This window comes from [Lactobacillus] rogosae (genome assembly GCA_900112995.1).
Lineage (GTDB): Bacteria > Bacillota > Clostridia > Lachnospirales > Lachnospiraceae > Lachnospira > Lachnospira rogosae.
The window spans coordinates 1-57,671 of record FONU01000008.1 but is presented as its reverse complement, the minus strand read 5'-3'; the positions used below and the strand labels follow the sequence as shown (position 1 = coordinate 57,671).

59 protein-coding genes (1 of these 59 running past the window's edge) are annotated in these 57,671 nt (G+C 35.2%); 2 read left to right on the top strand and 57 right to left on the bottom strand.

The features are described 5' to 3' along the window. The 22 genes from nadD to BM157_RS03840 all read right to left on the bottom strand — a co-directional run. On the bottom strand, window positions 1–515 hold the 5' portion of the coding sequence (gene nadD / locus BM157_RS03950) for a nicotinate (nicotinamide) nucleotide adenylyltransferase (protein WP_090139999.1). 103 nt of this gene lie to the left of the window's left edge; only the first 515 of its 618 coding nucleotides appear in the window; it begins with the start codon at window positions 513–515; the stop codon falls past the left edge of the window. Window positions 516–573: 58 nt separating this feature from the next. Beyond that, on the bottom strand, window positions 574–879 hold the full coding sequence (gene yhbY, locus BM157_RS03945) for a ribosome assembly RNA-binding protein YhbY (protein ID WP_022207054.1): 306 nt from the start codon (window positions 877–879) through the stop codon (window positions 574–576). A gap of 117 nt (window positions 880–996) precedes the next feature. Beyond that, entirely contained in the window at window positions 997–2,295 is a 1,299-nt protein-coding gene (gene obgE / locus BM157_RS03940; RefSeq protein ID WP_090139998.1) for a GTPase ObgE, read from the bottom strand. A gap of 237 nt (window positions 2,296–2,532) precedes the next feature. Beyond that, entirely contained in the window at window positions 2,533–2,823 is a 291-nt protein-coding gene (gene rpmA, locus BM157_RS03935; protein ID WP_022205379.1) for a 50S ribosomal protein L27, read from the bottom strand. Between the two features lie 4 nt (window positions 2,824–2,827). Further along, window positions 2,828–3,157 (bottom strand): ribosomal-processing cysteine protease Prp, encoded by a 330-nt coding sequence (locus tag BM157_RS03930; protein WP_022501760.1) that lies wholly within the window; start codon window positions 3,155–3,157, stop codon window positions 2,828–2,830. A 29-nt stretch (window positions 3,158–3,186) separates the two neighbouring features. Continuing rightward, window positions 3,187–3,495, bottom strand: a complete 309-nt coding sequence (gene rplU / locus BM157_RS03925) for a 50S ribosomal protein L21 (RefSeq protein ID WP_022205377.1) — start codon at window positions 3,493–3,495, stop codon at window positions 3,187–3,189. A gap of 140 nt (window positions 3,496–3,635) precedes the next feature. After that, entirely contained in the window at window positions 3,636–4,217 is a 582-nt protein-coding gene (locus BM157_RS03920) for a phosphatase PAP2 family protein (protein ID WP_055174737.1), read from the bottom strand. Between the two features lie 4 nt (window positions 4,218–4,221). Further along, window positions 4,222–5,454, bottom strand: a complete 1,233-nt coding sequence (locus BM157_RS03915; protein WP_090139996.1) for a ribonuclease E/G — start codon at window positions 5,452–5,454, stop codon at window positions 4,222–4,224. Between the two features lie 20 nt (window positions 5,455–5,474). Continuing rightward, window positions 5,475–6,563, bottom strand: a complete 1,089-nt coding sequence (gene hisA / locus BM157_RS03910; protein WP_022501757.1) for a 1-(5-phosphoribosyl)-5-[(5-phosphoribosylamino)methylideneamino]imidazole-4-carboxamide isomerase — start codon at window positions 6,561–6,563, stop codon at window positions 5,475–5,477. A gap of 32 nt (window positions 6,564–6,595) precedes the next feature. Beyond that, a complete protein-coding gene (gene hisB / locus BM157_RS03905) occupies window positions 6,596–7,195 on the bottom strand; it encodes an imidazoleglycerol-phosphate dehydratase HisB (protein WP_082421569.1) in 600 nt (199 codons plus the stop codon). Between the two features lie 90 nt (window positions 7,196–7,285). Further along, a complete protein-coding gene (gene hisD / locus BM157_RS03900) occupies window positions 7,286–8,575 on the bottom strand; it encodes a histidinol dehydrogenase (RefSeq protein WP_090139994.1) in 1,290 nt (429 codons plus the stop codon). A 53-nt stretch (window positions 8,576–8,628) separates the two neighbouring features. After that, complete coding sequence (hisG, locus tag BM157_RS03895; RefSeq protein ID WP_055174745.1) at window positions 8,629–9,273, bottom strand: ATP phosphoribosyltransferase; 645 nt, start codon at window positions 9,271–9,273, stop codon at window positions 8,629–8,631. Window positions 9,274–9,321: 48 nt separating this feature from the next. Continuing rightward, window positions 9,322–10,506, bottom strand: a complete 1,185-nt coding sequence (gene hisZ, locus BM157_RS03890) for an ATP phosphoribosyltransferase regulatory subunit (RefSeq protein WP_022501753.1) — start codon at window positions 10,504–10,506, stop codon at window positions 9,322–9,324. 119 nt (window positions 10,507–10,625) lie between these two features. Continuing rightward, entirely contained in the window at window positions 10,626–11,891 is a 1,266-nt protein-coding gene (locus BM157_RS03885; protein ID WP_090139992.1) for a diguanylate cyclase domain-containing protein, read from the bottom strand. Between the two features lie 2 nt (window positions 11,892–11,893). Then, a complete protein-coding gene (locus tag BM157_RS03880; RefSeq protein ID WP_022501751.1) occupies window positions 11,894–12,430 on the bottom strand; it encodes a Holliday junction resolvase RecU in 537 nt (178 codons plus the stop codon). Further along, window positions 12,388–13,542, bottom strand: a complete 1,155-nt coding sequence (locus BM157_RS03875; protein ID WP_070101474.1) for an RluA family pseudouridine synthase — start codon at window positions 13,540–13,542, stop codon at window positions 12,388–12,390. Before BM157_RS03875 ends, BM157_RS03880 begins: the two co-directional genes overlap by 43 nt. 15 nt (window positions 13,543–13,557) lie before the next feature. Further along, complete coding sequence (locus tag BM157_RS03865; RefSeq protein WP_055174751.1) at window positions 13,558–14,133, bottom strand: hypothetical protein; 576 nt, start codon at window positions 14,131–14,133, stop codon at window positions 13,558–13,560. After that, entirely contained in the window at window positions 14,130–16,088 is a 1,959-nt protein-coding gene (locus BM157_RS03860; RefSeq protein ID WP_090139989.1) for a YgiQ family radical SAM protein, read from the bottom strand. Before BM157_RS03860 ends, BM157_RS03865 begins: the two co-directional genes overlap by 4 nt. A 98-nt stretch (window positions 16,089–16,186) precedes the next feature. Continuing rightward, window positions 16,187–16,912, bottom strand: a complete 726-nt coding sequence (locus BM157_RS03855; RefSeq protein ID WP_090139986.1) for a pseudouridine synthase — start codon at window positions 16,910–16,912, stop codon at window positions 16,187–16,189. Window positions 16,913–16,927: 15 nt separating this feature from the next. Continuing rightward, a complete protein-coding gene (locus BM157_RS03850; RefSeq protein ID WP_055174759.1) occupies window positions 16,928–18,301 on the bottom strand; it encodes an RsmF rRNA methyltransferase first C-terminal domain-containing protein in 1,374 nt (457 codons plus the stop codon). A gap of 23 nt (window positions 18,302–18,324) precedes the next feature. Then, entirely contained in the window at window positions 18,325–19,125 is an 801-nt protein-coding gene (locus tag BM157_RS03845; protein WP_055174762.1) for a GTP pyrophosphokinase, read from the bottom strand. An 86-nt stretch (window positions 19,126–19,211) separates the two neighbouring features. Further along, entirely contained in the window at window positions 19,212–20,087 is an 876-nt protein-coding gene (locus tag BM157_RS03840; protein WP_070101484.1) for a M23 family metallopeptidase, read from the bottom strand. Between the two features lie 116 nt (window positions 20,088–20,203). Here BM157_RS03840 and BM157_RS03835 point away from each other — a divergent pair, with 116 nt between their 5' ends. Then, entirely contained in the window at window positions 20,204–21,343 is a 1,140-nt protein-coding gene (locus BM157_RS03835; protein ID WP_090139984.1) for a hypothetical protein, read from the top strand. A 124-nt stretch (window positions 21,344–21,467) separates the two neighbouring features. On the opposite strand, the gene BM157_RS03830 is transcribed toward BM157_RS03835, so the two are convergent. From BM157_RS03830 to der, 6 genes are read right to left on the bottom strand one after another with little or no spacing between them, the layout of a single operon-like run. Beyond that, window positions 21,468–22,112 (bottom strand): vacuolar family H+-ATPase subunit H, encoded by a 645-nt coding sequence (locus BM157_RS03830; RefSeq protein ID WP_090139982.1) that lies wholly within the window; start codon window positions 22,110–22,112, stop codon window positions 21,468–21,470. Then, entirely contained in the window at window positions 22,109–22,627 is a 519-nt protein-coding gene (coaD, locus tag BM157_RS03825; protein ID WP_055174771.1) for a pantetheine-phosphate adenylyltransferase, read from the bottom strand. The genes BM157_RS03830 and coaD overlap by 4 nt, the downstream gene beginning before the upstream one ends. Further along, entirely contained in the window at window positions 22,628–23,209 is a 582-nt protein-coding gene (rsmD, locus tag BM157_RS03820) for a 16S rRNA (guanine(966)-N(2))-methyltransferase RsmD (protein ID WP_278320119.1), read from the bottom strand. It lies immediately after the preceding gene. 9 nt (window positions 23,210–23,218) lie between these two features. Further along, a complete protein-coding gene (locus BM157_RS03815) occupies window positions 23,219–24,229 on the bottom strand; it encodes an NAD(P)H-dependent glycerol-3-phosphate dehydrogenase (RefSeq protein WP_055174776.1) in 1,011 nt (336 codons plus the stop codon). Window positions 24,230–24,250: 21 nt separating this feature from the next. Further along, on the bottom strand, window positions 24,251–24,910 hold the full coding sequence (locus tag BM157_RS03810; protein ID WP_318255800.1) for a glycerol-3-phosphate acyltransferase: 660 nt from the start codon (window positions 24,908–24,910) through the stop codon (window positions 24,251–24,253). Next, a complete protein-coding gene (gene der, locus BM157_RS03805) occupies window positions 24,910–26,235 on the bottom strand; it encodes a ribosome biogenesis GTPase Der (protein WP_022501737.1) in 1,326 nt (441 codons plus the stop codon). The genes BM157_RS03810 and der overlap by 1 nt, the downstream gene beginning before the upstream one ends. Before the next feature lie 142 nt (window positions 26,236–26,377). Here der and BM157_RS03800 point away from each other — a divergent pair, with 142 nt between their 5' ends. Next, complete coding sequence (locus BM157_RS03800; protein ID WP_022501736.1) at window positions 26,378–27,220, top strand: hypothetical protein; 843 nt, start codon at window positions 26,378–26,380, stop codon at window positions 27,218–27,220. Between the two features lie 176 nt (window positions 27,221–27,396). On the opposite strand, the gene pgeF is transcribed toward BM157_RS03800, so the two are convergent. From pgeF to BM157_RS03655, 29 genes are all read right to left on the bottom strand, one after another. Further along, a complete protein-coding gene (gene pgeF / locus BM157_RS03795) occupies window positions 27,397–28,344 on the bottom strand; it encodes a peptidoglycan editing factor PgeF (protein WP_318255799.1) in 948 nt (315 codons plus the stop codon). A gap of 32 nt (window positions 28,345–28,376) precedes the next feature. After that, window positions 28,377–28,814: a YraN family protein gene (locus BM157_RS03790; RefSeq protein ID WP_022501734.1), complete on the bottom strand. Its 438-nt coding sequence runs from the start codon at window positions 28,812–28,814 to the stop codon at window positions 28,377–28,379. Then, on the bottom strand, window positions 28,807–29,091 hold the full coding sequence (locus BM157_RS03785) for an EscU/YscU/HrcU family type III secretion system export apparatus switch protein (protein WP_090139977.1): 285 nt from the start codon (window positions 29,089–29,091) through the stop codon (window positions 28,807–28,809). The genes BM157_RS03790 and BM157_RS03785 overlap by 8 nt, the downstream gene beginning before the upstream one ends. A gap of 112 nt (window positions 29,092–29,203) precedes the next feature. Beyond that, window positions 29,204–30,763 (bottom strand): flagellar hook-length control protein FliK, encoded by a 1,560-nt coding sequence (locus BM157_RS03780; RefSeq protein ID WP_090139975.1) that lies wholly within the window; start codon window positions 30,761–30,763, stop codon window positions 29,204–29,206. Window positions 30,764–30,784: 21 nt separating this feature from the next. Beyond that, on the bottom strand, window positions 30,785–31,459 hold the full coding sequence (locus BM157_RS03775) for a ribonuclease HII (RefSeq protein ID WP_022501731.1): 675 nt from the start codon (window positions 31,457–31,459) through the stop codon (window positions 30,785–30,787). A 29-nt stretch (window positions 31,460–31,488) separates the two neighbouring features. Further along, a complete protein-coding gene (gene ylqF / locus BM157_RS03770; RefSeq protein ID WP_022501730.1) occupies window positions 31,489–32,373 on the bottom strand; it encodes a ribosome biogenesis GTPase YlqF in 885 nt (294 codons plus the stop codon). A 98-nt stretch (window positions 32,374–32,471) separates the two neighbouring features. After that, window positions 32,472–33,032, bottom strand: a complete 561-nt coding sequence (gene lepB / locus BM157_RS03765) for a signal peptidase I (RefSeq protein ID WP_090139973.1) — start codon at window positions 33,030–33,032, stop codon at window positions 32,472–32,474. Between the two features lie 141 nt (window positions 33,033–33,173). Then, window positions 33,174–33,521, bottom strand: a complete 348-nt coding sequence (gene rplS / locus BM157_RS03760; RefSeq protein ID WP_022501728.1) for a 50S ribosomal protein L19 — start codon at window positions 33,519–33,521, stop codon at window positions 33,174–33,176. Window positions 33,522–33,656: 135 nt separating this feature from the next. Continuing rightward, the gene (locus BM157_RS03755) at window positions 33,657–34,304 is read right to left on the bottom strand and encodes a DUF4234 domain-containing protein (protein WP_022501727.1); all 648 of its coding nucleotides are present in this window, start codon (window positions 34,302–34,304) and stop codon (window positions 33,657–33,659) included. A 141-nt stretch (window positions 34,305–34,445) separates the two neighbouring features. Then, window positions 34,446–34,961 carry a ribosome maturation factor RimM gene (rimM, locus tag BM157_RS03750; protein WP_022501726.1) on the bottom strand — a complete coding sequence of 172 codons (516 nt, stop codon included), beginning with the start codon at window positions 34,959–34,961 and terminating at the stop codon, window positions 34,446–34,448. Between the two features lie 24 nt (window positions 34,962–34,985). Then, on the bottom strand, window positions 34,986–37,364 hold the full coding sequence (locus BM157_RS03745; RefSeq protein WP_090139971.1) for an ATP-binding protein: 2,379 nt from the start codon (window positions 37,362–37,364) through the stop codon (window positions 34,986–34,988). Next, window positions 37,361–38,470 (bottom strand): metallophosphoesterase family protein, encoded by a 1,110-nt coding sequence (locus BM157_RS03740; protein WP_055306616.1) that lies wholly within the window; start codon window positions 38,468–38,470, stop codon window positions 37,361–37,363. The genes BM157_RS03745 and BM157_RS03740 overlap by 4 nt, the downstream gene beginning before the upstream one ends. 217 nt (window positions 38,471–38,687) lie before the next feature. Next, window positions 38,688–38,918, bottom strand: a complete 231-nt coding sequence (locus BM157_RS03735) for a KH domain-containing protein (protein WP_022501723.1) — start codon at window positions 38,916–38,918, stop codon at window positions 38,688–38,690. A gap of 21 nt (window positions 38,919–38,939) precedes the next feature. Beyond that, the gene (rpsP, locus tag BM157_RS03730; RefSeq protein ID WP_022501722.1) at window positions 38,940–39,185 is read right to left on the bottom strand and encodes a 30S ribosomal protein S16; all 246 of its coding nucleotides are present in this window, start codon (window positions 39,183–39,185) and stop codon (window positions 38,940–38,942) included. Window positions 39,186–39,220: 35 nt separating this feature from the next. Continuing rightward, a complete protein-coding gene (gene ffh, locus BM157_RS03725) occupies window positions 39,221–40,576 on the bottom strand; it encodes a signal recognition particle protein (protein ID WP_022501721.1) in 1,356 nt (451 codons plus the stop codon). Window positions 40,577–40,596: 20 nt separating this feature from the next. After that, a complete protein-coding gene (gene ylxM / locus BM157_RS03720; RefSeq protein WP_022501720.1) occupies window positions 40,597–40,941 on the bottom strand; it encodes a YlxM family DNA-binding protein in 345 nt (114 codons plus the stop codon). A 194-nt stretch (window positions 40,942–41,135) separates the two neighbouring features. After that, a complete protein-coding gene (locus BM157_RS03715; RefSeq protein ID WP_318255798.1) occupies window positions 41,136–42,968 on the bottom strand; it encodes a carbohydrate-binding domain-containing protein in 1,833 nt (610 codons plus the stop codon). Window positions 42,969–43,168: 200 nt separating this feature from the next. Continuing rightward, window positions 43,169–44,386: a threonine ammonia-lyase gene (gene ilvA, locus BM157_RS03710; protein ID WP_055174806.1), complete on the bottom strand. Its 1,218-nt coding sequence runs from the start codon at window positions 44,384–44,386 to the stop codon at window positions 43,169–43,171. 116 nt (window positions 44,387–44,502) lie between these two features. Then, window positions 44,503–45,438 carry a signal recognition particle-docking protein FtsY gene (gene ftsY, locus BM157_RS03705; protein ID WP_022501717.1) on the bottom strand — a complete coding sequence of 312 codons (936 nt, stop codon included), beginning with the start codon at window positions 45,436–45,438 and terminating at the stop codon, window positions 44,503–44,505. Window position 45,439: 1 nt separating this feature from the next. Further along, complete coding sequence (gene smc, locus BM157_RS03700) at window positions 45,440–49,018, bottom strand: chromosome segregation protein SMC (protein ID WP_090139968.1); 3,579 nt, start codon at window positions 49,016–49,018, stop codon at window positions 45,440–45,442. A gap of 16 nt (window positions 49,019–49,034) precedes the next feature. After that, the gene (rnc, locus tag BM157_RS03695; protein WP_022501715.1) at window positions 49,035–49,745 is read right to left on the bottom strand and encodes a ribonuclease III; all 711 of its coding nucleotides are present in this window, start codon (window positions 49,743–49,745) and stop codon (window positions 49,035–49,037) included. 235 nt (window positions 49,746–49,980) lie between these two features. Next, complete coding sequence (acpP, locus tag BM157_RS03690; RefSeq protein ID WP_022501714.1) at window positions 49,981–50,214, bottom strand: acyl carrier protein; 234 nt, start codon at window positions 50,212–50,214, stop codon at window positions 49,981–49,983. Window positions 50,215–50,379: 165 nt separating this feature from the next. Then, window positions 50,380–51,396, bottom strand: a complete 1,017-nt coding sequence (plsX, locus tag BM157_RS03685) for a phosphate acyltransferase PlsX (protein WP_055306619.1) — start codon at window positions 51,394–51,396, stop codon at window positions 50,380–50,382. A 292-nt stretch (window positions 51,397–51,688) separates the two neighbouring features. Beyond that, window positions 51,689–51,868 carry a 50S ribosomal protein L32 gene (gene rpmF / locus BM157_RS03680; RefSeq protein WP_022501712.1) on the bottom strand — a complete coding sequence of 60 codons (180 nt, stop codon included), beginning with the start codon at window positions 51,866–51,868 and terminating at the stop codon, window positions 51,689–51,691. Window positions 51,869–51,872: 4 nt separating this feature from the next. Then, a complete protein-coding gene (locus tag BM157_RS03675; protein WP_022501711.1) occupies window positions 51,873–52,397 on the bottom strand; it encodes a YceD family protein in 525 nt (174 codons plus the stop codon). Window positions 52,398–52,528: 131 nt separating this feature from the next. Then, window positions 52,529–53,728, bottom strand: coding sequence for an acetate/propionate family kinase (locus BM157_RS03670; protein ID WP_022501710.1), 1,200 nt, complete (start codon window positions 53,726–53,728; stop codon window positions 52,529–52,531). A gap of 249 nt (window positions 53,729–53,977) precedes the next feature. After that, on the bottom strand, window positions 53,978–54,979 hold the full coding sequence (gene pta / locus BM157_RS03665) for a phosphate acetyltransferase (RefSeq protein ID WP_022206630.1): 1,002 nt from the start codon (window positions 54,977–54,979) through the stop codon (window positions 53,978–53,980). Window positions 54,980–55,221: 242 nt separating this feature from the next. Then, window positions 55,222–55,776, bottom strand: coding sequence for a 2'-5' RNA ligase family protein (locus tag BM157_RS03660; protein WP_090139966.1), 555 nt, complete (start codon window positions 55,774–55,776; stop codon window positions 55,222–55,224). Between the two features lie 97 nt (window positions 55,777–55,873). After that, window positions 55,874–57,232, bottom strand: a complete 1,359-nt coding sequence (locus BM157_RS03655; protein WP_318255797.1) for a tRNA(Met) cytidine acetate ligase — start codon at window positions 57,230–57,232, stop codon at window positions 55,874–55,876. Between the last annotated feature and the right edge of the window lie 439 nt (window positions 57,233–57,671).

The window sequence follows — 57,671 nt, the reverse complement described above, 5'->3', positions numbered from 1 at the left end:
TCACGGATAAATGTTGAGCTGAATGGGTAATCATCGCAAGATATTAAGTCTATATGTGCATTATACTTATCTATAAGCCAGTCACGTCTTTTTATAAGCTCATCGAGTGGGTGTTCGTCCCTGTTAGCGGCAAGTATATGACAGTTGGCACATATATAATCAGGCTTATACCATGTATTAAGTGTAAATAATGAGTCTGCACCGATTATAAAGTATATCTTATCATAATCGTCTTTCAGCAGTTTTAATGTATCGGCTGTATAAGTTCTGCCACCACGTTCTATCTCTAATGTTGATAATTCCATATAGTCATAATCTTTAATAGCAAGGCTGACCATATTACAGCGATGTGTGGCAGAAACTATATTGCTGTTGTCCTTATAAGCCGGCGAATATGATGGCATAACAAGAATATGTGGTATATTGAATTGTTCGTGTGCCGCTTTGGCAATCGCAATGTGTCCATTGTGGACAGGATTAAATGTACCGCCCATTATTCCAACTATGCCGGACATATAGCCTCCTTAAAAACTCATTATGTTAATTCTGTAATATGATTTATTTAATTTGATATTACTTCTTCTTATTATCCTTAGGAAGTTCAATTTTCTTGTTATCCTTAGACTCTTTATATAATACAATCTTCTTTCCGATAACCTGAACAACCTGTGAGTGTGTTCTCTCAGCTACAATCTGTGCGATTTCCTTAGGATCATCAGCACAGTTCTGAAGAACATTAATCTTTATTAACTCCCTTGCTTCCAATGCCTCGGCTATAGCCTTGGTATTTTCTGGTGTAAGACTATTCTTTCCAAACTGGAATATTGGATCCATAGTCATAGCAAGTCCCTTTAAATATGCACGCTGTTTGCTTGTCATAGTTAATTCCTTTCTTTTATGTGTTTCATTGCATAGTCAGTGATAAGATTATGCAATGAAATATTTATAGTGTCATACATTATTTCTATTAAGTAAGCTCTATAATAATAAAATCTATTAAGCTCTATAATAATCAAATTCAAGATAATCGCCAACCCGTACTGTATCGCCCTCTTCAATTCCAAGTTCTTCAAGTCGGTCGATAGCACCAGAACTCTTCATAAACTTCTGGAAGAAGTTAAAGCCTTTTTCTGACTCAAGGTTAGTGTAACCAAGCATTTTATCAATACGTTCACCTTCAACGATGAATACGCCATTCTCGTCAATATATACATTGTAATTATCATCTGAGTTATCAAGAAGTTCGTCAACATCGAATTCCTTCTCAAATATAACTACATCATCAGGGAAGTTATCAAGAAGCTCTCTTACTGCGTATAAAAGTTCTTTAACGCCCTGTCCGGTTACGGCTGATATTGGGTATACCTTAATGCCTTCCGGCTCAAATGCGGCCTTTATAAGCTCTACAGGGTTAGTTCCTGAGCCGTCATCATATATGGCATCAATCTTATTGGCAGCTATTACCTGAGGCCTTTTAAGAAGATCAGGATTGTAAGCCTCTAATTCTGCATTGATAGCTTTAATATCAGCTATAGGATCTCGTCCCTCAGTAGAAGCTGCATCTACAATATGGATAATAACCTTAGTTCTCTCAATGTGTCTTAAGAACTGGTGTCCAAGACCAACGCCATCAGAAGCACCCTCTATAAGACCTGGAATATCAGCTATTACAAAGCCCTTACCACCATCTATATCAACAACACCAAGATTAGGGTTAAGTGTTGTGAAATGATAGTTAGCTATCTTTGGACGTGCATTAGTTACTCTTGATAAAAATGTAGATTTACCCACGTTAGGGAAACCAACAAGACCTACATCAGCAATACATTTTAATTCAAGTCTTACCCAGAGCTCTTTAGCTTCCTGTCCCGGCTGTGCATACTGTGGAGCCTGCATTGTAGCTGTGGCATAGTTCATATTACCCTTTCCGCCGCGTCCACCTTTAAGGATAGTTTCTTTCATATTATCGCCTGACATATCAGCAATTACCTTGCCTGATTCGTCATCATATATTACAGTACCTTCAGGAACTTTGATTATAAGGTCTTCTCCGTTCTTTCCAGTACATCTTTTCTTTCCGCCTTCTTCACCGCTCTGTGCGATATACTTGCTATTATGTCTGAAATCACCAAGTGTATTAAGTCCTTTATCTACCTGAAATATGATGTCACCACCGTGTCCACCATTACCGCCATCTGGTCCACCAGCAGGTACATAAAGCTCACGTCTGAAACTTACGTGTCCGTCCCCACCCTTACCAGATTTAATAAATATTCTTACTTTATCTGAAAACATATTAATCTCCATTCTAACGCTGCTAAAAGCCGCTTGTTATATTACATAAATATATAAATAAGCCAATCTGAAATATCATATCTGAAATATCGTATAGCAATATTTGTATTATATATTAAAAGAAATATTGCCTGTTTATAGGTTAAAACAATAATTAGATATTAATTAGTTAATTAATTATCCCCTCTAATTCACAAAAAGCCCCAAATCCGAAGATTTGGAGCTTATAAAAACTAATTAGTTCTCTGAGGCAACAGGATAAACAGAAACCTGCTTCTTATCTCTGCCCTTTCTTTCAAACTTAACAGTTCCATCAACAAGTGCGAATAATGTATCATCGCCACCACGACCAACATTAACACCTGGATGAATCTTTGTTCCACGCTGTCTGTAAAGAATATTACCAGCTAAAACGAACTGTCCATCAGCTCTCTTTGCACCTAATCTCTTAGATTCTGAATCTCTACCATTCTTTGTAGAACCAACACCCTTTTTATGAGCGAAAAACTGAAGGTTCAAATTCAACATAACATTACACCTCCTTGACGGTAATCAATAAGTAATCAGGATTATCAGCAGCCATAGTTCTTAAACCAAGTTCTAAGGCATCTAACAATACCTGTGTTGTATCACTGATATTAGAAGTGACTATGTAATCAATACTAGCCTCTTCATCATCAACCGACATATCATATACGGCATCCGTGAATTGCTCAATCGAATTAATCGTATTGATAGTCAATACAGAAATTGCAGAACAGATAATATCACTACCTTCTTCTGCATAGCCAGCATGTCCTGCTGACTTAAAGCCTACAGTCCTGTTCGTAGCAGACGACTTGTAGATTGTTATATGAGTCATGGATAACACACCTCACATCCGATTAATAATTAAGCATTAATCTTTTCAATCTTAACCTTAGTGAAGAGCTGTCTGTGACCGTTCTTCTTGTGATATCCAGTTTTTCTCTTATACTTATACACGATGACTTTCTTGTCCTTACCTTCTTCAACAACGCTTGCTGTAACTGTTGCTCCTGCTACTGTAGGATCACCAACCTTAGCTTCACCGTTATTAACGAAAAGAACCTGGTCAAATGTAACAGTATCGCCAGCGTTAACACCAAGCTTTTCAACCTTGATTACATCGCCTTCTGAAACTGTGTACTGTTTACCACCTGTTGCAATAATTGCGTACATATGGCACCTCCTAAAATAATTACTCGCCAGTTTTGGAGAGGTAAAATACCTGCTTATGTCCTAACTGAGCGGCACACTAGAATATAATATAGTATCAGTAAACAAATGTCAATAGTCTTAAAAAAATAATTCTAAAAAAATTATAAAATCCACAATCCTATAAATCCGCATATAATTCCACATATAATTCCGGCAATAACATCTTTAATAAAATGCACACCCATAACAACTCTTAATACTGCAAGCACAAGTGTCATAACTAAAAGTATAATACCGACAGGCTGGTATATATATAACCAGCACATTGCAATAATAGTGATTGAGAATATATGTCTGCTTGGCATAGACTCTCCCTCTTTATCTTTTTTTACAATAGGTGTTATATTATATTTTGTATATGGTCTTGGTGAATCAAGACATTTTCTTATAAATGATACAAATATAAATGAAGTTAATGGTGCAAGTATAAGTTTAGCTGTAATAAATACATTAGATGTTTCAACATAACCTGTTGCATCTACGCTTAGAGCAATTGCAGGTGTTGCGATTGTTGATTTGGATCTGGCACATAATACAATAAGAACCATATACGATAGTGCAGTAACATACGGAAGCACTTTATATAATAAGAGCAGAATGTTCTTTAGTGCCTTATGCGTATCAAGGTAATTGTATACAGCATTATATCTTTTTTCATAGCCCGTTAAATTATTCTCTGACATAAACTCACTCTCCGGTTTTGATTAATTCTTTTAATGTCTTGCCATTATTCTTTCGTGTCATTTCAACAAGTCCAAGAGGTGTAATATCAACCACATTAGTCTGGATACTTTCTAATCGGGCGTATTCCTTAAGAACTGATAATAATTTATCCCTGCTTTCCTGCTGTGCCATATTAATAAAATCAATAATAATAATTCCAGAAATATTTCTTAAGCGGAGCTGTCTTATAATTTCAATTCCAGCTTCAATATTAGTCTTTAAAATATTGTTCTCTTTATCAGCCTCTTTTTTGGCTTTAGTTACATTTTTGCCAGAATTGACATCGACAACACTCATAGCCTCAGTCTGTTCGATTATAAGGTAGCCTCCGCATTTAAGCCATACCTTTCTGGACAAGGCTTCTGATAATGTCTTTTCGACAGAATAAAGCTTATACAGCGGCAGTAATTCATCTTCATATAATCGTAAACTTATATTGCTGTTATCTTTAAAATGCGTATTAAGCAAATCATAATAATATGGAATATCTGTGATGACTTCGATTGTATTATCAGCACTAAGATGCCTGAGTTCGCTTACCATAGGCGGCTCTTTTTCATAAAGCTTAGTGTAAAATGTTCCAAATACAGCATTCTGTATTATATGTTCGTACTGGTCTATAAGAGAGTAAGCCTCATTAAGTACTGTATTAATATCTGCATTAGCGGCACTGCTTCTTATAATTATTCCATAAGAAAATGTACCTGAAGCCTGAAGTTTATCATTAAAAGCTGTAAGATGTTCTTTAATATAGTCCTTTAGAACAGAAGAAGCTTCTATACATACAGAAGCTTTCTTGCATTTGTTAGATATTGACACACCTTTGACATCACTTGACACTACAATATACTGTCCTGATATATCTATCTTGGAAGTCGCTGTAGGAGGCTTTGTCTTATGGGCATCATTGCTTACCTGTACTAAAAGCTTATCACCAATGTTGACAGCTTTATTATTCTTTGTATTAAGAAATATATTATTCTTATTATTTTCAAGCTGGTAATAGCATTTAATTTTATTTTCAATTTCAACAAAAGCAGAGCTGATGTTTTTAACAACATTTTCAACTCTGCCAATGTATATATTACCAACCAGGCTGCTTTTGTCTACTATATTAAGACTAAGACAACCGTTGTTGTTATACTTTGAATATATTATATTATCGTTAATCTGTGTAATGATATATTTAATAGTCATATCCTGCTCTCATCTATGAATTATAAATCTCTAAGGTACAGATTACGATAGAAACAGCTTCTGTTGCCAGTGTGGCAGGCTGCACCTATCTGACGTACCTTTGCAAGTATTGTATCATTATCACAGTCAATGTCAAGTGAACTTACATACTGGTAATGACCAGAAGTTTCGCCCTTAATCCATAATTCCTGACGGCTTCTGCTGTAATAAGTCATAACCCCTGTATTAACAGTATGGTTATAGGCTTCTTCGTTCATATATGCAACCATAAGCACTTCATTATTGACATAGTCCTGTACAACTACTGGAATTAAACCATCTGAGTTAAGTTTGAAATCAGAAAATGAAAGGCTTGTATTAAGCTTTTTAGAAGCTTCAATTACAGAACTTCCAGATTCAAACATATCAACAGCGTCTTTAAGGTTAATTCTGTTCTCATATAAGGCTTTTCCTATTATTGCTCCGTGGATACCTGCATCATTGATATTCTTTAAATCCTGCACACAGGACATTCCGCCAGAAGCGATTATATTAATTCCTGTCTTATCAGATAAAAGCTTAGTCTGTTCAATATTAGGACCCTGAAGCATACCATCTTTAGATATATCAGTATAGACAATTGTCTGGACACCCATATCTTTCATAGCCAAAGCTAAAGAAAGAGCAGTCTTGTCACTTACCTTTTCCCAGCCTTCAACGGCTACAAGCCCGTCCTTGGCATCAACACCAACAACAATATGTTCAGGTCCGAATTTATCAATTGCCTGCTTTATGAAATCAGGATTTTCAACTGCCTTAGTACCAATAATTACACGGTATACACCAAGGTCGAGAACTTCTTTAATATTCTCAAGTGTTCTTACTCCACCGCCCATCTGGACAGGTATATTGACACTTGATACTATCTTTCTGATTGTGTCAGCATTTACGCCACGCCCCTTTAATGCACCATCCAAGTCAACAGTATGTATGAATTTAGCGCCGTCCTGTTCAAAGCCCCTGGCTATTTCATAAGGCTTATCTGAATATACTGTTACATCATTAAAAAGACCTTTTTTTAATCTTACACACTGTCCGTCTTTAATATCAATAGCTGGGTATAATCTCATTGTATGCTCCAATCTTTACTTAATATTTATATTTACAGGCTTCCCTTTGTAGATAATACTGATTTAATTCTTGCATCTTTCATACAAGCTTCATCTAAAGCCTTGGCAAATGCCTTGAACATTCCCTCAATAATGTGGTGGTCATTCTCACCGGTTATCTTTCTTATATGAAGGTTCATTCCTGCACTGTATGATATGGCATAGAAGAATTCTTTAACCATCTGTGTATCAAAATATCCAACCATATCGGAAGTGAATTGTGACTCAAATACAAGATATGGTCTTCCTGATAAATCAATCGCACATAATATAAGTGCTTCATCCATAGGAAGTATAATATCACCGTATCTTCTTATGGACTTCTTATCACCAAGAGCTTTTTTAACAGCTTCTCCAAGCACGATACCAACATCTTCAATAGTATGGTGGCAGTCAACGATTAAGTCGCCTGTAACTTTTAAGTTAAGGTCGAACATACCATGCTTTGCGAAGCTTTTTAGCATATGGTCAAAAAAGCCTATTCCTGTATCTACCTGTGCATTGCCCTCTCCGTCTAGGCACAGAAAAAGCTCTATATCTGTCTCACTTGTCTTTCTATGAATTGTTGCCTGTCTTGCCTGCATATTTGACATATATACGTCCTCGATTCTGATATAATTATATATTAAAGATGTCAGGGCAAAAAAGATATCCTACCCATAACATCACATATAATGTCCGATTTATTCAAAACGAACTTTTATTGAATTAGCGTGTGCAGTAAGATGTTCTGCTGACGCAAAGTTCTCAATATCATTATGTATAGCTTCAAGAGCTTCCCTTGAATAAGATATTATGCTTGATTTCTTAATAAAGTCATCAACACTTAATGCTGAGAAGAATTTAGCTGTACCATTAGTAGGAAGTACATGGTTAGGACCAGCAAAGTAATCTCCAAGAGGCTCTGAGCTGTATTCTCCAAGGAATATTGCACCTGCATTCTTAATCTTAGTCATTACATTAAATGGATCTTTAGTTACAATCTCAAGATGTTCTGATGCTATATCGTTGGCAACTGAAACAGCTTCATTGATATCGTCTACAAGAAGAATATAACCATAGTTATCAAGTGATTTAGATATAATCTCACTTCTTGATAGTTCCTTTAAGAAGCCGTCAATCTCAGCAGATACTTTATTGGCAAGCTCACTGCTTGTTGTAATAAGGATTGCTGATGCCATCTCATCGTGTTCAGCCTGAGATAAAAGATCTGCGGCTACATATCTTGGGTTAGCTGTCTCATCAGCAATTACAAGAATTTCACTAGGACCTGCAACAGAGTCTATACTTACATAACCAAACACAGCTTTTTTAGCAAGGGCAACATAGATATTACCCGGACCACATATTTTATCAACTTTTGGAATAGACTCTGTACCATAAGCCATAGCTGCAATTGCCTGAGCACCGCCTGCCTTGTATACAACATCAACGCCAGCCTCATTAGCTGCTACAAGTGTTGTAGGATATACCTTCCCTTCGTGGTCTGGAGGTGTACACATAATAATCTGTTCAACACCTGCTACTTTAGCAGGTACTACGTTCATAAGAACTGATGATGGATAAGCAGCTTTTCCGCCAGGTACATATACACCAGCTCTTGCTAATGGAGTTACTTTCTGTCCAAGAATAGTTCCGTCCGGTTTAGAGTCAAACCAGCTGTACTGCTTCTGCTTTTCGTGGTATTCCTTAATATTCTTAAGAGATTTTCTTATTACATCAACTAAAGCTGGGTCAACCTTTGTATAAGCTTCCTCAATCTCATCTTTAGTTACAACGATATTAGAAGCATTAATGTCAGCCTTATCAAAGTCTTTAGTATACTTAAAAAGAGCCTCGTCTTTGTTAGTTCTTACATTTAAAAGAATATCATTAACGGCTGCTTCAAACTTTCCGTAGCTGTTAGGACTTCTTTTTAATAAATCCTCAAGGATATTATTCTTAGTTTCATCTGTTAATTTAACTATTCTCATATAGTCCTCCATCCCATTCGTTGAATGTATATTTTATTATTTAATATAAACAATTATTTGTTCTCAAGGTAATTCTTTATATCATTAATAAGCTTTGTAATTCTTTCGTTCTCCATTTTCATACTTACCTGGTTAACAACAATACGTGCTGATAATGGGCATACTTCTTCAAGAACTTCAAGACCATTTTCCCTAAGTGTTGCACCAGTCTCTACAATATCAACAATAACTTCTGAAAGCCCTACAATAGGTGCCAGCTCAACTGAACCGTTAAGCTTTATGATTTCTACTGTCTGGTGCTTCTTGTTATAGAAATAGTCTTTGGCAATATTAGGATACTTGGAAGCAACTCTTATAAGTTCGTGGTGCTGTAATTTCTCCCTGGCTGAGGCTGGACCACATACACACATTTTACATTGCCCGATTTTAAGGTCATATACTTCATATAATGAACGTCCCTCCTCAAGCAGTGTATCCTTGCCTACAATACCAATATCAGCCGCACCATATTCTACATATGTTGGAACATCTGAAGGCTTTGCAAGGAAAAATCTTATACCTAACTCTTCATTAGTGAATATTAACTTTCTTGTGTTCTCGTCTTTCATCTCATCACAAGTTACACCGATATGTTCAAATATCTCAAGTGCTTTTTTAGCTAAACGGCCTTTAGCCAGTGCAATAGTTATGTATCTCATACTAATCTCCATTCTTGTTCTTTATAGAGCAGATTAAATCTGTGCATGTTAAATATAAACAACATCTGAAAGCTGTGAAGCCTTTGCATATTCAATATACTGGCTTTCAGACTTATTATTATTCTTTCTTATCATACATACATTAATGCCGTCTTTTCTTAATTCATTAGCACGTTTGACAGCATCCTGAAGCTTATCCTCACTGTATACAAGAAGCACACCGCTGTATTCAACTTCAATCTCTATATTCTGTCTGTTAATTGCAGCCATAAGTCTGTCAATTATAAGAGAGAAACCAATAGAAGCCTTGTCACAGCCGAACTGTCCAAGAAGCTTGTCATATCGTCCACCACTTGCAATTGGTTCGCCCGTTCCAAATGTAAATGCGTGAAATATAATTCCTGTGTAATATGTATGGTTACTTAATTCACCAAGGTCAAAGGATACATACTTATCGTAGCCATTAATCTTAAGAAGCTCATAAAGATTGGTAAGTCTGTCAACAGCCTCTATGCATTCTGGAATATTAGTAAGGCTTCTGGCTTTATCAAGCACCTCTGCCTGTCCAAAAAGCTGTGGAAGCTCTAATAATACCTTAGCTGTATTCTTATCAATATTAAGATTAGTAAGGATTTCTTCTACACCGATATAATTCTTCTCATTAATAAGATTAAGAAGTTCTTCGTATGTATCTCCTTTAATTCCTGCATCTTTTAATAATCCGTTAAAGAAAGCTACATTGCCGAGCTCTACCTGAAACTCAGTAAGCCCAGCATTCTTCATACAGTCAATTACCATACAGATTATTTCGTAATCCGCATCAATTGAAGCATCATCTATTAATTCAGCACCGATAACTGTATTCTCTTTTAATCTGCCCTGATAATACTTGCTGACATTAATAAATGTATTGCTGACATAGCAGAGTTTAATAGGAAGAATATGATCCTCAAAGTATTTAGCTGCTGCTCTTGCTATAGAAGGTGTCATATCAGGCCTTAACACAAGAGTATTGCCATATCTGTCGAATAACTTGAACATTTCATTAGAAGGCACACTGCCTCGTTCTTTGCTAAATACATCAAAATATTCAATAGATGGTGTCTGTATATCGTTATATCCGTAAAGACGGCATACATCGTGGAGCTTGTTTTCTATTATTTTCTTTTCAACACATTCAGTGCTGTATATATCGCGTACACCTTCAGGTGTATGAAGCAGATCTTTTTTCATAATCATCCTCGATTCGTGTAAAATTTATACCAGCGCCACTTTACTAAAGTAACGTGATAATATGTTAAAGAGATTATACATAATGACTTTTAGGCTGTCAAGCCTGATTGTATACAATATTATAGTTCTCCATGAATGTCTTCCTTGTAGATTATATATCTGTTACCGCCCTTTGATATAGCAATATCTGTGGCTTTTATCAGTTTATCAGTTATAACCTTAAAATCTGTTCCGTTATCAGGATATCGTCCAATTCCTATAGAGAATAACGGCATAAATGAGACATCAAATGCTTTACATTCCCATATAATACGCGATCTCATATATTCGATAAATGCTCTTAACTCTGATTCATTATAAAGATTTTTAACTATAACAACGTATTCTGTTTCATTATCAGGATTACCTGCTACACCCCGGTATTCTACAACCTTTAATAATGTTTCTTTGATTATGTCAAGAATTGTATTATAAGCCTTTTTGCCATGGGTATCCTTGTATTCAGTAATATTATCAATATGAACCTTGATAAATGCAAATCTATAATTTTTATTATAAGAAATATTGTTAAGCGTATATTTCTCAAGTCCCTCACGTCCAAGCATTTTATTACAGTCTTCATAATCATATGTAGTCTTTGAAAATACATTATTGGCATCTGGAAGCTTAAGTGTTCCAACTGAACGTATTGGTTTTCTTTGTGAGTATATTGTTGAGCCATTTATATATGAGCCGGTAGGCTTTAATCCATCACCGTAATTGACATTTATACTAAAATGGTGCTGGTACACACTCTTAGCATTTCTTATATTATTAAAATATGCAGTATATTCTTTTATTGACTTATTTGGTATAAGTCCTTTTTTTAGAATTCTTTCATATACATCATCAATAGTTGAAGATATTACAGCTATGGCATCGTCATTAACATAATTATATATGGTAAATAAATCTTTATCATATTCATAGGTGTAGACTAATTTATCATTTATTGATAGCACTCTCCTATATATTCCTATATCTTCATTAAGATGATTAGTATGATTTTTAAGACCAATGACATCAGATATATTAAGTTCAAGGTATTCTTTCTTGTGGTTATTGGACATATAAAGTCTTTTTATATCCATAAGAACCCATCTGTATGAGTTATCAACTCTTTTCATACGCAGAACCATACTTTTACTTTGCCCAATACGCAGGTTATTAGACACATTAATAAAATCATCAATATCTACCTGATGAATTGCATCAGAGATTGCTGCCTTTCGCACAGCACCAAGAAATTTGTACATTTTCTCGTTAGCTGTGATAATCGAAAAATCCGTGTCAATAAGTGCATATCCGTTGACTAATTCATAATTGTCAAGATAATTATGTTTCATAATTACTGCTCCCGTCTGTCTAAGTCTTTTTGAATCGTTTCCAGATAGTGAATCATAATGCCTTTGCCAGAATTGATTCTAAAGCTTTTATCAATCTCATCATAAGTAAAACTTTTTCTTTCACCAGCTTTAGCTCTTTCCCAAAATTTTATTATATCAGAAAATGGCAAATAATAGAACTCATCTCTTGCTGAAAAAAATAATATTATAAAAGCAATTCCGTCCTGCCTTTCAAATTCTTTCATAAATTCAACCTGATGTTCATGTATATTATGTATTGGAAATGTATCTGCAGCACATTCCTTAGCATCAAAACATACAGGTATTCCCTGTATAACACCTATATAATCAACAGTACTCTTCTGTTCAAAGTACGCAAGTGTAATCTGTCTTGTCTCCTGATTAATCTTAATAGGCGTTATAGGTGTTGGTATCTTCTGTATAAGTCCTAAATGGTTCAGAAGATATTTCTCATTGGTCATATTAATATATTCTTCTAATGAAGAGCCTCTAAGACCTCTTGAATTCCAGGCTGCCATATATTTTCTCCTTTTAATATATTTAAAAATATATCTGGAATATCCGTATGTATATGGATATCCATATCAGGTATATTAAGCTCATAAGAATGTAATAACTGGCTTTTACAATTGTATTTGTCAGTGAACCTTCTGTTAAAAGAAGCTTTTCCGTACTTATAATCACCTGCCAGCGGATGATTGATACTTGCAAGGTGGGCACGTATCTGGTGGCTTCGTCCGGTTATAAGATGAACCTTTAGAAGCGTGGCATTATCAGAATATGCAACAGGGATATATTCCGTTTCGATTGGAAGATATTCACTTGTATCCCTGCCCTTTGGCAGCGTCTGGCATATTGTAACTTTGTTAAGCTTTTTATCCTTGTAAAGATAGCCTTTAATCAGTTGTCTTTTATCAACCTTTCCAGCCACGATACATATATAATATTTGGTAAGTGTTCTTTCCTTAAAATGTGATGAAAGCTCCTGCAAGCCTTTCATCGTCTTACCTGCCGCAATTATGCCGCTTGTATTTCTGTCAAGGCGGTTGCATATTGACGGCGTGAACATAGCAAGGTCTTCATATGTAAGAGAATTATTATGAAGCAGGTATGCTGTAATATATTCTACCAAAGAGCAGTCATTTTTATCTGCCTTTTGTGACAGCATACCAACAGGCTTATTAATAAAAAGGACATTCTCATCTTCATACACAATATCAAGCGGTCTGTATATTTTTTCATAATCAACAGAAAGACCTTTTTTAGAAGCTGTGTAGGAATATTTATCAGCCGTGCTGTCTGTATGTTTGCCATCTGTTCTTACAGCAGGTTCATTAGCAGTGTTATCAGCAGCTTTGTCTGTCATATTATTGGTCTGTCTACTGACAGCATTAGATATGCAGCTTTTGCCTTCACTGAACTTATTAAGTGTTTCATCAGAAAAAAATATTTTGACAGAGTCGCCTGATTGTAATTTTTCACTTCCGTCAGCCTTCTTGTCATTAAGTGTAATATTCTTTTTTCTAAGCATTTTATATATAAAGCTTTTACTTGCGGCAGACAGATACTTTGAAAGATACTTATCAAGCCTCTGGTTGTCGCCTAATTTATCTATTATTAATTCTTTCATTCAACACTCCACATATTATAAGCACATATTAAGGCAGCTTTCAGTTACATACTTTATACGATTGTTCTTATTCGTATCGCTATTGTCATAGTTAGCCGCCATATTAGCTGCTCTTTTAATAAATGTATCCTTTTCTGTATAAAGAGTGACAGTCACATTTAACTTATCATTCTTTAAGAATTCTTTAAGGCTTGTCTCAAATAATGCCTTATCCGGAGCTTTATCATGGCTTAATGCAATTATTGTGTTGTCAGATATGACCATAGCACATACGCCAATGGGCTTTTTGTTATTGCTGACAATTACATCATATAAAGCTGATAACTCTCCTTTTGCAGCTTCAACGCTTGTATATAGTTCCTTATCACATACCTTATGTGGCAGTAATATAAAATAAGAAACTGCTATTTTAGCACCGGGAAGTACAAGAACAGTTGCCACAAGTGTCATATAATTATTTCTTGATTTAAAGATTATTAAACCTGTTACAAATACTGCGGCAATTATTAAAAATGCAATAATAGTAAGAAGCAGGTTAAAACTTCTTTTGTATTTAAGATAACCAAACTCACCTTTTTCTTTTTTACTCATAACTTATGTCCTTTTTTAGTAGATTTTGATTTATTATTGGAACTTCTTTTACCCGCACCAGCACTATTATGTTTTCCCTTATTGTTATAAGCTGTGGTATTTTTAACAGTCTTATGTTTGCCTGATGAAAAGTTCTTTCCTCCTGTGTTATGGGATATTTTTCTTGGTGGAATAAGGCATTTTGGTCCAAATCCTATAAGGTCTGTACGTCCATTTTTAATAAGGGCTTCCTTAACAAGATCGTAATTATCTGGATTACGGTATTGTATAAGGGCTCTCTGCATTTCCTTTTCGTGGTGGCTTACAGGAGTATATACTTTCTCCATAGTAGCAGGATCTAAGCCTGTATAATACATACAGGTAGACAGCGTTGATGGTGTTGGATAGAAATCCTGCACCTGTTCGGGCATATAACCAAGATCCCTTATATATTCTGCAAGCTCAATCGCCTCCTTCATAGTCGAACCGGGGTGGCTTGACATAAGATATGGGACAACGAACTGCTGCTTGCCTGTCTTATTATTAATGCGCTTATAACGTTGTAAGAACTTTTCATATACATCATTGGAAGGCTTGCCCATTTTCGTAAGGACATTATCTGATATATGCTCAGGTGCAACCCTTAACTGTCCGCTTATGTGATGTTCACATAACTCTTTAATAAATGTATCATCCGCATCACACATACAGTAGTCAAAACGTATTCCTGAACGGATAAACACCTTCTTAACGCCAGGCACTTTACGAAGCTTTCTTAAAAGCTTAATATAATCAGAATGGTCAACTGTAAGATTCTTGCAGGGAGCCGGAAAAAGGCACTGTCTGTTCATACATACGCCCTTAGTAAGCTGCTTTTCGCAGGAAGTATGCCTGAAATTAGCTGTAGGTCCTCCAACATCGTGTATATACCCCTTGAAATCTCTATCTTTAGTCATAGTAACAGCTTCATCAACAATGGATTCGTGGCTTCTTACCTGAATTATCCTTCCCTGATGAAATGTTAAGGCACAGAATGAACAGCCTCCAAAACACCCTCTGTTGCTTGTTATTGAGAATTTAATCTCTGATAAAGCCGGTATTCCGCCATCTGCTTTATACATTGGGTGATAATCTCTCATATACGGAAGTGCATATACATCGTCCATCTCCATAGTAGTAAGCGGTTTTGCTGGTGGATTCTGTACGACATATAGTTTTTCTTTGGCTTTTTCTACAAGTATCTTTGCAGTAAATGGATCAGTATTTTTATATTGTGTATAAAAACTTTCAGCATATATTCTTTTATCTTTTACAATCTCATCATAGGATGGAAGATTTATATAGTCAGATAAATTATCCAATGTCTTAGTCTTGTATACAGTTCCATTGATATAAGTTATATCTTTTACATCAATTCCTGCATTAAGTGCATCAGCTATCTCAACAATAGAATGTTCGCCCATTCCGTAAGAGATTATATCTGCACCCGAATCTATAAGAACGGAATGTTTTACTTTGTCAGACCAGTAATCATAGTGCGACAGTCTTCTTAATGAAGCTTCAATTCCACCTAATATAATAGGAGTTGATTTGTATACCTGCTTAATTAAGTTACAGTATACAATTGTCGCATAATCAGGTCTTAATCCCATAACTCCGCCAGGTGAAAAGGCATCTGAATGACGTCTTTTCTTATTGACGGTATAATGGTTTACCATAGAGTCCATATTCCCCGCAGACACTAAAAATCCAAGACGAGGTTCACCAAGTATTGTTATGGAGTCTTTATTCTTCCAGTCTGGCTGTGCTATTATTCCAACTTTATATCCAAAGGATTCCAATACCCTTGATATTATAGCAGGTCCAAACGATGGGTGGTCTACATAAGCATCACCTGAAACATAGACGAAATCACATTGCTCCCACCCTCTTTTTTCCATATCTTCCCTGCAAACGGGGAGAAAATCGTGTATCATATATATCCTCATTTCTGTGCACACTTTAATGCAGTATAACTGCAATGTATCTAACAGGTATCTGGTTGATTTGTGTCAAGTGCACACAGACACAAATGTTAATTCCAGCTTTTTAATAAATCAATTTCACTACCGGTTAATGGCCTGAACTTTCCAGGTTCAAGTGTTTCATCAAGCTGTAACTTTCCCATTGATAATCTTTTAAGATAAAGCACCTCTGAACCGGCTGCCTTAAACATTCTTTTTATCTGATGAAACTTTCCCTCTTGAATTGTTATATTTAAAAATGTTGTATCATCCTGATTGTTATATTGAAGTATCTCAAGCTTTGCTGGCATTGCTGTAAAATCTTTATCAACAACAAGCCCATTTTTAAATTCATCAATATATTTATTGTCTATACTGCCTTTTGCTACAACATAATAAGTCTTATCAATATGGTGCTTTGGTGATAACAGCCTGTGTGCCATATCACCATCATTAGTTATGATAAGAAGTCCTTCTGTATCCTTATCCAGTCTTCCAACCGGAAATAAATCCTTACGTTTGTTATCCGTTATAAGTTCAACGACAGTCTTAAAATCCTTATCAGATACAGCAGACACAATGCCTGCTGGCTTATTAAGCATATAATATTCGTATTCTGAATAGCCTAACACGTTATTATCAATGGTTACAACATCCTTATCTGTATCTACTTTAGTTTCCGGACGTGTGATAACTTCACCATTGATTGTAACTTTTTTCTTTCTGATTATGTCTTTTACGGCACTTCTTGTTCCAGCCTGCATATCACAAAGATATTTGTCTAATCTAATAACCATTAAAGTCCTTTCCTTCTACATCCATCTCCAGCCGGCAAGATATTTATTCTTAAGCTGCGAGCCATTAGATTTACCCCAGCCTAAAGGATATCCGTCAACGCAAAGCAATGCCCAGCCCTTGCTGTCAGCAAAATCATCAACGTCAATTGTCTCGCCCTTTAAATATCTTACAACACGCTCATCGTCTACGCTAAGGTTAATGCAGTTATTATACTGTCTCATTGTAAGTGCCATAGCAAGTGCCTGACTTGGCTCAAAGCGGTTCTTTTTAAGTTCACCAAGCAAAAGACCATTTCTTATTATTCTAAGACCCTTTTCATCAGCCATATACCTGGAAATATAGTACACGCGGTTATCTCTTATATTAATATATTTAGTGTCGATATCCATTGATACATTTGCAAGGAAATCCTTTAACTCATCTGGAATTTTAGTATTAAATGATCCTCTTGTATAATGTGCATTATTAATGTCATCTGGATTATCCTTTTTAAGAAGTGCAACAAAATGTCCTTCGCCATGCATTTTATGTGGGAATATCCTCACACATTTGTCAAGATTATACTTATTATCATTATCAATATCAGTAAAGCCCTTAGTAAATCCTTCGTATGGTTTAATATCAACAAGTTTCATATCTGGACAGTTATCAAGAAGATATTTAATGCTCTCTTCATCTTCCAGAGAAGAAAATGTACAGGTTGAATAAAGCATCATTCCACCTGGGCGGAGCATTTTCGCACCATGTATTATAATGCTTTTCTGTATTGCAGAATATACTTCTGGTCCGCTCTGTTCCCACGCCTTGATAAGTTTATTATCTTTTCTGAACATACCCTCACCAGAACAAGGTGCATCTATAAGAACCTTATCAAAGAATTCTGTGAATCTTCCTGATATCTTAGCTGGGTCTTCATTAAGCACACAAAGGTTATAAACACCAGATACTTCAACATTCTTAAGCAGTGCCTTGGTTCTTGAATTGCTTATGTCATTAGTTATAAGAAGTCCTGTGCCATTAAGCTTTGCCGCAAGCTCTGTTGATTTGCCTCCCGGTGCGGCACACATATCAAATACGACATCCCCCTCATCAATAGGAAGTACATTAGCTGGTGTCATTGCACTAGGCTCCTGAATATAGTAAAGTCCGGCGTAATAATATGGGTGCTTTGCCGGTTTATCTGTTTCTTCATAGTAAAAGCCATTCTCAATCCAAGGTATGGGTGTAAGCTTAAATGGACTTATCTTAAGAAAATCTTCTGTTGAAATCTTAAGGTTGTTAACACGAAGTCCATATAATCTTTTATCATTAAAGCTTTCAAGATAATCATCAAAATCATCTTTAAGCATATCTTTCATTGAATTAAGATATTTCTCTGGTAAATTCATAAAATCCTCTTTCTTTATACATTTTATATACTCTGTGCTTTATAATTCTCTGCAATCATATCTACCTGCCTGCTGAATCTTTGCAGTCTGGCAACATCATCAGTCTGGTATATCTCATAGAATTCATCCTGAATTCTGATGATTTCCTGCTTGTTAGCAACTTTATAAAGGCTTTGTATATTATTAAGTATGTCGGATACAATGTTAGCTTTGGTAGATACATAATTCTGTGCATCAATAATTTCATCGTGAATACTCATCATCTCGTTATCAAGCGTATATATGGCATCGGCGGCTGATGTAAGTCGTTCCCTTACATGTCTTGGAATATTGCCGTTATATTTGTACTGGAGAGAGTGTTCAATTATAGCCCAGAAGTTCATTCCAAGTGTTCGTATCTGGATTTCTACTGGAATTATCTTAGTCCCCTTTACAGTTTCAACTTTATACTGGACTATAATATGATAGCTTCGATATCCGCTTTCCTTGATATTCTTGACATAATCTTTCTCAGTTATGACTTCCATATCGCTTCTTGCCCTTATAAGGTCAGCTACATTATATATGTCATCAGTAAACTGGCATATAAGCCTTATACCAGCGATGTCAAGAATATGTCCTTCAATTTCATTAAGGTCTATATTATGCTTCTGGGCTTTTAATAAGATACTGGATATAGATTTAACCCTTCCTAAAACCTGTTCAATTGGAGAATATATGCCTGCCTGTCGGTATTCTTTAACCATATGATTAAACTTAACCTGAAGCTCCTCTACCGCAAGCTCGTATGGGTTAAGGATTTCTTTCCACATCTGTATTTCCATATAAGTCCTCGTTTCTATTATATATTTTCATAAATTCTTTAAATCTTTTCACTATTAGCCGACGATAATTATAGCACATAACGATACTAATAACCATAAATTAAAGTCTTATTTTGATTAGATTTTAGTATCCAATATGGGTTGATTGACACTTCATTGCCTGAATTATCAGTTATGTACATCCCAAAATGTAAATGTGTCTGAAATTTGCCAGATGTACCCTCTACTTTGCTGTATCCTGTACTTCCCATATAGCCAAGCAGCTCTCCCTTATGAATTATATCACCTGCTTTATAAGCTTTGGCATAGGAATCAAGGTGGGCATAATAGTAATATATTTTATTAGCAGACGTTATGCCTATCCGGTAACCGCCAAGCTCTAACCAGCCGACGTTAGTTACTGTTCCGTCACATACAGACACAACAGGATATAATCCATCTTTATTAATATCAGCACATATATCAGTTCCCTCGTGTGTTCTGTTACCTTTGTAGGTTCTTTCATAATTCCACGAATTAACGTAGTTAACCCACTGCTCTGTCTTTGAAGAGTGTGGCACAGGAAAATATTCCATATCATATAGTATGCCTGTTGCGGTTTGTTTTAACAGCTTGAATTCAGCAGCATTTTTCTTACAGAAGATTGTTTTGACCTTGTCAAAATCAGACACGGTAAGCCGCTTAACAGCATTGTCCGTTATATGACATTCATTCATACAACACAGCACAATAAATAACTCAGCAGGGTTTACATTCATCTGTTCTGCCTTATTAATAATATCCTGCAAATCACATTCCACCTGCATTGCACGGAAGTTATCATCTGATACGGTTAATGTCGTATATGCCGCAATGCGCGTATAGTGTCTTATAATATTAAGATGAATACTGCATATTAAGGCACATACTATTGTGATAATAAGCAGATTCGTTTTATTATTTATAATGTCCGTTTTATTCATATTTTCCATTTTCACTTTATTATTCACTAAATAATATGTCTAACAGGCTGTTGTAATGAATAGAATAAATTATATTAAACGGACAAATAAGGACTTTCTTATCAGGAAATAAATATATGGGTAAAATCAAGAATTCTGCTTATTCTCCACAATTAAATAATAATCACAATAACACATATACACTTTCATTAATCAATAGATGTGATAATAGTTATTCGTCTAAAATAAACCATAAGAAATACAGCCATAATGTGATATTTCTTATAATGCTTATAATATTTCTTGTAACTGTCTGTTCACCACACATTATTATTAATGCAACGCTTAAAGGTATCAAATTATGGGCTTTGAGTGTTATGCCGGGATTGCTGGTGGCTATGATTATCACCGGCTGTATTAATTATTATATGCCAGTGAACAGCCGTCTGGGACTTGTATTTATTATATTTATAAGTGTGCTCTGTGGATTTCCAATAGGTGCTATTAACTGCATTAATTATAAGAAACAATCAGACAGCAGAATAATTGATAATATAACAGGATACTGTAATATATCAAGCCCCGGATTCGTTATCGGATACATATATTATGGCACCATAAATAACTCCATAACAATAATAAAATTCCTTATTGCTGTATATCTTCCTGTAATAATTCTGTGTGCTGTACAGCTTATTAAATATCCAGTGAATAACAATAATAATAAAAATAGTAATAAAGAACCAATTAATAATTGCACAGCAAAAATATTTTATAATAGGACATCTAATACCAGATACAAAGTTAACTTAAATTCATATAATATCCAACATACGGATAATATGTGTAATAACGGCAGACAACACACTATAAATTCACATAAGAATTTCTTCAATGTATTAGACAATGCCATAATAAAATCAATTGATAATGTATTAAAAATGTGTGGATATATTGTTATATTTTCCTGCATATGCTCTATGATAGATGTACTTTTTGGAAGATTTAATTATATCAATATGATTATATGTTCTCTGTTAGAGATAACTAACGGCATATATCTTATCGCTTCAAGTGATATCAGTGCTTCAGCTAAGGCTGCATTTATATTGACAGCCAATGCATTTGGCGGAATATCTACATTAATGCAGACAATCGGAATCGCTGGAACATCTAATAACAATAACGGGATAAACATAAAAAAATACATATACCAGAAAATAATGTTAAGCCTCGCAACAGCCGGCATATCATTATTACTGATATATGTATTCTGATTAGCATTATATAAATTCATTAATATAATCTATACAGCAAATTATATTTCTTACATAAGCCTTATATTGTTACTATATATATTATATTTTATATTGGTATTATATTTTTGTATTTATATTATAATTATTCAAGGATATCCTCATCCTCAAATTCTTCTTCATAACCATAGTCATCTGTGCTGTCTTCAGGCTGGTCAGGTGCGTTATCTACAGCTTCCTCTTCTTCCTGTACAACAGGTGCTTTTAATTCATTACGATTATTATTGACAATCGAAAGAACATTTTCAAGACTAGACAATAAAGAGTCGTACTTCTCGCGGTTGTCACGGATAGACTTTTCGATTATATACTGAAGCTTCTCAAGCATATCATCTGTATAGTCCATAGCACCCTGACGTATGCTGTTGGCATCTTCTGTCGCACTGTCAAGAATAGCCTGTGCCTGTGCACTTGCCTGCTCTATAAGGGCATTAGCCTGTGCATATGCACGCTGCATAATCTCGTGTTCATTAATAAGTTCCTCTGTCTGTATCTGTGCAGCATTAATAATAGATTCTGCCTGCTCTTTTGCATCGGCAATTATGGCATCTTTGTTGTTAAGAATTTTCTGGTATTTCTTAACTTCTTCAGGTGTCTTTAATCTTAATTCAGCCAGCATATCTTCAAGCTGCTCTTTATTTACAATAATCTTAGTATTAGATAATGGCTGAAATTTACAATTATCTATGTAGCTTTCTATATCGCTTATAAGCTGTTCGATTCTACTCATTTTATATCTCCCTTTTCATTTGCCTTAATATTATAACTACTGCTGTATCGTTCTCTCACTATATCTACAATAGACTCTGGTACGAATTTACTTATATCGCCGCCATACATAGCCATTTCTTTAACGATACTTGAACTTAAATAAGCATATTTAAGACTTGTATTAAGGAATATTGTATCAATATCGGGAGCGGCTACTCTGTTAGTCTGAGACATAGCAAGTTCATATTCAAAATCAGTTACGGCTCTAAGTCCCCTTATTATAGCCTGTACATTATGCTCTCTTGCAAAATCTACAAGGAGTCCACTGAAACTTAAAATCTCGACATTAGGAATGTCTTTCGTAACTTCTTTTAACATATTAACACGTTCATCAACTGAAAACAATGGTGTTTTGGTACTGTTGTTTAACACACCCACGATAAGGTGGTCAACAAGTGCTGCTGAACGCTTTATTATATCAAGATGTCCTAATGTAACAGGGTCAAAGCTTCCAGGATATATAGCCTTTTTCATTTAGTCTGCACTTCCCTTCAGTCTTAAGAATAAATGTTTATTAGTTTTATATTTTTTTACCCGGTAAATATCAAAACCACATTCGTCAGCATAGTCAAGGTCAGCATCAAGCTTTTCCTCAACAATTATAATTGTATATTCATCTATAATATCTGAATTTCTAAGGGCTGCTAATACATCACGCTCATAATCATTAGAGTATGGTGGATCCATATAGACGATTGAGAATACATCTTTGCCCTTAAGCCTGTTGATTGCAGATAATACATCCATTTCCATAACATCTGCTTTATCAGCAAGCTTGGTAAACGTAAGATTATCCTTAATACATTCAACTGCCTTTTTTGAATTCTCAACAAGCACAGCCTTAGCTGCTCCACGACTTAAGGCTTCAATTCCAATTGCACCGCTTCCAGAATATAAATCAAGAAATTTACATCCTGGAATATCTGACTGGAGCATATTAAATAATGTCTCTTTAATTCTATCCTGAGTTGGTCTGGTATCTGTTCCTTCAATAGTTCTTAAAGGAAGACTTCTGGCCGAACCTGCAATAACTCGCATATGATTAACCTCTCGTATATTAATAATTTAGTGCCATTCAACATTGCCGGCTTCGATTTTCTTATCTCTTAACATAAGGTCTTTAACGCCATCTGCTGGAGATTTGCCATCAAATAACACCTGATTTACCTGTTCAACTATTGGCATTTCTACGTTGTACTTTTCAGCAAGCTTCTTAGCTGCCTTAGCTGCATATACACCCTCTACAACCATCTGTACTTCATCCATAGCTTCTTTAGTTGTATAGCCTTTGCCGATAAGAATTCCGGCACGTCTGTTACGGCTGTGCATACTCGCACAGGTAACAATAAGGTCGCCTATTCCAGACAAGCCTGAAAATGTAGCAAAATCCGCACCCATAGCAAGACCAAGTCGTGTTATCTCAGCAATCCCCCTTGTTATAAGTGCAGCCTTAGTATTATCTCCATATCCTAAGCCGTCAGCAATACCAGCAGCAAGCGCGATTACATTTTTCAATGCACCACCTATACATATTCCAAGAACATCAGGACTTATGTATACACGGAATACATTACTCATAAACATATTCTGCAAATATTCTGCATCTTTCTTGTTAGCTGTACCAATTACGCAGGTTGTAGGAATTCCCCTTCCAACCTCCTCAGCGTGGCTTGGACCTGATAACACAGCAACTACAGCCTGTGGAATTTCTTCCTTTGTTACCTCACATAATGTCTTTAAAGACTCCTCCTCAATACCCTTGCCGACATTAACGATATACTGTCCTTCTTTAACATATGGTGCGACGATTTTAGCTGTTGACCTTGTATAAGGAGAAGCAACCGCAAGTATAAGCACATCACTTTCAGTTACAACTTTTTCTGTGTCAGCACAGAATTTTACGCTTTCTGGGAATATTACACCTGGAAGACATTTTTTATTCTCTCGTGTGGCGTTAAGCTCATTAATCTCATCTGGAAATACTGACCAGACTGTTACATCATGTCCATTATTATGAAGAAGCATAGCAAGACCAAGTCCCCAGCTTCCAGCTCCTAATACACCTATCTTTACCATTAATAATCCTCCATTACTGCATTACTTTTTTTCTCCAATTTTACGTTCTGTTCCATTAATAAGTCTTTTAATATTACCACTGTGACGTGCAACACCAAGAATAACGAATAATAACACAACTATAGAAGCCTCTATGAATTCATTATTGTTAAGTGGAAGCCATCCAACAAGCCCCCATATTACAAATTCTATAAAGAAACCAATTATGCCGGTAATAGAACCTAATGATACATATCTTGAGAACTTGGTTACTAATCCAAATGTTACCATTCCAAATATTGTAAACATAAAGCAATATTTAGGAAAAAGTATAAGACTTATTACTAATCCTGATGTAGCAGCAATACCTTTTCCACCTTTAAATCCAAGGTAGAATGGAAAGTTATGTCCAAGGACAACTCCAAATCCGCCATAAAGGATAAGAAGCATTTCTGATATATCTGCATTACTGCCATATATAAAATGTATGATTAAGGCAGTAATGCAGGATTTAAAAGCATCCATAAAATATGTTATAAATCCGGCTTTCTTTCCAAGTGTACGCATAGTATTAGTTGTTCCAGCGTTGCCACTGCCATAATCTCTTATATCAATATGATTAAACTTGCCAATCCAGAAACCTGTCTGGATAATTGCACCAATAAAATATCCTAGAATAAGACATATCAATCTGTTAAGCATTATTCTTTCTCCTTACGTTCCCTGTTAATAAACCTTATTGAAGTACCTCTGAAACCAAACGCTTCTCTTATACGGTTCTCAATATATCTTGTATAAGAGAAATGTGTTAATTCCTTATCATTAACGAACATTACGAATGTCGGTGGTTTAACAGAAACCTGTGTCATATAGTATATTCTTAATCTCTTACCCTTATCTGAAGGCGGCTGTTTCATAGCAACAGCTTCTGTAAGAATTTCATTAAGAACACCAGTTGGGATTCTCATAGTCTGGCTGTCGATTATAGTATCAATCAGCTCATATATCTTTCCAAGACGCTGTCCTGTCTGTGCTGATATAAATATAATCTCTGCATATGACATAAATGAAAGAGTATCTTTTATCTTGCTTGTGAATTCATATATTGTCTTGTCGTTCTTCTCTATGGCATCCCACTTATTGACAGCAATAATTATACCTTTGCCACGCTCGTGGGCTATTCCCGCAATCTTAGCATCCTGTTCAGTAACACCTTCTGTTGCATCAATTACAAGAATGGCTATATCACATCTTTCAACAGCTGCAACAGTTCTTATAATACTGTATCTTTCAAGGTCTTCTTTTATCTTGCTCTTACGTCTAAGACCAGCAGTATCAATGAATACATATTCTTTCTTGTTATATGTTATAGTTGTATCTATCGCATCTCTTGTTGTTCCCGCAATATTAGATACAATTACCCTGTTCTTTCCAAGGAGCTTATTAATAATTGATGACTTACCAACATTGGGTTTACCAATAATGGCAACCTTTGGACGCTCATCTTCTTCCTCAGTTTCAGACTCTTGCGGAAAATGCTTGATAACCTCATCAAGCATATCACCAAGACCGAGCTTTGATGCTGCTGATATTGGATGCGGGTCACCAATTCCAAGGTTATAGAATTCGTATACATCAGGCATAAGCTTATCAAAGTTATCAACCTTATTAACTGCCAGAATAACAGGCTTTCTTGAACGGCGTAACATATCTGCTACTTTAGCATCTGAATCAACAAGTCCCTGCTTGACATCAGTAAGGAATATAATTACATCTGCCGTTTCAATAGCTATCTCAGCCTGCTCTCTCATCTGTGCAAGAATTACATCACTTGTATCTGGTTCAATACCACCTGTATCAATTAAAGTAAATGATTTATCAAGCCATGTAACTTCAGCGTATATTCTATCTCTGGTTACACCAGGGGTATCTTTTACAATAGAAATCTGCTGTCCTGCAAGATCGTTGAATAATGTTGACTTACCAACATTGGGACGTCCTACTACAGCGACTATTGGTTTACTCATATATCTGCCTCCGATTTAATTTCTTATTTTATGAAAAATTAACATACATAATCTAAAATATAATAACAGTTTAATTGCTTTTTGTAAAGCACTATGCTATTATACGGAATATTGAAAATGCTTAATTTATGGGAGGTTTTTCGTGTTTAATAAAGGTTTAATAAAAAAGCTGGCAGCAGTTGTTATTTCGGCAGTCACTCTGTTTTCAGTATCAGGATTATCTTCGGCATATGTTAGTGCCGCAGATACCAATCATTTTAAATTTGCTGATATAGATTTAGTCGTAGATGTTCCAAAAGAACTTATATGTTTTACAAGAACAACAACTAACAATAATTCATACCTCGAAAAGCTTGGGGTTGATGAGGCTGCTGTATTAACTAATAATATGATAGCCAATAAGATCTATCTTGAAGCTGTTCCAGAAGATGTTAATTATGAAGTTGTTATATATGGCAATACAGCTTCCAACAGTCTTAGCAGCTTTAATGAATTAGACGAAGATTCACTTGATTCATTATATAAAGAATATGTTGCCTCCCAGTCATCTATCAACAATGATAATATTAAAGAGGAACTGCTTAATTCCAGCATTGTCACAATCAATGATATTCCATATTTTGTGACAGATGTTTATTCATTATCTAATGATGTTACTGTATACACCAGAAAATATTATACGGTTGTCAGAGGGTATATATACACTTATGCAATACAGTCCAAGACTGATAAAGTAAGCGATGATATGAATAATAACCTTGTAAGCATAATTAACTCAGCCAAATACCAGAAAGTAAAGAATTCACCTTTGCAGAATGCCGTATTTACAGAAACTCTCTCTAATATTATTACGGTTGGTGTTCCGATACTTATACTTCTTGTAATATTACTGGTAATTACCAAGGTGGGTCCTAAGGGACGGGCTAAGAGAGTTAATGAGGAAGCACGATTAAGGGAAGAATATAAGAGAACACATAATAAATAAGCCTGAATTATAAAAATGAGCTGATACGCTGAATGATTAGTTAATATTAAATGATTAGCATTTAATAAATCATCTGCTTGGCAGCTCATTTTTTATAATCAATATTTATAATTTGTAATCGTTTATATTATATAATTCCTTATGAATGGAAAGTTTTTTAATTAACCATTTTTATATCAGATTAATCGCATATATATAAAATTACACATAATACCACGTCTTCCACCACTCGCCCTGTGTGAAAAAAGCAGCTCTTTATTACAGCTTGTACATACATCAGCTACATATATATTGTGTGGGAGAAGTCCTGCATTAATAAGGTTGATATAATTAGCAGCTATCAAATCCAGATGGTATTTGCCTGTATATTTATTGTCATCATCTGGTGTTAATATCAGCTCTGTCTCTTCGGCAGAATATACCTTCATAAATTCTATGGCAACATCTTCACTTACCTGATAGCAGTTCTTACATATTCCAGGACCAACAAATGCAATAATATCAGCTTCATTACAGCCAAAGCTTTCCTTCATACATTCAATGCCATTCTGTGATATATTGCCAACTGTTCCTTTCCAGCCAGAATGAAGTGCTGCTATAACACCTTTTTTAGCATCAACAAGAGTAACAGGAATACAATCTGCAAATGATGATACAAGACAAAGATTATTAGTATTAGTTATAATTCCATCTATATTATCGTAATTACGTTCTTTTATAATACCCATTCCTTTATTGGAATTATCGACAATTTTGATGTTTGTAGTATGTGTCTGCTTGGTATACACCATATTTTCAACAGGTATATCAATAGTATCAGCCATTAATTTAAAGTTGGCAAGTACATTTTCATAGCTGTCAGCACTATACTGCCCTACTGGATTGAAAGTCAGATTCATACTTTCATACATACCACTGCTAACACCGCCAAGACGTGTAGAGAATGCCTGCCTTATATAAGGATTGTTCACAAAAGGCTTAAATGTAAGGTATGGCACATTATCAGCAGAAACATTCGTTATAATTGTATCCGTAAAATTATCTTCATTACCATATTTTTCTATAAGTTTATGATACAACTCTTTTGTATTTAATCTTTTTAAATCGAATATGCTGTAAGGCATAGACACCTCCATTAATTCATTAATCATAAAATTCAAGAGTATTCAAACGCATTTTTTATATGTTTTATTGTTCCGTCTTTATATATTGCTATTACATCGAAGCGGCACGGATAATTGACATACCCGTATTTTACACAGAAATTCATAGCTGTATGACATATCTTTTGCTGTTTGTGAAGATTAACAGCCTCCAGCGGGTCGCCGAATTTTGAAGAACTTCTGTATTTACATTCTGTAAACACAAGCGTTGAATTACATTTTGATATTATATCAATCTCACCATATCTGGTTCTATAGTTTCTTGTAATAATTGTATGTCCGTTTTGTTCAAGAAATGCAGCAGCTAATGTTTCATATTCAGAGCCTGTAGCCCTGCTGTTTTTAGGTTTGTTTATATTATGCAATGCACTTATATCATCAAGTATGCTGCTACTCTTAAACTTACTATTGTTCTTAGACTTATCAGCCATTAATTTTGCCTCGTAATTTATCTGTCTTGTCCACGAATACAAGTATTTCAGCAACTACTGTATATAATTCAGGTGGTATCATATCTCCTACTTCAAGATTGGACAATGTGTTGGCAAGCTTGCTGTCCTCATATGTTGGAACATCAGTTTCCTTAGCTTTTTCAATAATCTTATCAGCAAGATACCCTTTTCCTGTAGCTATGATTTTAGGTGCCTGCTCACCTTTTTCATATTGAAGTGCAACCGCAATCTTTGGTTTGTTGTTATCCTTATCCATCCTAATCCTCATTTCTGTGCGATAATAAATGTGCAATAATAAATTTTCACGCCAATCTTTGATAGGCTTTTATGTATATATATAATTTGATATATTTATGTTATATATACACTTATGCTTTTATATCAAATACATACTGTCCGCCATTGTCCAAACGTACATCTTTTTCTATAAAATCTGTATTAAAATCAAAGTCATTTTCTTTATTAGACAAGGTCATCTCAAAATGTGTTGAATAACCAAGCTGTTCAAGACGTTCATTTAATTCATCAATATGAGCATATACAAAATCAAGCAATTCCTCTGTTTCAAGAATAAAATTCGTAGATACATTGGTATGATTAAGCTTTACATATACATCAACAGATCCAAGATTAGGCATATCCAGATGAAGCATAGCGCTTACTTCATCCGGATTGTTAGCAAGTGATTTTTTGTTAGTAAATACATACAAATCCCCATTGCCTTCGCTATCAGAGAATTTAAGCGGCATCTGGAAAAATGTCATATTCTTATTAAGGTCATTCATAAAATCAATATTGCTTTTTATGTCAGACATATTTTTAGCCAGATCATTATCTGCTTTACTGCTCTTTAATACATTTTCGACATCTTCCATTACTTTCTTGGTACGCTTGTAATAATTGGTGAGCGTATCAGGAGTGTCTGCAACATCTTTAGGTGTTATACGCATAGTTTCATTGATAAACTGATGTAAAAGCTTGTCAAATGTCGCTTTATTGGTTGGAAGAAATGCAGGGTCAGTTATTTTATTATTATTAAGAATAGCGTTGAGCATATCTTTAATAGTCGTTGAAGGGTCATTTAATTTCTCTGCAATATCACCGTTAGAGCTTTCTGTTAATTGTCTTGATAATTCGTTAATAAAATCCTTGGAAAAGCTTTCTGTTACCAGTTTTGATGTAACATTTGTGTTATCATCTGCATTTCCATACATACTATTAATGACAGCATTAAGCTGTTGTATATCATCACGGGAGAAATTGCTAAATGCACGCATTATATTATCAGACAGTGCATTCTCCATAGTACTAAGCTGTCCGTCAAGCTTGGCATTAAATGTTTCATATGCCTTATAAAGATTGATATTCTCCTCTGTTACAGGCATATCAAGACGTACAAGATTGGCAATTGTCTTAATGTCACTATCCGGAAACTGTGCCATATATTTATTGACAGTATTAAGCATATCTGTATTAACCGGCATATTAAGGGATAACAGTTCTTTGACCATAGCTGTATTCTCCTCAGTAGGATACAGACCTGCTGCTTCAAGTGCTTTATCGATGAACATATTCTGTTGTTCATCAGCAGGCAGTACTTTTAATGAAATCTGATTATCCTTTACCTGATTGACTATAAATGTAACAACTTCTCCCTGCTTAACTGCCCCCTGATTGGCTAAAGTTGCAGAAAGAAGCGAACCATCATTAAGGCTTATAACAGCATCAGAGTCATTTAATTCACTTATAAAGCCTGTCAGTACGCTTCCAGCGATAAGATTTTTAATAAGTGAACTGTTATTGTTAATATTTTGTGCCTGATTGATACTAGAAGCTGTATTCTGCCCAACCCTGTTGTTATTAACATCATATGACTGGCTCGTCTGTCCCAGATTTGTTTTTAGTAATTGTTGTATATTAATATCCATAAGCCAGCCTCCATATTTATTTTAAGGACATATTTTAGTAATAAATGTTTTTCTATGTATAGGACAAGGTCCGATTTCTTTAAGTACATCTGTGTGAAGCTTTGTTCCATAGCCCTTATGCTTGGCAAATCCATACTCAGGATATAACTCATCATAATGGTACATAAGCCTGTCCCTTGTAACCTTGGCAATTATACTGGCACTGGCAATTGAAAGACTTTTTGCATCACCCTTGATAATAGGCACTTGTTCAATGTCAACATCTGGTATTGTAACTGCATCATTAAGTAATATATCGGGTTTAACTGTGAGATTATTAATGGCTTCCCTCATAGCTTCATAAGTTGCATTTAATATATTTATCTCATCAATTCTTTCTGGTGATACAATTCCAACTCCTACACTCACAGCTTCATTAAGTATTACGTCATATAACATCTCTCTTTTTTTCTCACTTAATTTCTTGGAATCATTCACATATAATATTCTGCAACCCTTTGGAAGAACGACCGCACCAGCAACAACAGGACCTGCAAGCGGGCCTCTTCCAGCCTCATCTATACCACATATATAAGAAAATGCTTCATATTCTTTCTCATATACGCACATATTTTCAACGCGTTCTTTTTCCTGTGCAAGCTTTAATGCTTTTTTAGCTTCACGTTCTTCTTTGGTTGTCTTAATCTTATCTGACATTGTTCTCTCCATTATTTTCTAAGTATCTTTTAAGGGGTTTCTAATGATATTCGTCCTAATCGTCCACTTCTGAAATCATCCAGAATAATATTAGATATTTTCTCGTAATCAATATTATTGCCCTTCTTGATACAGCCTCGCTTAACAGCCGCCTGTTCCATAATATATAACGCTACTGAATTATCTGGATTGATAGCATTTTCATCATAACTTGCGGCAGTCTTTTCTTTATCAAGACCGTAGCGTTCAATAACATTATCAGAATATTCACTATATATATATTTTATTGTATCGATAGCAAGCTCCTCGACATTAAGTATCTCATCATTCATAGAACCTATCATAGCAAGTCTTTTGCCGACTTCCTGATTGTCAAACTTAGGCCATAAAATACCCGGAGTATCTAAAAGCTCAACATTCTTATTAAGCTTTATCCATTGTTTTCCCTTAGTAACGCCCGGCTTATTGCCTGTCTTGGCACTAGCTTTTCCAGCATAGGAATTAATAAATGTTGACTTTCCAACATTAGGTATTCCAACAACCATTGCCCTTATTGGTCTGTTTAATATTCCTCTCTGCTTATTACGCTCTATCTTATCTGCACAGGCTGTCATTATAAGACCGTTGACCTGCTTAATGCCTGAATTATTTCTTGAATTAAGCTTAAGGCAGTATATATTATTTTCATTAAAATAATTAATCCACTGGTTAGTTATCTTATCATCTGCAAGGTCTGATTTATTAAGAAGAATAATTCTTGCTTTATTGACCGCGAGGCTGTCTATATCAGGGTTACGGCTGCTTATAGGTATTCTTGCATCTACAATCTCAATAACCAGATCTATAAGTTTAATATTTTCTTCCATCATTCTTTTGGCTTTGGTCATATGACCGGGATACCATTGATAGTTCATTTTATACCTCATTTCTACAATTAATACGAATAATTAGTGTTAATATCATATCAATATTGATACTTTGATTAGTATCCATACTTTAATCTTAATAAATGCTATTTAATAAATTTAATATCTTCAAATGGACTAAGCACCATCCACGTCTTTCCTATAATATGCTTTCTTTTAACCATTCCTATACTTGAAAAACGGCTATCCTCACTGTTGTTACGATTATCTCCAAGGCAGAAATATTCATCATCTCCAAGTTTTACAGGATTAATTGTCATACCTGCTGTTACAATATATGTATCAGTAATATCATTCTCAAGTAATTCTCCATTAATATAAATTTGTCCTTCTTTAATCTGGACAGTTTCTCCAGGAAGTCCGATAACTCTTTTAACATATAACTTGGAAGAGCCGATAGAATCTGGTTCAAATGCTATGCAGTCAAAACGCTTAGGACCTTTTATTGCATATGCAAATTTATTAACAAGCACAGTATCATCGTTATTAATCGAAGGTTCCATAGAACCTCCAAGTATAGTCGTTCTTGTGCAGCTGAATGAAACAAGCACATAAGCTGTTAATATAACCATTAAAATATCAAATATATATTTTAAAAGGTTAAGTAAAGTAGTATTTTCCTGATATCTTCTATGATATGAAATCATATTCTCCTCCAATCTATGATTTAGTATACAGATATACATTTCTATTCATTATACAAAATACATCTTTATGTGTCAAAAAAAGAATGTCACCTGTTACTATTAACATAACAAGTGACATTCTTTATAATGAGATAATAATAATTATCTAACTAATTCCTTAACCTTAGCAGCCTTACCTGTTCTCTGACGTAAGTAGAATAACTTAGCACGTCTAGCTTTACCGCGTCTTACAACTTCAACCTTCTCTACGATAGGTGAATGTAATGGCCAAGTCTTCTCAACACCGATACCATTAGAAATCTTTCTAACTGTGAATGTAGAACGAACTCCTGTACCCTGCTTCTTTAAAACAGTTCCTTCAAATACCTGAATTCTTTCACGGTTTCCTTCCTTAATCTTAGCTGATACTCTAACTGTATCACCTACATTAAATGCTGGTACCTCAGCCTTAAGCTGAGCATCTTCGATGTTCTTAATAATTGTATTCATGTGTGACCTCCTTATTATTCCGACGTTCTTAATGTGATATACACAACAGAGGACCATCTCTCTTTTCACAACTTGATAAGGATAACATATATACTAATAATATGCAAGACCAAAATTTAATTAATTTATAAAATTTTAGTTATCTGACTTGTCATTATCAAACGGACTACCATAAGGTGCGTTATTCACTGAACCTGTATAACTGTTACCTGGTTCTTCACTGGCAGAGCTTCCATATGATGAACTGTCATTATTGGCATTGTTAAATACATTATCAGCATAACTGCTATCTGATGAGTAATTATCTGTATTACCGCTGTATGAGCTATCAGAAGCTGCATTGTAATTGTTGAATGAATTATTATCAGAATTATAGTTGTTATTGCTGTAACCGCCATTAAATCCATTATAACCATTGCCGTTGAATGAATCATAATCTGAGATTTTATTGAGCTTATCCTGTGCAATAAGGTAGTTAACTATTCCCAGTCCCAAAAGCTGTAATACAATAAAAAGAATTTTGGAATTGCTTGAGCCATCTCCTATTCCTCTTGAATTAGCAGCGTAGTCAACTCTGTCACCAAGCTTGTAAGCCCAGTACCAGCTGTATATTCCACAGGTTACAATTGTTAACAAGAACGCTACCGGACCAGAAGCACTCTCATTATCATTGGCTGCCAGCTTAGAGTCGTCAGTAAGACATATAAACCAGTAAATGCCAAAAATTCCACAAGTAACAATCGAGAGAATGATGTACATTGCAATGTTTCGTTTCTGAATCATATAGTGATTCCTCCTCATATATAAATTATTGTGGGTTACTATATGTATATATTATGTCAATTCATATTAACCCACTTGTGCTTATTGTAGCATATATATCTCAAAAGTAAAATATGTATTATATTATTAATCAATATACTGTTAATTAATATCAAGCAGTCCTTTTAATATATGAACTGTAACTGTCCTGTTAGTCATATCATGGCTTAATATACACTGGTCTATTACTGGCAGATAATATATTTTGCCTGTATCAGAAGTAACCTCGTATACGTTGTTAGCTCCTGTTTCAATTACGTCTGTCAGATTGCCTAATTCTTCACCCTCATCTGTAATTACACGAAGTCCTATTAAATCACATATAAAATATTCGCCTGGTTCACATTTTACAGCATTATCACGTGTTACGAGCAGATCACATTTTGTATAGATTTCAATATCATTAATGTTGTCAAATTCTTTAAATTTCACAATTACATACTGTTTAAAGAACTTTACTGACTGCACTGTAACATTGACATTGCCACGCTTGCCCGCTATTATACATTCCTTTAATTTCTTAAATCTGTCAGGGTCATCTGTTGTAGGGAATACCTTAACTTCCCCTCTTATTCCGTGTGTCGATGTTATAACACCAACTCTTAATAAATCTTGCATATACACCTCTTAAATCGTAATTATTCATTTCATAGTTCTGCTGTTATGACAGGTAAAATATAATATCTGATACTTCTTCGCAAGCTTTTCAATCAGCCTGTGTGCATTATTAATAGAAAATGTATCCATATTTACAAATGGATCGTCCAATATTATAAACGGTTTTTTATCTTTATACATTGAATCAATAAATGCAAAACGCATACATATTCCAGCCAAATCCTTACAGCCTGAACTTAAGAACCTAATCTCCCTGTACTGCCCAGCTTCATTCTTTAAAAGATTATTATGTATATCAAAACTATACATATTGCTGTCTGTATTATCAGACACAATATCAAAATACTCTTTAAACTTAGCATTTACAGGTGCCTGATACTTCTTTGCATATGAAATCCTTGCTTTTTCAAGATAATCTTTAGCTTTTAACAGATTATTATAGTTGGCAAGGAGTGTTTCATAGTCTGCTTCAAGTCCATTTAACTGACTCTCATACGAACTCAGCTCATCAAGCTCATTTTCCTTGGAATTAAGCCTGCTGTTATATTCGTTAATAGTATTACTGCACAATTCCATACCAGACCTTATATTATTAAGCTGTGCATTAAGTTCAGTAATATCATAATCAGGCATATCATCTAGTTCACGAAGCATACTTAACTGCTGTTCATAATTAACATTATTCTGCCTGAAACGCTTAAATGCATTGTCAGCATCCATATAAGACTTTCTGTACTGTTCAATATAATTAATCCGTTGTCTTATACTGTTAAGCTTTGATATACATTCATTAATAGCATTATCAAAGCCCTGAATATCAGGTATTGCGGTATGTTCCATATAATCAGACATAAATGTATTAATACTTCCAATTATAGCTGTTACATTATACTCTTTCAACCTTTTATTATATTTAAGTTCTCTGTCCCTAAGCATTGAAAGTTCTTTCTTCTGCTGGCTTAACTGCATAAGTTCATAATATGTATCATCAATATTATGTTCTGGCACTATCGCTGATATCCATTCATCAATATCGTGCTGAAGCTTGTTATACTGTTTAGTAAGAGTATCCAGCTTTTCTTTTATAATATCATATTGTTCATTACGGATATTATAGGTACGCATATTATTCTTGTATCGGTCTTTGTTAACAAGACCATAAGCAATACCTCCCATTATACATACAATACCAAGTAAAAAAGTAATAACTGCCAGCGAAGGAATTATAATACCTGCAGCAATTAATATAATTCCAATAATAGCTGCCGCAATAGTAATAGCAGGCGAAGATTTCTTCGGCTTATCATATACAGCTTCATAATTAGCAGTAAGGTGTGCTCTTGTATCTTTAATATCCTGATATAGTGAAGACATTTTATTATATGCTTTCATATAATAATCAATCTCTTTGTCTGTAACATTAGAAAGTTTCTCTTCAAGGCTGTCAAGACGTTCTTTTTCTGACGAACTCAACTCAATGTGCTTTAACTGGATGGATATTTTATTAAGCTCATCTAAGTTGCTGAACTGTATACTTAACTTTTCAACAGACGGAAGTTTGCTATATTCTTCCTCATACTGCTTATAAGCTGTATAGCGTTCTGCAAGCTGCGAATTATATATATCATATTGTTCTTTAAAGGCTAAAAGATCTTTCCGTCTGGAAGCTTTATCAAGAATATCTGAAACAGACGTCTGCTCTTTATCAAGCCTGTTATATTCCTTCTTCTGTTCAGTGATTAATGAAATTGTCTGTTGTAGTGCCTGTTCAAGCTCATTCTTTCCCATAAGCTTTGCCTTAAGCCGTTCAATATCCTCTTTCATCTTGTAAAGCTGCCCGGTCTTTCTTTTGGGACTAAGCGAATTAATCTTATCATTCATATGTCCGATTACTTCATCATAATTATTAACATCTACATCATCTACGGCGTCACAGCCAAGAAGTGCCGCTATATCGCCTGTACTGCCGCTTTCACAATTATTCTGAAAAATGTAAGCTGTTTTTTCAAAAGAATCACTGTCAATTTCAAATATCTCTTTACCAATATCAGAAGTATAATCAAATGAATCTAATTTCGTTATAGTATCTACAAGCTTAAAGGTATCGTCCTTATCTTTAGCTTCAAAGGTACGGTATATTGTATACTGCTTATTATCAATCTCAAATGCAAGACTTCCACCATATAAGCCGCCCTGCCAAGGCTTAAACCGCCTTTTTTCATTAACATAATCATCTCTTTTACTGGTGTTATCAAAACCAAAAAACATAACCTTGATAAATGCTGCAAGCGTACTTTTACCCCAGCCATTTTCTTCTACAATCTGATTAATGCCATCTTCAAATACATAGTCAAAATTATTAAATTGTCCAAAATTATCAATATGTAAACTGATTAATTTCATATAAATTCCTCTCCTGATAACGCATCAATGCCTATCTTTATTATTGAAGCTTTCGTAATATCATCAAGTGTATCGTCACTTTCTACCAGTCTTACAAACTCCCCTTTTAATGACTTGTCATACTGGTATGAGCTGTAATCTACTTTTATTGAAGTATGGTCATATAATTTAAAATAATAATAGTCATTCTTAAAATTCTCAGTAATATATGTAAGGTTCTTCTCTGCGTTAATATCAATCTGTCCTGTAAGCACAACTTTGATAAGGCTTGCAGACGCATAATCTTTCTTATAAAGAACCTCTCTTACTTTTTCTGCCATCTCTACTGAATTCATACATTCAGATATATCAACATCTTCTTCATACAAATTCCTGTAGGAAACACTGATAAATTCATTACCTACAAGCTTGTTATCCTTAATATCAAGAAGTACAAAACCGTGTTCACCACATTCATCAAAGCCTCGTCCTTCAAGGCATCCTGGATAACAATATACTCCCCTTGAATCAAGCTGTTCCATCTTGTATGAATGGATATGTCCCAGTGCGAGATAATCAATTGCCTTATTCTTAAGTTCCTTTAATGAAATTACCTCAGTCTTATCCTTTGACGATGACATAGCTTCCTGTCCGTGCAAAGTAACAATATTATAATTATTACTGTCAAGTACAAGTGAGTTATATATAACATTGGAATTATCTGCTGTTAATTCCACACCATTAATAGTAATTACTGAATTATCCTCTGGTGCTTCAATCTTATATGAAGTCCAGCTGTCATTAAACATCTTAATATTATCCGGTATTGTATCACAATCTATAAAAAGACTTTCTGCATCGTGATTACCTCTTAGATAATAAAATGTTATATCTGGATTGTTATTAATTGCAGACAGAAAAACATTTCTTGCATTAGCTGATATATTCTTCTTGTCATACAAATCCCCTGCAATAATAACAGCCTTCACAGAGTTATCTTTAGCATAAGCAATCATTCTCTCAAATGTAGCAAGAAGCTCAGCTTTTCTCTGCTTAGCCTGTTCCCTGCTTAGATTGCTTGTCATATTAGAATCAAGGTGCAAGTCTGCACAATGTATTATCTTCATAATGCTTCCCCACTTTTATCTTACTTAATTAATCTATATAATAATGCTGCAGCAATAATCTTATTATCCTGCGATTAATTATTTTATAATTATTGGCATTATATAATCATCAATTACATATATAATACACTATGTCGAACATATTTTCTATTGGTAAATATATACAAAATAAGCCATTATGCTTATACATTAAGCATAATGGCTCATTAACAGTGCATTAATTGTCTATCTCTACAATAACCTTTTTGTCGGTATTCGATGCGGCTGCAGATACAACAGCTCTAATAGACTTTGCAATTCTTCCGGATTTACCGATTACCTTACCAATATCTGAGGAAGCAACCTTTAAATTTACGATAATTGCTTTATCTTTCTGTGTTTCTGTCACTACAACCTCATCCGGATTATCAACTAGTGCTTTAGCGATAACTTCCACTAACTGTTTCATAGCTAAATACCTCCACTAGTCTTATTTTTCGATACCTGCCATCTTGAAAAGCTTTCCAACTACTTCTGTAGGCTGAGCTCCGTTTGATAACCACTTCTTAGCAAGTTCAGCATCAATGTTAAGCTTGCATGGATCGTAATTAGGATCATAAGTACCGATTTCTTCAATAAATCTACCATTTCTTGGAGATCTTGAATCTGCTACGATAATTCTATAGAAAGGAGACTTCTTCTCACCTAATCTCTTTAATCTGATCTTTACTGCCATTATTGTTTCACCTCCTGTAATTAATTATATCTATGTTAAAAAGGCAACTTAAAACGTCCCTTTTTAGCACCTTTCATCATACCAGGCATCTGTTTCATCATCTTCTTCATCTGCTCAAATTGTTTAACAAGCCTGTTTACTTCACTGATATTAACACCAGCTCCTCGTGCTATTCTGTTCTTTCTTGATGGATTAAGAATATCTGGATTCTTACGTTCTTTAGCAGTCATAGAATGTATGATTGCTTCTGTACGCTTAAGATTAGCTTCTGCCTCATCTTCATCTGGCATCTGGATATTCTTCATATTACCGCCAAGTCCCATACCTGGAAGCATACTCATAATAGAACCTATACCACCCATATTACGAATCTGTCCCATATATTCAAGGAAATCGTCAAAATCAAATTCAGCTTTTTTAATCTTAGCTTCCATCTCTTTGGCTTTATCTGCATCAATCTGTGCCTCAGCCTTCTCAATGAGTGTAAGAACATCACCCATTCCAAGAATTCTTGATGCCATACGATCAGGATAGAACTGTTCAAGGTCTGACAGTTTCTCTCCCATACCAACATAAAGAATAGGCTTACCTGTGACAGCCTTAATTGAAAGTGCTGCACCACCTCTTGTATCACCATCTAACTTAGTAAGGATAACTCCGTCAATTCCAACCTTTTCATTAAATGAAGATGCTACATTTACCGCATCCTGTCCAGTCATAGAATCAACAACAAGAATAGTCTGGTCAACATTAACCTCACTCTTTATATTAATAAGCTCATCCATCATATTCTCATCAATATGAAGTCGTCCGGCTGTATCAAGAATTACTATGTTGTAATTATTCTCCTTGGCGTGTGCTATCGAAGCCTTAGCAATATCTACAGGGTTATGTCCTGTTCCCATAGAAAATACTTCAACGCCCTGCTTATTACCATTGATAGTAAGCTGTTCTATAGCTGCTGGTCTGTATACATCACAAGCTACGAGCAAAGGCTTCTTGCCCTTGGCTTTGAACTTTCCTGCAAGCTTGGCTGTAGTAGTTGTCTTACCAGCACCCTGAAGACCCGCCATCATAATGACAGTAATTTCATTCCCCGGCTTAATAGCAATCTCTGTTGTCTCAGAACCCATAAGGGAAATCATCTCTTCATTAACTATCTTAATAACCATCTGTCCCGGTGTAAGACTTGACATAACATCCTGACCAATCGCACGTTCTTCTACTGACTTAATAAAGTTCTTAACAACCTTAAAATTAACATCAGCTTCTAACAGTGCCATCTTAACCTCTTTAAGTGCTGCCTTTACGTCAGCTTCAGAAAGGCGTCCTTTGCCGCGAAGATTCTTAAATATGTTTTGAAGTTTATCTGAAAGACTGTCAAATGCCATTATGTATCCTCCTAAAATGTTTAATAATCTTCGATAATTTCGTTAGACAGGTCTTTGATCTCTAATATCAGCTTCATATCTGGTGAAGCAATATAAGAATCAACAAGCTCGTCTATCTTGGTTACTTTGGCTTTAGTATCCATAAATTTCTCAATAAGATGAAGCTTAGACTCATATCCTTCTAATGTATTGGATACCCTCTTGATAAGGTCGTGAACACCCTGTCTTGATATATTATATTCATCAGCAATCTCACTTAAAGATAAATCGTTAAATACGGCATCTTCATATACATTGCGCTGATGTTCATTAAGCAGTTCGCCATAAAAATCATATAATAATGTCTGTTCTACAATACGTTCCACAACACACCTTAACTTTCTGGTTCAAATGATTTATAAGCCTTGAGTATAATATCATAGCAAATAAAAAGTGTCAAGCTTTTTTACTTGACACTTTTTAATATTTTTTGATTTAATTTTTAAACCACAAAACACCTTGGTTATTCATGTTAAAACATATTTACTATTTATCTGGTTATTTACTATTTATCCGGATATTACATTCTGTTATTCATCTGTGGTGCATTTCCATTAGAGCTGCCGTTATTCATATTAGGCATACCTGAGCCGCCATTACCAGGCTTATTCATTCCACCAGCTCCGCCAAATCCGCTTGAAACATTACTTGTGACATCAGATGTAACTTCAATTGATAATGTAGTGCTTCCTGCTGTAATGTTATAAGTATTACCTGTTGTTATCTTATCTGAATATACAATTGCTGCGGCATAAGCCTTTGATGGTGTATATGATAATATTTCATTGCCATTCGAGTCGCTTAATGTATACTTGCTGCCTCCACTTACAGATGTAAATGCAGTAACTATACAGGCTCCATTACTTGCACCTTTTGGAATTTCAAGCATTCCGCTTGAGCCAAATGCCATAACTGTTCCACCATTAATTGTACAACTGTCATCATAGTCAATCGCTGTATCGCCGTCCGAGGTTGGACCAAGTACAACGATATATCCACCATTTATTATAATGGAACCATTGGCATCAAGTCCGTCACCACTTGCATTTATCAAAAGATTACCGCCATTAATTGTTATACTTCCGTCAGATGAATTAATGCCATCATCACTTGAAACAACGCTTATATCTCCATCATTAATAACTATGTCATCAGCTTCAAGACCTTCATAGCACTGTGTTATATTTATTGTTCCACCATTGACAGTAAGCAAGTCATCTGCATGTACTCCGTCATCACCTGTAGCTGCATTTATAGTACCACCATATATATATATTACTGAATTGCAATGTACAGAGTCATCATCAGAGTCTATTGTTATGTCTCCGTCATTGATTATAAGCATATTGCCAGCTTTAATACCTTTTCTGCTCTCAGCTGTATCATCTGTGGTAGTTGTTGTCTTATTGTTATTAAAACCAAAACCACCACGGCCCATATACATATTATCTGTATGCGTCTGTGTTGTATCAGCCGCACCATTATTAGTCTTTATATTAATAGTACCATCATTAATAACAAGTATATTTTCAGCCTGTATGCCATCATTAGAAGCCTTAATAGTTATATTACCGCCTTCAATGATAACATTTCCTTTAGTAGTGTCTGTATCATAAGTTGACTTAATACCGTCTGAACCTGCATTAATATTAATATCACCCGCTACAATTCCGCATAGGTCTTTACCAATTATACCATCCTCAGTACTTGTTATGTTTAATGTACCAGATACGATAATGCAGTCATCTGTACTCTTAATACCATTGCGGTATCCAGCATTGACATTTAATGTACCATTTCCATTGATTATTAAATCCTCTTTAGAATATATAGCGGCTGAATAATCTTCTTCTGTAGATAAACGACTGCTGTCTGTAATTGTATTAGTTGTGTTATCGGCAAGTGTAAGTATAACTTTCTTGGCATCTAACACCTTAATTGGTGCTGTTGTTGTATTGCTTATAGAAGCATTATTAAGAATTAATCTTACAGTTCCCTTATCTGTCGTATTAACGATTATATTTCCTTCTGTTACATTTCCTGATATAACATATGTTCCTGCTTTAGTGATTGTAACTGTTGAACCTGATATTTCAACCGATGAACTATCAGAACTAATCTGGCTTCCAAGTGTAATATGTGAAGCTGTTGAATCATCCCATGATGATACCTTATCTTCATCATCTAATTCGATTGATAAATCTGAATCCGCACTTGAGGCAAGTTCCTCGAGTGATACAATGCTCTGGCTCTCTGTTGTTGTATTGTTATTATGAGTATTAGAACAGCCTGTAAATACAGCCCCCATTAACATAGCTGCTATTGTTGCATATAATAATTTATTCTTTACCATATGAGTCATCTCCTTTGTTGTTTATGCGATTATCATAATGGCAAATAGTGGTTTAAATATGTAAATTGTGTGTAAAAAATGTGAAACCAGCCACAAAACTGATTTCACATCTATACTTGTATATTATATACATTTTATGTAAGCCTGTTAAAATAAAACTTTTATGTATCAGCGTAACATATCAGTGTCACTTTGATAAATTAGATATTAACCTTAACAAGACGTGGTCTTAAACCGTTCTTTTCAAGCTCAGATACAATCTGGTCTTTGTGTTCATGTCCGAAAGCTTCAATAGTTATTCTCAATTCAACTGTAGCCTTTCTGTTAATGCTTACAAACTGGTTATGATCAAGCTTGATTACATTACCATTAGCGTTGGCAATTATCTGTGCAACTCTTACAAGTTCACCCGGCTTATCTGGAAGAAGTACAGATACAGTAAATATTCTGCTTCTCTGAACAAGACCCTGCTGAACAACAGATGACATTGTTATTACGTCCATATTACCACCTGAAAGAATTGAAACAACCTTCTTATCTTTAACCTTAAGCTGTTTAAGTGCTGCAACTGTAAGAAGACCTGAGTTCTCTACTATCATTTTATGATTTTCAACCATATCAAGGAAAGATACAATTAAGTCTTCATCAGGAACTGTTATTATATCATCAAGATTCTTCTGAAGATATGGGAATACCTTTGTACCCGGGGTCTTAACTGCTGTACCATCAGCTATTGTGCTGACAGTTGGAAGTGTTGTAACCTTTCCATTCTTTAAAGAAGCCTGCAGACAATTAGCACCGGCTGGTTCAACACCGATTACTTTAATATTAGGATTAAGAAGCTTGGCAAGTGTAGATACACCTGTTGCAAGTCCGCCGCCGCCAACTGGAACGAGGATATAATCAACTGTTGGGAGTTCTTTAATAATCTCCATAGCAATTGAGCCCTGTCCTGTAGCAACATCAAGGTCATCAAATGGATGAACAAATGTAAGTCCCTTTTCTTCTGCTAACTTAAGAGCATATTCACAGGCTTCATCATATACATCTCCGTAAAGTACAACTTCAGCACCATAACCCTTAGTTCTGTTAACCTTTATAAGTGGTGTTGTTGTTGGCATAACAACAGTAGCCTTTACGCCATACTTCTTTGCCGCAAATGCAACACCCTGTGCGTGGTTACCAGCAGATGCTGTTATAAGACCTTTCTTTCTTGCCTCTTCTGACATTGTGCTTATCTTGTAATATGCACCTCTTACCTTGTAAGCACCTGTATACTGCATATTCTCAGGCTTAAGATATACTTTATTGCCTGTCTGGTTGCTGAAATATTCGCTGAATATAAGGTTAGTTGGTAATGTAGCTTCCTTTACTTTCTCAGCAGCTTCTTCAAATTTCTTTAAAGTTAATTCTTCCATTGTAAATCTACTCTCCTTTAGGTTACTTTATATTATTAAATCAATTATTAACAATAATATACACCATTAATCTAATTATCAATATAAAATATCATTAATTGAATTAAAATATTACATTAATCATCATCTTCTTCATTATCTGATGTATCAAATAATGCGTTGACAAATGTATCTGAGTCAAATTTTTGTAAATCCTTAACCTGCTCACCTACACCAATGTACTTAACAGGTATTCCAAATTCTGCCTGAATAGCAACGGCGATACCACCCTTAGCTGTTCCGTCCATCTTAGTAAGAATAATTCCTGTTATATTAGTTACATCATTGAATTCGCGTAGCTGTGAAAGTGCGTTCTGACCAGTTGTCGCATCAAGGACTATAAGATTTTCCCTATACGCATCAGCATACTCTCTTTCAATAACTCTGTCAATCTTGCGTAATTCTTCCATAAGATTTTTCTTATTCTGAAGCCTTCCGGCTGTATCACATAAAAGAACATCTGCGTGCCTTGCTTTTGCCGCTGCTATAGAATCATATATTACAGCCGCTGGGTCAGAGCCCTCATTCTGTGCAATTATATCTGCACCTACCCTGTTAGCCCATTCTGTAAGCTGTTCAATGGCAGCAGCCCTGAATGTATCAGCCGCAGCAAGGACAACCTTTTTGTTCTGCTCTTTTAAATGGCCTGCAAGCTTTCCTACAGAGGTAGTCTTTCCAACACCATTAACACCAATAAGCATAACAATTGACTTAGTATTCTCAAATTCATATGCATTGGGCCCAAGGTTCATCTTCTCTTTGATTGTATCAATCAATAACTGCTTGCAATCTTTAGGGTCTTTTATTTTATTCTCTTTAACCTTAGCCTTAAGGTCTTCAATAATCTCATCAGTTGCCCTGACACCAATATCTCCCATAATAAGAGTCTCTTCAAGTTCTTCGTAGAAATCATCATCAATTGAAGAAAAGCCATTAAATATATTATCAATGCCCGATACGATATTATCTCTGGTCTTTGTAAGACCTTCTTTAAGTTTACTAAAAAGTCCCATATTAACTCTTCCTTTCTTTAGGCTCATTCAGATCATTGGCAATAAGGTCTACAGAAACAAGAGTTGATACACCCTTCTCCTGCATAGTAATACCATATAATCTGTCTGCCGCAGCCATAGTTCCACGTCTGTGGGTAATTACAATAAACTGTGTATGCTTTGTAAGCTTATGAAGATAATTAGCATATCTTCCAACATTAGAATCATCAAGTGCAGCTTCAATTTCATCAAGAAGACAGAATGGTGATGGCTTTAAGTTCTGTATGGCAAATAATAACGCTATTGCTGTGAGAGCCTTTTCTCCACCTGATAACTGCATCATATTCTGAAGCTTCTTTCCTGGTGGCTGGGATACAATTATAATTCCTGCTTCAAGTATATCTTCATCTTCCACAAGTTCAATTGTACCACGTCCGCCGCCGAATAATTCCTTGAATACCTTATCAAATTCTACTTTTATCTCTTCAAATTTGGCAGTAAACTGTGTTCTCATTCCATTATCAAGTTCAGTTATAACCTTCATAAGTGACTGTTCAGCCTCAATCATATCATCGTGCTGTGTCTTTAAGAAAGTATAACGCCCACTGACTTCTTTATATTCTTCAATAGCATTAACATTTACATCACCAAGCTTCTTAATAGAAGCTTTAAGTATATTAATCTGCTTTCTTAAGTCATTAAGATTAGTTAATTCATCACTCTTTAATTCCAATGCATAGCTGTATGTAAGCTCATACTCATTCCACATATAATCAACAAGCGAATCATTAGATTCATCAAGCTTATCGTGCTGGTTATGAAGACGCATACTTTCTTTTTCAAGAAGGATAATCTGCTCATTAAGGGTTTCTCTTTTCTTAAAGAACTCCTTATGGCTTGCAGTAACCTTTTCTTTGTCAGCTTTAAGCTTAGCCAGCTTCTCGTTATTAGCTTCAAGCTCTTTAACTGTCTTTTCAATGCTATCCATAACATCAGTTATTTCCTGCTGTTTAGTCTTTATTAATTCTGCTGTCTGATTTATCTTATCGTTAATACTCTCTTTTTCATTATCAAGACTATTAATCTCATCAGAAAGTCTTTGAATATTTTCATTAATAAATGCAGCTTTCTGTTCAACTGATGAATGTGATATCTTTAAATTCTCAAGCTTAAGTGATACTGCCGCCTCATTCGCTTTCTTTTCTTCAAGCAGCTTATTAAGGTTCTCAATCTCTTTTCTTGAAGCCTCATTCTCGCTGTCAAGCACATTAAGACTTCCGCTTACCTGCTGTTTATTGCTGTTGACTTTTGATATTTCAGCATCTATGCCTGCCTGTTCATTTACTGCATTTGAATATCCATCAATTATCTCTTTTAACTTGTTATCAGCCTGCTTAAGAGTTACATCTAAAGTATTCTTCTTAATATGTATCTCTCTTTGCTGTTTATTTAACTGGTCAAGATTATCCCTGTTCTTACCGACTTCACTTCTAAGCTCCGATATAGAAGCTTTGGTTTCTGTTATTGTCTTGCTTATGCTTGAAACCTCTGTCTTAAGCTCTTCAATCTCTCTTCTTCGTCCAAGAAGGTTGCTTGAATTCTTAAAAGCACCACCAGTCATTGAACCGCCTGGATTAAGCTGCTCACCTTCAAGTGTTACAATTCTTAATGAATATTTATACTTTCTTGCAATTACCAGAGCATTTTCTATATTATCAACTACAAGAATACGGCCAAGCAGATACTTGGCAAGTCCTTCATATTCAAAAGACACTCTTACAAGATTGCTCGCAACTCCTACAACACCCTTTTCATTAATACAATTATCATTCTCTAATGTATTTCTTGAATGAATAGCATTGAGTGGTAAAAATGTTGCACGGCCAAGCTTATTTACTTTAAGGTAATTAATAAGCTCCTTAGCAGTATTCTCTTTATCAGTAACTATGTTCTGGATTGTTCCACCAAGTGCAGTTTCAATAGCAGTTTCATACTGCTTCTCTACTTTAATAATATCTGCGATAACACCAAGAATACCAGGGTTACTGTCCTTTAATTCCATTATCTTACGGATACTGTTGCCATATCCGTCATATCGTTCAGTTATATTAACTAAAGATTCAAGTCTTGACTTGCTTCTATGATAATTCTGGGTAAGTTTATCAAGTTCCTGTGTCTTCTCCGTTATTACCCCCTTAATAGATGTTACATTGGCATTGGCTTGTGCAATTGAAGCATTAATACTGCTTATATTAACATCACATTCTTTTGACTGTGAAGTAATAGAAGCTATTACCTGTCTTTGTGCTGTTTCATCACTTTTTCCAGTTATTATCCTGCTGTTTAACTGCGATTTACGGATTTCAAGCTGTTCAAGCATTGTAATGAACTTCTGGTTCTCTGCTTTGATAGATGACTGTTCTGTCAGATTATCATATATAAGTGTCTGACGGTTCTCTATCTGTCCTGATATTCCGTCTATCTCAGCCTTTACAGCCTCAGCTTCCTCATTAATGGCATTAAGCTTTGTGTTATATTCATTAATCTCTGTATTAATCACCTCTGCCTGCTTCTTTAATTCATTAATCGAAGCTGTCTTGGCAGTCTTATCCTTCTCAATGTCATTAATTCTCTCAGAATGAAGCTGCTTGTTAGCGTTAAATGTCTTAACCTGTTCCTCAAACAGATTAATCTCACCCTTGAACTTCTGGTTATCAAGCTCTAATGCAGAAGATACCTGATTAGTCTGCTCAATTGTAAGATTAAGCCCATTAAGCTGGTTCTCAGCCGCTTCATATTCTGCCTTAGTAGCATCATATTCATTTCTTGAGCCAGCCAGATCATTATCAGCAATCTCTATTTTATTATCAAGCTCAGCAATTTCTTTTCTTATACGGTCAGTTTCTAATAAAAATGCATTGACATCATATTTTTTCAAATCTGACTTTAAATTAAGATATTCCTTGGCTTTCTCAGACTGTACCTGTAATGGTCCAACCTGCTTTTCAAGCTCTGATAAAATATCATTAACACGGACAAGATTATTTCTTTCATTGTCAAGCTTCTTAATAGCCGCAGCTTTACGGCGTTTAAATTTAACAATACCTGCCGCCTCGTCAAAAAGCTCCCTGCGCTCCTCAGGTTTACCACTAAGAATTTTATCAATCTGTCCCTGTCCGATAATTGAATAACCTTCTTTACCGATACCCGTATCATAGAACATCTCTGTTACATCTTTTAATCGACAGGTATGTCCGTTAATCTTGTATTCACTTTCCCCTGAACGGTACACTCTTCTTGATACCGTAACTTCATCATATTCAACAGGAAGCGCATGGTCACTATTATCAAGTGTTATTGCAACATACGCAAAACCAACAGGTTTACGGTTCTGTGTTCCTGCAAATATGACATCTTCCATTTTCGCCCCACGAAGCTGCTTCGCACTTTGTTCACCAAGAACCCATCTTACAGCATCGGCAACATTACTTTTCCCAGAGCCATTAGGACCTACAATGCCTGTAATTCCGTTATGAAAGTCAAATACTATCTTATTGGCAAATGACTTAAAACCCTGAACCTCTATACTCTTTAAATACATATATACAATTCCTTTGCTATTTTCTTATAGGAAATTCATATCCCTGCTTCTTTAATTCCACAAGTGCCTCATATGCCGCGTGCTGTTCAGCGTGCTTCTTGGTATGACCCTTGGCTGTAACGTGGAACATTCCATCGACCTTCGCACTTGCAATAAAGTCTTTATCGTGCTCTGGTCCTGATTCTCCTATAATCTCGTATACAACTTCCTTATGTGCCGCCTGTACGACTTCCTGTAAAATAGTTTTGCTATCATAAAAGAGTTGCTTGCTTTCCAAATCATTAAGAATAAATGATTTAACGAATTCTTTTGCATTAGCAAAACCACCATCCAGATATATTGCTCCTATTACCGCTTCACAGGCATCTGATACTATAGAATCTCTCTTTCTTCCGCCTGTTAATTCCTCACCTTTACCTAACATTATGAAATTATCAATTCCAATAGCTCTTGCACATATAGCAAGTGTAGGTTCACATACAATACTTGCACGAAGTCTTGTCATCTGGCCCTCATTCATATTGCTGTAATTCTTATAAATGTAATCGCTTGATGTAAGTTCCAGAACTGCATCACCAAGGAACTCAAGTCTTTCATTATCCTTATACTTCTTAATCGTCTTCTCATTAGCATAAGAGCTGTGAGTAAGTGCATTTTTTAAAAGATTAATATCTTTAAACTGATAATTAATTTTATCCATTAACTCAGATAAATTCTTATTATACATTCAATCTCCAATCTGGTGTCAATCTTATAATTATGTCCAATTTATTCAAAAAAGAAAATACAGTCAGATAAAATCCTGCCAGATTACTTTATATGTAACAGGGAATTCTATCAAAATTTCCTGTTACATAAAAAAGCATTAATTTATCCGTGTAATATGCACACTTATAAATTAATGCTCTATTGACACATATTATAGACCCCTGCTATATCAACACCAATATTCTTTATATTAATTATTTAGCAAGTGCATTCTGAATCTGAGTTGCTGCATCTCCTACAGTAACAATATTCTCAATTGCATCGTCTGGAATCTGAATACCGAACTGGTCTTCAATCTCTGTTATAATCTGGAATACATCTAAAGAATCTGCCTTAAGGTCATCAACAAATGCTGATTCTTTAGTAATCTTATCCTCGCTTATATTAAGTACATCTGCAATAATTCTCTGTAACTTCTGAAATTCCATATAAATCCTCCATTCTGACCTGATATCTTAATTATATGAATATCAATATATATCAGGCGTTATACACAATTCTAAATCTGATATTCTTATTATAAATATAATATCTATTCTTGTATTACTATTATAAATATAACATCCGTTCTTGTACTACCATAAATATTATATCTATTCTTCTGTTAATTCCGGCATATGCGAAAGTGACTCAACAATCTGCTCATTAATATTGCTTTTTGAAAATGTCACGCATTGAAGAATTGAATTCTTTACCTCTTTAGCTTTGGCACTTCCGTGTGTCTTAACAACAAGACCATTAAGACCTATAAGTGGTGCTCCACCATACTCTGATGCATCCATAGTCTTAAGTGTACTCTTAATTGAGTCCTTAACAAGCATTGCTCCAATCTTTGACTTAAGATTAGAATAAAATGCACCCTTAATCTTAGATATAATTGTACCAGCAAGACCCTCGTAAAGCTTTAATATAACATTACCAACAAATGCATCACACACGATAACATCTGCACCGCTTCTTGGTATCTCTCTTGCTTCAATGCTTCCTATAAAGTTAATATCATCACACGCTTTAAGAAGTGGAAATGTCTCCTTAACAAGCTGGTTGCCTTTCTCCTCTTCAAGGCCAACATTAACTATCGCTACTCTTGGCTTCTTAATCCCAAGACAGTTCTCCATATATATAGAACCCATCTTAGCCCACTGCACAAGAAAAGCTGGTCTGGCATCAACATTAGCCCCACTGTCAACTATCAGCACACAGCCTTTATCAGTAGGAACAATCGCACCTATTGGTGGTCTTTCAACGCCTGGAAGACGTCCAACAATAACCTGTCCACCAACTAATATAGCACCAGAACTTCCTGCTGATACGAAAGCATCAGCTTCTTTATTCTTAACCATATTAAGAGCCTTAACCAAAGATGAATCTTTCTTATGTCTTATAGCCATAACAGGTGGCTCACCTGTTTCTATAACCTCTGTAGCATTAACAACTTCTATCTGCTCTTTGCTATAAGTATATTTGGAAAGTTCATTATTAACAACATCTTCTTTTCCAACAAGATATACAAAACATTCTTTGCTTGTATTTACGGCATCTACCGCACCTTTAACAATCTCGCCAGGGGCATTATCTCCACCCATAGCATCAAGTGCAACTTTTATCATAAATATACCATTCCTTATATAAATTATGCCTTTTAAATATACTACTAAAATGCTATTTATGCAAGCAAAGCTTAAAAGAAAGCATATGCTAAGAATGTATTTCACCTATATTCTTAATAAGGAGCCAAAAAGAATATATCTATGAACAGGAACACCTTTGGTCTTAGCTGTATCCGTCCCACCATCCAGGCAGATTAGAAACTTTCATTTATTAGAAACGTACACCGAAAGGCATAAAAAATGAGCCTGCCCTCTAAAGGACAGACTCATTAAATAAGTTACTCTATAGAAATTAGTCTACAGTAACGATTTCTTTCTTGTTGTATGAGCCACAAGACTTACATACTCTATGAGGCATCATTAATGCACCACACTTGCTGCACTTTACGAGATTAGGAGCGCTCATCTTCCAATTAGCTCTTCTCTTATCTCTTCTAGCCTTTGAAGATTTATTCTTAGGACAAATTGACATTCGGTTACACCTCCTTAAAATTCTTTAAAATATCTTTGAAAACAGACATTCTTGGATCCAGGATATCCCTGTCACAACCGCACTCTCCTTTGTTCAGATTCGCACCGCAAATCAGACAAATTCCTTTGCAGTCCTCCTTACATAAGGTCTTTCCCGGCATGGATATCAGTATTTCGCCGAAAACTAACTTGTCCACGTCGAGGTCGTATCCATCAATATAGTCTTTTTCTTCTTTTGCTTCTTCCTCGGATGCGTTATCATTAAAGTCAACAATCTCATCAACCGTATAGTCAACGCGTGTATCAACTGGCTCTAAGCATCTGTCACAAGGAATACTAAGGGTAACATAAGAATCAGCCTTAATAGAAAGCTTATTCTTACCTAGCTTCTTAATGATAACATCAACCGCAGGCTTATCAATTATATCATAATCAGAAGAACCTGTATTAAATGTATTCATCTCAATATCTGCTTTATAACTCTTCTCATCCTGTGAACCGGATAAAAGCTCTCTTAAATCAATTAGCATAATTGTCTCCAATTCATACTATATATAGTAAATAAGCATAACGCTTACCACACTTGGTCTATTATACGCACCTGATATTGGTTTGTCAATAACTAATTTAATATATTTAATCAATTAACATATGTCGTTAATTACTTTACAAGTGCTAATGTTTCTCTTGCAATAGCAAGTTCTTCATTTGTAGGAATTACGCAAAGCTTAACCTTTGATTCTGGTGTAGAGATGATGCCTTCAACACCGCAAGCCTTCTGTGAAGCTGCTTCATCAAGTTCAACTCCGAGGAATCCAAGATATTTACATACCATTGGTCTTAACCAAGCTGCATTTTCACCAACACCAGCTGTAAATGTGATAGCATCAACACCATTCATAGCTGCTGTATAAGAACCGATGTACTTAGCTACTCTGTAAGCATAAGCTTCAAGTGTAACCTTAGCTACTTCATTGCCTTCGTTAGCTGCTGCGTTAAGATCTCTGAAGTCAGAAGAAATACCACCTGACATACCAAGTACACCTGACTTCTTGTTAAGAATATTAAGCATTTCGCTTACTGTAAGATTCTCATGGTTGCAAAGGTATTCGATAATAGCTGGATCAAGATCACCTGAACGAGTACCCATAATAAGACCTTCAAGTGGAGTAAGACCCATAGATGTATCTACACACTTGCCACCGATAGAAGCTGAGATTGAAGCACCATTACCAAGGTGGCATACGATAACCTTAGCTGTCTTAGGGTCAAGGTCAGCAAACTTGATTGTTTCCTTTGATACAAAGCTGTGGCTTGTTCCGTGGAAACCGTATCTTCTTACGCCATACTTTTCATAGTATTCACGAGGAATAGCGTAAAGATAAGCCTTTGGCTCCATTGTTCCGCCAAATGCTGTATCCCATACAGCTACATTTGGCTTACCAGGCATAGCAGCTTCAACAGCTTCAATACCTATAAGGTTAGCTGGGTTATGAAGAGGTCCTAAATCGAAGCACTCTCTTACTACCTTCTTAACATCTTCTGTTACAAGACAAGACTCGATATACTTCTCACCTGCATGAAGTACTCTGTGACCTACAGCAGCAATTTCGTCTGTAGACTTGATCACACCGTGTTCTGCATCCATAAGAGCATCAAGTACAAGCTTAACAGCAATGTTGTGATCCTTCATAGGTGTTTCAACAACATACTTATCCTTTCCTGTTGGCTTATGTGTAAGGATAGAACCATCAATACCGATTCTTTCTACAAGACCCTTTGCGATAACGCTCTCATCTTCCATATTGATTAACTGATACTTAAGTGATGAGCTTCCGCAGTTTAATACTAAAATATTCATTCTTATTAATCTCCTATAAAATTAAATATAAGTTATATAATCATTTAATATAATATAAATCATTTAACAATACTTTCTTTATCGGTTCACCGATAGCACTATATTCAAAATAAAAATATCATATTAAATAATCAGTCTATGTTAGTTATACAAACAATATGAGGGGCAAATAATTCGTCCCTCATATTATTATAAATGATGTACCTGACTGCCGCGTGGCAATCATATCATCAAAATGTATGTACACAATTATTTAGCAGCATCCTGAGCCTGAACTGCTGTCATAGCTACAACACCAACGATATCTTCTGCGAAGCATCCTCTTGAAAGATCGTTAACTGGCATTGAAAGACCCTGAAGAACTGGACCATAAGCGCCAGCCTTAGCAAGTCTCTGAACTAACTTGTAACCAATGTTACCAGCTTCAAGTGAAGGGAATACTAATGTATTAGCCTTACCAGCAACCTTGCTGTTAGGAGCCTTAAGTGCTGCAACTTCTGGAACTAAAGCAGCATCTAACTGAAGTTCACCATCAACAGCAATGTCTGGGTACTTTTCGTTAGCAATCTTAACTGCATCAGCTACCATAGTTACTCTTTCGTGCTTAGCACTTCCGTATGAAGAGAATGAAAGCATAGCAACCTTAGGTTCTGCACCAACAAAGCTCTTGAATGAATCTGCAGATAATGCTGCAACTTCTGCAAGCTTCTCTGAATCAAGATCTGGGTTAACAGCACAGTCAGCGAATACGAATAATCCATTCTCGCCTAATTCACAGTTAGGAACCTCCATAAGGAAGAAACCTGATACACTGCTGATACCTGGCTTAGTCTTTAATAACTGAAGAGCTGGACGGATTGTGTTACCTGTTGAATGGCAGGCACCTGAAACTGCACCATCAGCATCACCGCACTTACACATAAGGCATGCATAGTACATATAATCCTTCTCCATCTGTTCCTTAGCCATCTCAGGTGTAACACCCTTCTTAGCTCTTAATTCAACGAACTTGTCGATATATTTCTGCTTATTAGGATCATTGAATGGATCTACGATTGTAGCACCTGTAATATCATATCCCTTGCTGTTCTCAGCGATTTCTTCTGGTGTACCGATGATTATAAGATTAGCGATACCTTCCTTTAAAATCTTCTCAGCAGCTGCGAATGTTCTCTTATCCATAGATTCTGGTAAAACGATAGTCTTCTTATCTGCTTTTGCTCTAGCGTAAATTGTGTCAATAAATGCCATGATTACTGACTCCTCCTTAAAATATGAATTTCGGCACATTATGTTTACCATTATGTTACCGCTACTTTTGCCCCCATTATATACCTTTTTTTTGCGTAAGACAAGGTGAGGATTGTTCTAAATGTTAAGCAATTTTACTGAATTATGTCTATAATCCAATGTTATTTAAGCTGCTGCATTATCATTTATGGTATCTATAACCTTTTTAATTCCAAACCACACAGTTAAATCTGTGAATATATCTACAACACTACACTCATCACTTCTCTATATGGATTGACCGTAGACAATCCTATTTTAGCAATCTGACCATCTATAGGCATAAATAAATCCTGTAATACAGCAAATGCCTGTCTCATCTGCTCCTTATCAAGACATTTGCCAAGTGTAATATGCGGCATCCACGAATATGGCTGATAAAATTTGCTTATATTAGTTTCTGGAATTGTTGCAAATTCATTATATATTGATATTGAAAGATTCATCATATACTCGTTAAGTACAGGTGCGGCATATATCACGCGAGGAAAAAGCTGTCCGACCGATACTATATTTATCGTATTATTTATATTTACAACGCCTTTTTCATCTAAAGGCTGTAACTTTTCCCTGCATACCTTTTCAAATGCTGGAATTAACACATCAACATTCCTTGCCTCAATTGCACTGATTGTAAGATGAGGCATAACATTATTCCTTATCATAAAATCATTGCCTGTTTTATCGGCAATTCTTTGTTGCAGATGTTTCAATATTTTATTAGTATTTTCATCAAAATACGCTGATATTAAATACATACCTAATACTCCCTGAACATATAATCTATGCCAACAGCATACTATTTTCCAACAGCTGAATTGTATATGTTTCCTCTTATTCAGCACACACTTTTTATCAGACCCTGACAGGACCCCTCACAAAATCCCCAAATTCTTTAACTCCATACTTTCCAGCAACAATCATATTATAAATATTAGCCGCATGTATATCATCAAGCAGCATTTCCTTATAGTCAGCGATCTTTGTTATAAGTGGGACTTCCACAGTTTTTCTTATATATGAAAGATACTCCTGCCCTTTTTTATCAAAGCCAAGCACCCTTATATATGGTTCATTCGCATATTTTTCCATATGTTTTTTATCAAGTCCCAATGTTATCCTTACAAGTGCTCTTTTTATTCTGGAAAGTGGTACTTCTTTCGTCTTTATATGTTCGCACAGGCTTCCAAATGAAAACGCCCCATTATCTTTACTTTCTGCCCCCTGTGGTACTGTCCTTGTTATCATATCCATAGCCGACTTATATAATCTGCCAGCAATCTCCTTGTTTACATCTGGATACCGCATAACATTTTCTATAAATACATTTTTATCATAACTACTCGCAAAAAGTATACCTAAAAGTCTTGTAAATAACGCTTCCGTTATGTCATCAGGATATATATAATTCGTATTTGAAGATAATATTAACCCCGCTTTTACAGGTATATATTCCGATATATTAATAATATTAATATTATTATTTTTTTCATTATTTATATCATTATCATCTTTCATTATAGTATCTATAGTGTCACCAGCTACGCAATCACTATCTATACATTTTTTCATTCCATTTTTAAGATTTTCTCTCAATGCCGTCGCACTTGCATACTCACTTCTTATATCTGTATCATTATAACTATCCCCCTGTCTTTGTACGGTATAAGGCTTAATAGCATAATTATTTTTTATAACAGCTTTCAGATATTCAACCGCAAGTATATTATTAGAACTTGTAAGCATTGCCGCAGTATCTTTATCCGTCAGCTTCTCCACAACCTTCTGTCTTGCAGCGGCGTAGGATATTCCATTGGCAGTGTATTTAGATATTTCCTTATATAGCGTATCTTCATTATCGCACAAAACGTGTGCAAGCTTAGAAAGCCTTTCTATATCCCCGCTCTCACTCCCAAAAGCAATACTGTCAGCTTTTATATAATCAAGAACCTTTAAAGCACCAGCGGCAAAGTTCTCAGCACTAGACACAGCATAATTAACAGGCAGTTCAACGACAAGATTAACTCCGCTGTTAAGTGCCATAGAAGCACGCGTATATTTATCAAGAACAGCCGGTTCTCCACGCTGTACAAAATCCCCGCTCATAACAGCAACGCTTATATCCGCCCCTGTAAGCTCCATTGCTTTATTAAGATGATATAAATGTCCATTATGAAATGGGTTGTATTCTGTTACAAGTCCTACTGCTTTCATATATAAATCCCCTTGTATTTTAATTCTATGAATAAATTCCATAAATATTATGTGCTCTGCGTTGCTTTTCCACGCATCCGAAGTTTCGAAGAAACTTCCAAGTGACTACGAAGTAGTCATATTATATCATATGCCCTGCGTTGCTTTTCCACACATCCGAAGTTTCGAAGAAACTTCTAAGTGACTACGAAGTAGTCATATTATATCATAGTTTTTGCGCAGTTCTTCAACGCATCCGAAGTTTCGAAGAAACTTCTAAGTGACTACGAAGTAGTCATATTATATCATAACATAAATTATAATTAATATTAAACACAGCGAATATATCCAACACATAAAAATGCCCCTGAAGCTTTTGCTCCGGGGGGATTTTTACTATGTAAGTTATTTCAATATATATGTCACTTCGTTATATATATTAACCACCATATAACTTATG

Coding starts and splice junctions, on each gene's coding strand:
- ftsY (WP_022501717.1), bottom strand. CDS start 45,438: ATGGGACTTTTTAGTAAACTTAAAGAAGGTCTTACAAAGACCAGAGAT.
- hisG (WP_055174745.1), bottom strand. CDS start 9,273: ATGAGATACATAACTATTGCACTGGCTAAAGGCCGTTTAGCTAAAAAA.
- BM157_RS03880 (WP_022501751.1), bottom strand. CDS start 12,430: ATGGCAGCCTGGAATTCAAGAGGTCTTAGAGGCTCTTCATTAGAAGAA.
- BM157_RS03660 (WP_090139966.1), bottom strand. CDS start 55,776: ATGTATTTAATATCAGCGTATTTTGATGAAAATACTAATAAAATATTG.
- BM157_RS03830 (WP_090139982.1), bottom strand. CDS start 22,112: ATGAGTAGAATCGAACAGCTTATAAGCGATATAGAAAGCTACATAGAT.
- BM157_RS03930 (WP_022501760.1), bottom strand. CDS start 3,157: ATGACTCATATAACAATCTACAAGTCGTCTGCTACGAACAGGACTGTA.
- rnc (WP_022501715.1), bottom strand. CDS start 49,745: ATGTATAATAAGAATTTATCTGAGTTAATGGATAAAATTAATTATCAG.
- BM157_RS03810 (WP_318255800.1), bottom strand. CDS start 24,910: ATGCTTAACAGATTGATATGTCTTATTCTAGGATATTTTATTGGTGCA.
- BM157_RS03735 (WP_022501723.1), bottom strand. CDS start 38,918: ATGAAACAGTTAGTGGAAGTTATCGCTAAAGCACTAGTTGATAATCCG.
- BM157_RS03780 (WP_090139975.1), bottom strand. CDS start 30,763: ATGGATATTAATATACAACAATTACTAAAAACAAATCTGGGACAGACG.
- rplU (WP_022205377.1), bottom strand. CDS start 3,495: ATGTACGCAATTATTGCAACAGGTGGTAAACAGTACACAGTTTCAGAA.
- BM157_RS03740 (WP_055306616.1), bottom strand. CDS start 38,470: ATGAAGATAATACATTGTGCAGACTTGCACCTTGATTCTAATATGACA.
- BM157_RS03850 (WP_055174759.1), bottom strand. CDS start 18,301: ATGAATTTACCAGAGAAATATCTTAATTCAATGAAAGATATGCTTAAA.
- BM157_RS03775 (WP_022501731.1), bottom strand. CDS start 31,459: ATGTCAGATAAGATTAAGACAACCAAAGAAGAACGTGAAGCTAAAAAA.
- rplS (WP_022501728.1), bottom strand. CDS start 33,521: ATGAATACAATTATTAAGAACATCGAAGATGCTCAGCTTAAGGCTGAG.
- ffh (WP_022501721.1), bottom strand. CDS start 40,576: ATGGCATTTGACAGTCTTTCAGATAAACTTCAAAACATATTTAAGAAT.
- rpmA (WP_022205379.1), bottom strand. CDS start 2,823: ATGTTGAATTTGAACCTTCAGTTTTTCGCTCATAAAAAGGGTGTTGGT.
- rpsP (WP_022501722.1), bottom strand. CDS start 39,185: ATGGCAGTAAAGATCAGATTAAAGAGATTAGGTGAGAAGAAGTCTCCT.
- BM157_RS03845 (WP_055174762.1), bottom strand. CDS start 19,125: ATGGAAATACAGATGTGGAAAGAAATCCTTAACCCATACGAGCTTGCG.
- BM157_RS03875 (WP_070101474.1), bottom strand. CDS start 13,542: ATGAAAGAATTAATAATAGATAAATTAGGCGACAACCAGAGGCTTGAT.
- BM157_RS03835 (WP_090139984.1), top strand. CDS start 20,204: ATGGGTAAAATCAAGAATTCTGCTTATTCTCCACAATTAAATAATAAT.
- rimM (WP_022501726.1), bottom strand. CDS start 34,961: ATGCAAGATTTATTAAGAGTTGGTGTTATAACATCGACACACGGAATA.
- BM157_RS03860 (WP_090139989.1), bottom strand. CDS start 16,088: ATGATACACGATTTTCTCCCCGTTTGCAGGGAAGATATGGAAAAAAGA.
- smc (WP_090139968.1), bottom strand. CDS start 49,018: ATGTATTTAAAGAGTATAGAGGTTCAGGGTTTTAAGTCATTTGCCAAT.
- BM157_RS03785 (WP_090139977.1), bottom strand. CDS start 29,091: ATGGATAAGGATAACAACAAACCAAAGATTGCGGTTGCACTTCAATAT.
- BM157_RS03790 (WP_022501734.1), bottom strand. CDS start 28,814: ATGGCTGATAAGTCTAAGAACAATAGTAAGTTTAAGAGTAGCAGCATA.
- hisZ (WP_022501753.1), bottom strand. CDS start 10,506: ATGAAAAAAGATCTGCTTCATACACCTGAAGGTGTACGCGATATATAC.
- BM157_RS03885 (WP_090139992.1), bottom strand. CDS start 11,891: ATGAAACATAATTATCTTGACAATTATGAATTAGTCAACGGATATGCA.
- yhbY (WP_022207054.1), bottom strand. CDS start 879: ATGACAAGCAAACAGCGTGCATATTTAAAGGGACTTGCTATGACTATG.
- BM157_RS03755 (WP_022501727.1), bottom strand. CDS start 34,304: ATGATTCAGAAACGAAACATTGCAATGTACATCATTCTCTCGATTGTT.
- BM157_RS03675 (WP_022501711.1), bottom strand. CDS start 52,397: ATGCTAATTGATTTAAGAGAGCTTTTATCCGGTTCACAGGATGAGAAG.
- BM157_RS03670 (WP_022501710.1), bottom strand. CDS start 53,728: ATGAATATTTTAGTATTAAACTGCGGAAGCTCATCACTTAAGTATCAG.
- acpP (WP_022501714.1), bottom strand. CDS start 50,214: ATGGAATTTCAGAAGTTACAGAGAATTATTGCAGATGTACTTAATATA.
- BM157_RS03655 (WP_318255797.1), bottom strand. CDS start 57,232: ATGAAAGCAGTAGGACTTGTAACAGAATACAACCCATTTCATAATGGA.
- hisA (WP_022501757.1), bottom strand. CDS start 6,563: ATGAGATTATACCCAGCTATTGATATTAAAGACGGACAGTGTGTAAGA.
- BM157_RS03865 (WP_055174751.1), bottom strand. CDS start 14,133: ATGAGTAAAAAAGAAAAAGGTGAGTTTGGTTATCTTAAATACAAAAGA.
- coaD (WP_055174771.1), bottom strand. CDS start 22,627: ATGAAAAAGGCTATATATCCTGGAAGCTTTGACCCTGTTACATTAGGA.
- obgE (WP_090139998.1), bottom strand. CDS start 2,295: ATGTTTTCAGATAAAGTAAGAATATTTATTAAATCTGGTAAGGGTGGG.
- hisB (WP_082421569.1), bottom strand. CDS start 7,195: ATGTCAAATATGCAGGCAAGACAGGCAACAATTCATAGAAAGACAAGT.
- lepB (WP_090139973.1), bottom strand. CDS start 33,032: ATGATTTCATATCATAGAAGATATCAGGAAAATACTACTTTACTTAAC.
- ilvA (WP_055174806.1), bottom strand. CDS start 44,386: ATGGAAGAATTAACTTTAAAGAAATTTGAAGAAGCTGCTGAGAAAGTA.
- BM157_RS03715 (WP_318255798.1), bottom strand. CDS start 42,968: ATGGTAAAGAATAAATTATTATATGCAACAATAGCAGCTATGTTAATG.
- plsX (WP_055306619.1), bottom strand. CDS start 51,396: ATGATAAAAGTTGCACTTGATGCTATGGGTGGAGATAATGCCCCTGGC.
- pta (WP_022206630.1), bottom strand. CDS start 54,979: ATGGCATTTATTGACACAATTTACGCTAGAGCAAAAGCAGATAAGAAG.
- pgeF (WP_318255799.1), bottom strand. CDS start 28,344: ATGCCTTACAGCATATTCGATTTAAAAAGATTAAATACAAAAGAGTTG.
- BM157_RS03815 (WP_055174776.1), bottom strand. CDS start 24,229: ATGGTAAAGATAGGTGTATTAGGAGCTGGAAGCTGGGGACTTGGTCTT.
- BM157_RS03855 (WP_090139986.1), bottom strand. CDS start 16,912: ATGGTTATTAGATTAGACAAATATCTTTGTGATATGCAGGCTGGAACA.
- BM157_RS03745 (WP_090139971.1), bottom strand. CDS start 37,364: ATGAAATTAATCAGTTTACATATTGATAATTTTGGACAATTTAATAAT.
- BM157_RS03840 (WP_070101484.1), bottom strand. CDS start 20,087: ATGAATAAAACGGACATTATAAATAATAAAACGAATCTGCTTATTATC.
- BM157_RS03920 (WP_055174737.1), bottom strand. CDS start 4,217: ATGTCAGAGAATAATTTAACGGGCTATGAAAAAAGATATAATGCTGTA.
- ylqF (WP_022501730.1), bottom strand. CDS start 32,373: ATGAACTATCAATGGTATCCCGGTCATATGACCAAAGCCAAAAGAATG.
- BM157_RS03915 (WP_090139996.1), bottom strand. CDS start 5,454: ATGACTATTAAATATATCATTACACAGATTAACGATAATATAATATAT.
- hisD (WP_090139994.1), bottom strand. CDS start 8,575: ATGAGAATAGTTAAATTAACAGATGAAACTAAGAATAATATCCTTGAG.
- rpmF (WP_022501712.1), bottom strand. CDS start 51,868: ATGTCAATTTGTCCTAAGAATAAATCTTCAAAGGCTAGAAGAGATAAG.
- der (WP_022501737.1), bottom strand. CDS start 26,235: ATGAGTAAACCAATAGTCGCTGTAGTAGGACGTCCCAATGTTGGTAAG.